Source organism: Burkholderia sp. Ac-20344, assembly GCF_017104975.1.
Lineage (GTDB): Bacteria > Pseudomonadota > Gammaproteobacteria > Burkholderiales > Burkholderiaceae > Burkholderia.
In genome coordinates this window covers 55351-100725 of sequence record NZ_JAAGPP010000011.1, presented here as the reverse complement: position 1 = coordinate 100725, position 45375 = coordinate 55351, and the positions used below count along the sequence as shown (strand labels likewise).

40 protein-coding genes, 3 pseudogenes and 2 riboswitches (1 of these 45 only partly in view) are annotated in these 45375 nt (G+C 65.9%); of the genes and pseudogenes, 24 read left to right on the top strand and 19 right to left on the bottom strand.

The features are described from left to right. Window positions 1-202 precede the first annotated feature (202 nt). A pseudogene (locus tag G3N64_RS06120) lies at window positions 203-334 on the top strand (ISNCY family transposase); the annotation flags it as partial. Window positions 335-360: 26 nt separating this feature from the next. Here the strand turns inward: G3N64_RS06120 and G3N64_RS06115 are convergent. Then, the gene (locus G3N64_RS06115) at window positions 361-1230 is read right to left on the bottom strand and encodes an LD-carboxypeptidase (RefSeq protein WP_205782820.1); all 870 of its coding nucleotides are present in this window, start codon (window positions 1228-1230) and stop codon (window positions 361-363) included. A gap of 92 nt (window positions 1231-1322) precedes the next feature. Then, window positions 1323-1469 carry a hypothetical protein gene (locus tag G3N64_RS06110; protein WP_205782828.1) on the bottom strand — a complete coding sequence of 49 codons (147 nt, stop codon included), beginning with the start codon at window positions 1467-1469 and terminating at the stop codon, window positions 1323-1325. Here G3N64_RS06110 and G3N64_RS06105 point away from each other — a divergent pair. Together G3N64_RS06105 and G3N64_RS06100 are read left to right on the top strand one after the other, a co-directional pair. Continuing rightward, the gene (locus tag G3N64_RS06105) at window positions 1398-1562 is read left to right on the top strand and encodes a zinc ribbon domain-containing protein (protein ID WP_205782819.1); all 165 of its coding nucleotides are present in this window, start codon (window positions 1398-1400) and stop codon (window positions 1560-1562) included. The genes G3N64_RS06110 and G3N64_RS06105 overlap by 72 nt on opposite strands. Before the next feature lie 154 nt (window positions 1563-1716). Continuing rightward, window positions 1717-1914 (top strand): cold shock domain-containing protein, encoded by a 198-nt coding sequence (locus G3N64_RS06100; protein WP_205782818.1) that lies wholly within the window; start codon window positions 1717-1719, stop codon window positions 1912-1914. Window positions 1915-2018: 104 nt separating this feature from the next. On the opposite strand, the gene rpoD is transcribed toward G3N64_RS06100, so the two are convergent. After that, window positions 2019-4046 carry an RNA polymerase sigma factor RpoD gene (rpoD, locus tag G3N64_RS06095; RefSeq protein WP_241020797.1) on the bottom strand — a complete coding sequence of 676 codons (2028 nt, stop codon included), beginning with the start codon at window positions 4044-4046 and terminating at the stop codon, window positions 2019-2021. Window positions 4047-4244: 198 nt separating this feature from the next. On the opposite strand from rpoD, the gene G3N64_RS06090 reads away from it, so the two are divergent. The 3 genes from G3N64_RS06090 (at window position 4245) to G3N64_RS06080 (ending at window position 5754) form a co-directional block, all read left to right on the top strand. After that, a complete protein-coding gene (locus G3N64_RS06090) occupies window positions 4245-4496 on the top strand; it encodes a helix-turn-helix transcriptional regulator (RefSeq protein ID WP_205782817.1) in 252 nt (83 codons plus the stop codon). Between the two features lie 181 nt (window positions 4497-4677). Further along, on the top strand, window positions 4678-5133 hold the full coding sequence (locus G3N64_RS06085; RefSeq protein ID WP_205782816.1) for a VOC family protein: 456 nt from the start codon (window positions 4678-4680) through the stop codon (window positions 5131-5133). Between the two features lie 42 nt (window positions 5134-5175). After that, window positions 5176-5754, top strand: coding sequence for a hypothetical protein (locus tag G3N64_RS06080; protein WP_205782815.1), 579 nt, complete (start codon window positions 5176-5178; stop codon window positions 5752-5754). Window positions 5755-5789: 35 nt separating this feature from the next. On the opposite strand, the gene G3N64_RS06075 is transcribed toward G3N64_RS06080, so the two are convergent. The 6 genes from G3N64_RS06075 to G3N64_RS06050 all read right to left on the bottom strand — a co-directional run bounded on the left by G3N64_RS06075 (window position 5790) and on the right by G3N64_RS06050 (window position 14780). Next, the gene (locus G3N64_RS06075; protein WP_205782814.1) at window positions 5790-6698 is read right to left on the bottom strand and encodes an ABC transporter ATP-binding protein; all 909 of its coding nucleotides are present in this window, start codon (window positions 6696-6698) and stop codon (window positions 5790-5792) included. Between the two features lie 45 nt (window positions 6699-6743). Continuing rightward, the gene (locus tag G3N64_RS06070) at window positions 6744-7718 is read right to left on the bottom strand and encodes an ABC transporter permease (protein WP_205782813.1); all 975 of its coding nucleotides are present in this window, start codon (window positions 7716-7718) and stop codon (window positions 6744-6746) included. Between the two features lie 64 nt (window positions 7719-7782). After that, window positions 7783-9690, bottom strand: a complete 1908-nt coding sequence (gene atzF, locus G3N64_RS06065; protein WP_205782812.1) for an allophanate hydrolase — start codon at window positions 9688-9690, stop codon at window positions 7783-7785. After that, window positions 9687-13277: an urea carboxylase gene (uca, locus tag G3N64_RS06060; RefSeq protein WP_205782811.1), complete on the bottom strand. Its 3591-nt coding sequence runs from the start codon at window positions 13275-13277 to the stop codon at window positions 9687-9689. The genes atzF and uca overlap by 4 nt, the downstream gene beginning before the upstream one ends. Before the next feature lie 79 nt (window positions 13278-13356). Continuing rightward, window positions 13357-14013, bottom strand: coding sequence for an urea amidolyase associated protein UAAP2 (locus tag G3N64_RS06055; RefSeq protein ID WP_205782810.1), 657 nt, complete (start codon window positions 14011-14013; stop codon window positions 13357-13359). 11 nt (window positions 14014-14024) lie between these two features. Beyond that, window positions 14025-14780 (bottom strand): urea amidolyase associated protein UAAP1, encoded by a 756-nt coding sequence (locus tag G3N64_RS06050; RefSeq protein WP_205782809.1) that lies wholly within the window; start codon window positions 14778-14780, stop codon window positions 14025-14027. A 57-nt stretch (window positions 14781-14837) separates the two neighbouring features. After that, window positions 14838-14971, bottom strand: a riboswitch (guanidine-I (ykkC/yxkD leader). Between the two features lie 432 nt (window positions 14972-15403). After that, window positions 15404-15525: riboswitch (guanidine-I (ykkC/yxkD leader) on the top strand. A gap of 137 nt (window positions 15526-15662) precedes the next feature. Here G3N64_RS06050 and G3N64_RS06045 point away from each other — a divergent pair. From G3N64_RS06045 to pal, 3 genes are all read left to right on the top strand, one after another. Continuing rightward, window positions 15663-16685, top strand: coding sequence for an ABC transporter substrate-binding protein (locus tag G3N64_RS06045; RefSeq protein ID WP_205782808.1), 1023 nt, complete (start codon window positions 15663-15665; stop codon window positions 16683-16685). Between the two features lie 538 nt (window positions 16686-17223). Next, window positions 17224-18435, top strand: a complete 1212-nt coding sequence (locus G3N64_RS06040; RefSeq protein WP_205782807.1) for a porin — start codon at window positions 17224-17226, stop codon at window positions 18433-18435. A 394-nt stretch (window positions 18436-18829) separates the two neighbouring features. Continuing rightward, complete coding sequence (pal, locus tag G3N64_RS06035) at window positions 18830-19321, top strand: peptidoglycan-associated lipoprotein Pal (protein WP_205782806.1); 492 nt, start codon at window positions 18830-18832, stop codon at window positions 19319-19321. A gap of 150 nt (window positions 19322-19471) precedes the next feature. On the opposite strand, the gene G3N64_RS06030 is transcribed toward pal, so the two are convergent. The 4 genes from G3N64_RS06030 to G3N64_RS06015 form a co-directional block, all read right to left on the bottom strand. Further along, window positions 19472-19936, bottom strand: coding sequence for a hypothetical protein (locus G3N64_RS06030; protein ID WP_205782805.1), 465 nt, complete (start codon window positions 19934-19936; stop codon window positions 19472-19474). Window positions 19937-20382: 446 nt separating this feature from the next. Further along, complete coding sequence (locus tag G3N64_RS06025; protein ID WP_205782804.1) at window positions 20383-21642, bottom strand: cytochrome c; 1260 nt, start codon at window positions 21640-21642, stop codon at window positions 20383-20385. Continuing rightward, window positions 21639-22340, bottom strand: coding sequence for a (2Fe-2S)-binding protein (locus G3N64_RS06020; protein WP_205782803.1), 702 nt, complete (start codon window positions 22338-22340; stop codon window positions 21639-21641). The genes G3N64_RS06025 and G3N64_RS06020 overlap by 4 nt, the downstream gene beginning before the upstream one ends. Next, window positions 22337-25213 (bottom strand): molybdopterin cofactor-binding domain-containing protein, encoded by a 2877-nt coding sequence (locus G3N64_RS06015; RefSeq protein ID WP_205782802.1) that lies wholly within the window; start codon window positions 25211-25213, stop codon window positions 22337-22339. The genes G3N64_RS06020 and G3N64_RS06015 overlap by 4 nt, the downstream gene beginning before the upstream one ends. 410 nt (window positions 25214-25623) lie before the next feature. Here G3N64_RS06015 and G3N64_RS06010 point away from each other — a divergent pair, with 410 nt between their 5' ends. Both G3N64_RS06010 and G3N64_RS06005 read left to right on the top strand, forming a co-directional pair. Next, a complete protein-coding gene (locus G3N64_RS06010) occupies window positions 25624-27174 on the top strand; it encodes a sensor domain-containing diguanylate cyclase (protein WP_205782801.1) in 1551 nt (516 codons plus the stop codon). Window positions 27175-27418: 244 nt separating this feature from the next. Continuing rightward, window positions 27419-27694: a hypothetical protein gene (locus tag G3N64_RS06005; protein ID WP_205782800.1), complete on the top strand. Its 276-nt coding sequence runs from the start codon at window positions 27419-27421 to the stop codon at window positions 27692-27694. 192 nt (window positions 27695-27886) lie between these two features. Here G3N64_RS06005 and G3N64_RS06000 read toward each other — a convergent pair whose 3' ends face one another. Beyond that, complete coding sequence (locus G3N64_RS06000) at window positions 27887-28942, bottom strand: aldo/keto reductase (protein WP_205782799.1); 1056 nt, start codon at window positions 28940-28942, stop codon at window positions 27887-27889. Window positions 28943-29031: 89 nt separating this feature from the next. Beyond that, entirely contained in the window at window positions 29032-29613 is a 582-nt protein-coding gene (locus G3N64_RS05995; RefSeq protein WP_205782798.1) for a flavodoxin family protein, read from the bottom strand. Window positions 29614-29731: 118 nt separating this feature from the next. On the opposite strand from G3N64_RS05995, the gene G3N64_RS05990 reads away from it, so the two are divergent. Both G3N64_RS05990 and G3N64_RS05985 read left to right on the top strand, forming a co-directional pair. After that, window positions 29732-30637: a LysR family transcriptional regulator gene (locus tag G3N64_RS05990; RefSeq protein WP_205782797.1), complete on the top strand. Its 906-nt coding sequence runs from the start codon at window positions 29732-29734 to the stop codon at window positions 30635-30637. A 96-nt stretch (window positions 30638-30733) separates the two neighbouring features. Continuing rightward, window positions 30734-31768: a succinylglutamate desuccinylase/aspartoacylase family protein gene (locus G3N64_RS05985; protein ID WP_205782796.1), complete on the top strand. Its 1035-nt coding sequence runs from the start codon at window positions 30734-30736 to the stop codon at window positions 31766-31768. Between the two features lie 86 nt (window positions 31769-31854). Here the strand turns inward: G3N64_RS05985 and G3N64_RS05980 are convergent, their stop codons facing one another. Beyond that, window positions 31855-32925: a hypothetical protein gene (locus G3N64_RS05980; protein ID WP_205782825.1), complete on the bottom strand. Its 1071-nt coding sequence runs from the start codon at window positions 32923-32925 to the stop codon at window positions 31855-31857. Between the two features lie 553 nt (window positions 32926-33478). Here G3N64_RS05980 and G3N64_RS39635 point away from each other — a divergent pair. The 3 genes from G3N64_RS39635 to G3N64_RS05965 all read left to right on the top strand — a co-directional run bounded on the left by G3N64_RS39635 (window position 33479) and on the right by G3N64_RS05965 (window position 35676). After that, complete coding sequence (locus G3N64_RS39635; protein ID WP_241020796.1) at window positions 33479-34156, top strand: hypothetical protein; 678 nt, start codon at window positions 33479-33481, stop codon at window positions 34154-34156. A gap of 141 nt (window positions 34157-34297) precedes the next feature. Continuing rightward, entirely contained in the window at window positions 34298-34870 is a 573-nt protein-coding gene (locus G3N64_RS05970; protein ID WP_205782795.1) for a hypothetical protein, read from the top strand. A 161-nt stretch (window positions 34871-35031) separates the two neighbouring features. Further along, window positions 35032-35676: an NUDIX hydrolase gene (locus tag G3N64_RS05965; protein ID WP_205782794.1), complete on the top strand. Its 645-nt coding sequence runs from the start codon at window positions 35032-35034 to the stop codon at window positions 35674-35676. 334 nt (window positions 35677-36010) lie between these two features. On the opposite strand, the pseudogene G3N64_RS05960 reads toward G3N64_RS05965, so the two are convergent. From G3N64_RS05960 to G3N64_RS05950, 3 genes and pseudogenes are all read right to left on the bottom strand, one after another. Next, window positions 36011-36142: pseudogene (locus G3N64_RS05960) on the bottom strand (IS110 family transposase); the annotation flags it as partial. A gap of 117 nt (window positions 36143-36259) precedes the next feature. After that, window positions 36260-36375: pseudogene (locus tag G3N64_RS05955) on the bottom strand (IS5/IS1182 family transposase); the annotation flags it as partial. Beyond that, complete coding sequence (locus G3N64_RS05950; RefSeq protein WP_205782793.1) at window positions 36369-37001, bottom strand: TetR/AcrR family transcriptional regulator; 633 nt, start codon at window positions 36999-37001, stop codon at window positions 36369-36371. The gene G3N64_RS05950 and the pseudogene G3N64_RS05955, both read right to left, overlap by 7 nt. Before the next feature lie 281 nt (window positions 37002-37282). On the opposite strand from G3N64_RS05950, the gene G3N64_RS05945 reads away from it, so the two are divergent. The 8 genes from G3N64_RS05945 to G3N64_RS05910 form a co-directional block, all read left to right on the top strand. Next, window positions 37283-38176, top strand: coding sequence for an NAD(P)/FAD-dependent oxidoreductase (locus G3N64_RS05945; protein WP_205782792.1), 894 nt, complete (start codon window positions 37283-37285; stop codon window positions 38174-38176). A gap of 96 nt (window positions 38177-38272) precedes the next feature. After that, entirely contained in the window at window positions 38273-39136 is an 864-nt protein-coding gene (locus tag G3N64_RS05940) for a class I SAM-dependent methyltransferase (protein ID WP_205782791.1), read from the top strand. Between the two features lie 229 nt (window positions 39137-39365). Then, entirely contained in the window at window positions 39366-40286 is a 921-nt protein-coding gene (locus G3N64_RS05935; protein WP_205782790.1) for a recombination-associated protein RdgC, read from the top strand. A gap of 496 nt (window positions 40287-40782) precedes the next feature. Further along, the gene (locus tag G3N64_RS05930; RefSeq protein WP_205782789.1) at window positions 40783-41343 is read left to right on the top strand and encodes a GNAT family N-acetyltransferase; all 561 of its coding nucleotides are present in this window, start codon (window positions 40783-40785) and stop codon (window positions 41341-41343) included. Window positions 41344-41399: 56 nt separating this feature from the next. Beyond that, window positions 41400-42347 (top strand): ABC transporter substrate-binding protein, encoded by a 948-nt coding sequence (locus G3N64_RS05925; protein ID WP_205782788.1) that lies wholly within the window; start codon window positions 41400-41402, stop codon window positions 42345-42347. A gap of 63 nt (window positions 42348-42410) precedes the next feature. Further along, a complete protein-coding gene (locus G3N64_RS05920) occupies window positions 42411-43460 on the top strand; it encodes an LLM class flavin-dependent oxidoreductase (protein WP_205782787.1) in 1050 nt (349 codons plus the stop codon). A gap of 7 nt (window positions 43461-43467) precedes the next feature. Beyond that, window positions 43468-44820, top strand: a complete 1353-nt coding sequence (locus G3N64_RS05915; RefSeq protein ID WP_205782786.1) for an LLM class flavin-dependent oxidoreductase — start codon at window positions 43468-43470, stop codon at window positions 44818-44820. Window positions 44821-44884: 64 nt separating this feature from the next. Beyond that, a protein-coding gene (locus tag G3N64_RS05910) for an amino acid ABC transporter permease/ATP-binding protein (RefSeq protein WP_205782785.1) crosses the window boundary here: on the top strand, window positions 44885-45375 show its 5' end (the start). It continues 1300 nt past the right edge of the window; the window shows 491 of its 1791 coding nt (coding positions 1-491); its start codon is at window positions 44885-44887; the stop codon falls past the right edge of the window.

Sequence of the window (45375 nt, the reverse complement as noted above, 5' to 3'; positions counted from 1 at the left end):
CCGTTCAGGACCAGCTCTTCGACACTGCGTGATCTGAAGCCCATGAGAAACAAATCCTGAACCCCTGAAAACACGACATTTCTATTTAGCTGGCGCCACGACATCTTGAAATGGCTACGACATGGGTTGTGGTAGCTTTTTAGAAATGTCGTGTTCTAGCCATTTAGAAATGTCGCGTTTGGACCTCGGTAAGCTTGCCGGCATCGATACGTTCTGTGCAAACAGCAGCTCGGCCAAGGGACGCGTCGAGCGAGCCCATCTGACGCTGCAGGACCGATGGGTCAAGGAGATGCGATTGCGCGAGATCAACACAGTGGCCGATGCCAACGCTTACGCGTTCCTGTCCTTCTAGATTCGACGCTACGCGACGAACCGGATCGCGCTGTTCTCGATGGCAGCCTGGTTGCCGTATTGCCAAGTGATGTTGCGGTGTTCATGTCCGATCGGCAAACCCGAGTAGATCGGCAGGCCGAAGCCGCCCAGCACGTCGACAAGCATCTGCTCGAGCGTGAAATCCGCGCCGTCCGGGATCGGGCAGCGCGTGAATTGCCCGAGCACGAACGCGCGGGCCCCGTCGAACGCGCCGCTCAGACGCAGTTGCGTCAGGCTGCGGTCGAGCCGGTAGCCGAATTCCGTCACGTCCTCCAGCAGTACGATCGCGTCGCGTGAGCGAAGCGACCAGCGTGTACCCGCGACGCTCGCGAGCACCGTCACGTTGCCGCCGCACAGACGTCCCCGCACCGCACCAGGGGCGCCGGACAAATGCCGCAGGCTCAGCGGGGCGCGTTTGCCACCGGTCAGCACGGCGCGCATGTCGGCACGCGTCGCGTCGTCGACCTGGGTCGCCAGGCTGTGGAATGTCGGACCATGCAACAAGCGCACGCCGGGCCGGTCTGCAAGCGCGCAGAATAGCGACGTCGCGTCGGAAAAACCGACGATCGTCTTCGGCGTCGCGATCTCGTCGGGCAGGTGCTCGAGCAGATGCGCGCAACCGAATCCCCCTCGCGCGAGCCAGACGATATCGATTGACGGATCCGTCAAGGCGCGCCGCAGATCGTCCGCGCGCTCCTCGGCGGTACCGGCGAAATAGCGGTACCGGCTGCCGAGATGTGCGCTCGTCGTGACCTTGAAGCCCCAGCTTTCGACGAGCGCGATGCCGCGCTCGATTCCTTGCGGATCGGGCACACCTGCGGGCGCGACGACGCCCACTGTCTTGCGTCTTGATTCCATTGAACGGATACCGTGAGGATCAGAACCCGCTGAATATACCTGATACCCGTCGCGAGCCGCTCCCACCTGCGAGGCATCGCATCAATGCGGGTTCACTGCAATATCAAGTTCGCGCCGCCACGAGCCATACTCCTATCCTCGGGCAGCATCGATACCGAAGGAATGCCATGCCGACCTACCAATACCGTTGCGAGAAGTGCGGCAAAACGTTCGAGAGCGTCGAGCATCTCGCCGAACATGCATCGGCTCATCCGCCTTGCCCTCATTGCGGAAGCAAACAGGCTCAACACGTACCGACGCCATTTGTCGCGAAAACGTCAAGAAAGAGCTGATCCAGCCTGTCGACTCCATTTTCCCGTTCGCCAGGTGCTAACGCCGAAATCGCCTACGAGGCAGCGCGTCGGGTTCAACGAAGATATTGAGGGGTTTGCATCGGCGATGCCAGGTGGCTGACCAAAAATCCGGATTGTCCGTGCCAGCCCCGTCGTGATACAAGGCGGCCGCTGTCTGCCACAGGCCAGTCGCATCATTTACAACCCGGATGACGGCGGCGAAGACCTGTTTGCGCACTTCTCCGAGGTTCAGGGAAGTGGCTTCAAATCGCTTCAGGAGGGCCAGAAGGTCAGCTTCGAGGTCAAGCAAGGCCCCAAGGGGAAGCAGGCCGCCAGCATCAAGCCGCTGTAAGTTTTCCCCGCAGCGAACACGCCCGGCCAGGCAACGATCAGGCCGACGCGTGGTCGCTGCAAGTCTGGAGCCGGGCGTCGAAGGGATACCACGCCCGGCTTGCCTCAGCGCTCGAGAAAGGGCCTGAGCTTGTCCGCACGGCTGGGATGCATCAGCTTGCGCATCGCCTTGCTCTCGATCTGACGGATCCGCTCGCGGGTCACGTCGAACTGCCTGCCGACCTCTTCTAGCGTGTGATCGGAGTTGGTGTCGAGCCCGAATCGCATCCGCAGAACCTTGGCCTCGCGCGGCGACAACCCGTTGAGCGCCTCGTCGATCGCCGCGCGCATGTTCGCGTGAATCGCCGCCTCGGCCGGTGAACTCGCCGACGCATCCTCGATCATGTCGCCGAGCGTCGCATCGCCATCGTCACCCACCGGGCTTTCGAGCGAGACAGGTTGCTTGGCGATCTTGAGGATACTGAGCACTTTCTCCTCGGACATCTCCATGCGCTTTGCCAGCACGGCGGGATGCGCCTCCTGCCCTGTCTGTTGCAAGATTTCGCGCGATATCCGGTTCAGCTTGTTGATCGTCTCGATCATGTGGACCGGCACGCGAATGGTCCGCGCCTGATCGGCGAGCGCACGCGTGACAGCCTGCCGGACCCACCAGGTCGCGTAGGTCGAGAACTTCCAGCCGCGCCGGTATTCGAACTTGTCCACGGCCTTCATCAGGCCGATGTTGCCCTCCTGGATCAAATCCAGGAACTGCATGCCGCGGTTCACGTATTTCTTGGCGATTGAGATGACAAGACGAAGGTTCGCCTCGATCATCTCGCGCTTGGCCTGCCGCATTTTCAGTTCCGCGGCACTCATCTGGCGGTTGATCTGCTTGAGCTGCTGGAGCGGCAACGAAACCTGGGACTCGATGTCGACGAGTTTCTGCTGCGCCGCCTGAATCGCCGGCTGATGTCGCTCGAGCGCCGCGCCAAACTGCTGCGAGGTCGCCGCCGCGCGGGTCGTCCATTCAAGATCGGTCTCGTGGCCCGGGAACGACTCGACAAACGCGTCGCGCGGCATGCCGCAACGGTCGACAGCAATCGACAGGATACTGCGCTCGATCGCGCGAACCTCAGTCACTTGCCCATGCACGATGGCGCACAGGCGGTCGATGGTCTTGGCGGTAAAGCGGATCGGCGCGAGTTCACGCTGGATCGCCGTGCGCACTTGCGCAGCGGCTGCGGAACGGGCATCGCCAGCGACAGGCACATCCGGCAACTGCTCGAACAGCGCACGCACGCGCGCGAAAATCACGAGACTGTCGTTCGTGAGTTCTTCGAGGCGTGCCGCGTTCACCTTCTCCGAATCCCCGTCGTCCGTTTCGACGTCGTCTTCGTCCGCATCATCGTCGGCGGCGAGTGCTTCCGCCTCCTCTTCCTGGGACTCCGGCGTCATTTCGCTTTCATCGGCGTCGACACTGATGCCATCGACCAGTTCGTCGATGCGGAGTTCGCCGGCAACGATGCGGTCGACATCGGCAAGAATCGTGGACACGATCGACGGACACGCGGCAATCGCTTGAATCATGTCCTGCAGACCATCTTCGATCCGTTTCGCGACCTCGATTTCACCGGCGCGGGTCAGCAGTTCGCTGGCCCCCATCTCACGCATGTACATCCGAACCGGATCCGTGGTGCGGCCGAATTCGGAATCGACGGTCGATAAGGCAGCTTCCGCCTCCTCGTCCGCCTGATCGTCGGATGCCACGGCCGGCGCAGCGTCGGTCAACAGGAGCGCTTCGGCGTCCGGCGCTTGTTCGTACACGGCCACGCCCATGTCGCTGAACGTGCTGACGATGGTGTCCATCGCCGCCGTTTGGGCAAAGTTGTCGGGCAGGTGATCGTTGATGTCCGCGTGGGTGAGATAGCCGCGCTCGCGACCGAGCGCGATCAACGCGCGCATCTGGTGCTGGCGCTCCTCATTCTGGCGTGCCAGTGACGCGGTGTCCGTCGGTGTCAGGACCTGGGCCTTTCCCTTCGACACACGGCGGCCGGCTTTTGCCGTGGCTGTGATTTCAGGGGATGTGGAATCGTTCCGATCAGGAATTGCCAATACATGCTCCTCAACAGATGAGCCGACGATCGTCGCGAGCATGACGCCGGAATGGGTTGCCTGCCGGGATGCGAACGGAATCGTGTACGCACGGATTGTCGAGGGCGGGACGCCTCGCGCGAAATCCGCATGCGCAGCTTGTGGGGGGCGTGAATGATACCGGAAAGTATTGTGCGACGCAACACCGGCCCCTTGGATTTCCATCCCGTTACGCAATGCTGGCGCATGACCTCGGCGTGAGTGAGTGAGCGCACGATCATCCGCCGGTTCCAGGCGGCGCTGAATCAGCCGCCATTGCGGTATTTGCAGAGCCTGCGCATCGAAGCCGCGCGCGGTTTGCTGGAGGCCGGCGATCTCGGCCTCGAGCGGATTACGGCCCAGGTGGGATACAGCGATACGAGCTCATTCTGCCGACTGCTCAAGGACAAGGTCGGGATTCGTCCGGGCGCATATCGCGATCGCTTTCGCCCTACGGGGGAGTCTCAACAATGACCGATTGATTGCGGCAGCCGGCCCGTCGGCCAGGCACCCGCCTCCCCATCTCCGCCCTCGTTCCGGCCTCGCAATTCGTCTGTAGAATCAGCGTGTTCGCCGCCCACGGCGGTAAATGATGACCGGGCCCGCGAGGCCCGATAGGATCGAGCGACACCCACACCAACAACCGGAGGGCATCATGACGATTCACGAAGTCTTTCCCTATTTGCGTGCCAGGCGCGCGAGCGACGCCATCGCGTTCTATGCGAAGGCGTTCGGCGCGCAGGAGAAATTCCGCCTCGTCGAACCGTCGGGGCGCATCGGCCACGCGGAGCTGCAGCTCGGGCCGTGCACGCTGATGATCTCCGACGAGTTCCCCGAATACGATCTCCTTGCCCTCGACCCGGATGGCAAGGCGCCGATGCTGCTTCACCTGCACGTCGACGACGCCGACGCGACGATCGCCGCCGCGCTCGCGGCCGGCGCGCAACTGACGCGCGCGATCCAGGACGAGTTCTACGGCGAGCGTTCCGGCCGGATTCGCGACCCGTTCGGTTACGACTGGCTGATCGGGCATACGATCGAAGCGGTCGCCCCCGATGAAATGCAACGTCGCTATACGGCACTGCTGTCCGGCGACCAGCAGCCAACCTGAACGGCGCGCCGTGCGCGCCGGTCGATCATCCCGACATTCGCGATGCACTATCACCCCGACGACCTTCACCGGCTTTACCTGGGCGTGCCCACGCTGCTGCTGAACCGCCCGGCGCCGGCCGAACGGTTTCTCGCCGCCGCCGTCGAAACCGGCGCCGAACTCGGGCATGTGCTGCGCGACTACCCGCGGGTCCGCTACCAGCCGCTCGACTTCCACTACCTGTGCCAGCAAAGCCTGTCCGTGCTGGACGACGCGCTGCTGGCCGACCTCACGCGCGACATGCGCCATGGATGGCGCGGCGCGCAGTGGGCCGCGCTGTTGATCGCGCTATCGGGCGACGCGCGCCATCTGCCGCACCTCGACGAAGTCAGGCGCCACCGCGGTGTCGCGTGGACGGCCGCGCTTGCCGACGCCGCCGTCCGCCCGGAAGCGTCGTCCGCCGGTTTTCGCTGCTGCCGGCTGATCGTCGACCTCCGGAATCAGCTCGCATCGCTGCCGCGCGTCGCCGTGCGCTTGCGGAAGCCAGCGCCGCCCGAAATCGTCGCGGCCACCGCAGCGGCCGTCCGGGCCGCGTATCGCCGCGGCGATGTCGCGACGGCGCGGGCGATCGCCCGCAACTAGCCGCGTGGCGACCGTCCGATCGTTTTCTTCACGGCTTACTCGACGTTGTCCGACACATCCGTCATGCGGATCATGTGCGGCCTCACGCCGTCGTCCACCGCCACCGCCTCCTTCGGATGGATCAGCGCCTCGAGCCGCGCCTTCGTCGCGATGAACTCGGGCGTATTGACCTGCGCATAGTCCCGCGGTCGTGGCACGGGCACCTCGATCAGTTCCTGCACCCCGCCCGGATTCGCCTTCAGCACGAGAATCCGATCCGCCAGGAAGATCGCCTCGTCGAGATCGTGCGTGATGAACAGGATCGTCACGTCGATGTTGCGCCAGATGTCGAGCAGATGCGTCTGCATCCGCGCCCGCGTCTGCGCGTCGAGCGCGCCGAACGGCTCGTCCATCAGCAGGATGCGCGGACGGTTCGCGAGCGCGCGGGCGATCGCCACGCGCTGCTTCATCCCGCCCGACAACTGGTGCGGATACACGTCCGCGAAACGCGTCAGCCCGACGAGATCGAGCCACTGCAGCGCTTCGCGCTCGGCTTCGCCGCTGCTGCTGCCGTTCATCCGGAGGCCGAACATCACGTTCTTCTTCACGGTGAGCCACGGAAACAGCGTATAGCCCTGGAACACCATCCCGCGATCGGCGCCCGGCCCGTGCACGGGCTTGCCGTCGAGCAGCACCTCGCCGCTCGTCTGCGCGTCGAGCCCCGCCAGGATGCGGATCAGCGTCGACTTGCCGCAGCCGGACGGGCCGATCACGCACACGAATTCGCGCCGGTAGGTGCGGAAACTGATGTCGTCGAGTGCAACGCACTCGCCCTGCGGCGACGGGAAGCGCTTGCCGACATGACGCACGTCGAGTATCACGTCGCGGGTTTTGAGTCGCGCGAAGCGCTCGCGCACGGCGTCGGACTGCATCAGGTAATCGGGAACGGCTTGCGGGTTCTGCATGATGGCCTCTGCGGAAATCGGTCGATGAGTGGGCGTCAACGGGCGTCACGCTTTCAGCGTGCGGTCCCACGGAAACAGCCTGCGGCCGAGCAGCCCGAGCACGATGTCGGTGCCGAGGCCGATGATCCCGATCATCAGGATCGCCGCATACACGTTGTCGAAATGCTGGTAGCGCGCCTGCTGGCTGATGTACCACGTGATGCCCGAGCTCGTGCCGACGAGTTCGGCGACGATCAGGTAGGTCCACGCCCAGCCGAGCAGGATCCGCTGGTCGCGATACAGGTCCGGCAGCACGCCGGGGATCACGACGTGCGTGAGCAGCTTCAGCTTCTTCGTGCCGAGTGTCATCGCGGCCTCGAACAGCCCGTATTCGAGCTTGCGCGTCGTGTTCGCGATGATCAGTACCTGCTGGAAGAGCGTCCCGATCACGATGATCGCGACCTTCGGCGCGTCGTAGATGCCGAGGATCGCGACCATCAGCGCGCCGAACGCCGGTGCGGGCAGGTAGCGGAAGAACTCGAGGAACGGCTCCTGCAGCCGCGCGAGCACACTGAAGGTGCCGCAGACGATGCCGAGCGGCACGCCGATCGCGGACGAGATCACGAAGCCCCAGAAAATGATCCGGATGCTGTGCCACAGGCTCTCGTGCAGCCAGACACCGTCGCGGGATGCCGGCGGTGTCGTGAACGCCGTGTAGAACGCGCGCAGCACCTCGTGCGGCGCGGGCAGGTAGACCGGGTTCGCACGCACGCCTTCGGGCACGGCCGCGTGCGTCGCACGCGCATGCGCGAGTTCGTCGTCGAAGACGTCGCGGTCGATCTGCATGCCGGTCTGGAAGTAGTCGACGCTTCCCGGATTCGTGATGCGCATTTGCGGATGCCAGATGAACGGCACATAGCTGATCAGGCACCAGACGGCGAACGGCAGCAGGAAGGACGCCACGCCGAGCGTCCATTTGCCGCGTGTCGTCAGCTCGCGGCGCACGGCAAGCCATCCGGTCGTGTTGCGGGTCGTTGGCATGAAAATCTCCGTATCGTTTCAGATGCCGGTCGCGCGAATGCCGGGGCGCCGCGCGACCGGACGTTCATTGCAATGCGCGGCTCGCCGCGCTCGCACGGTAGGCACGCCAGCCGCCGAAGTGCGTGATGTCCTGCGCGCCGTCGAGCGCCGCGCTTTCACACAGGAAACCCTGCACCCGAGCGCCGTCCGCGAGCGTCAGCGTGCCGATGCCGAGCGGGCCGGCAATGCCGGCGACGAAACTGCCGTATGCGTCGACCGGCATCTCCCAGATCTCGACCGCAATCGACGCGCCGCCGTCCGGCACGCGCACGAGGCCCGGCTTGGCGACGCCGCCGGATGCCGCCGCGGACAGCGCGTAGAGACGATAGGCAGGCGCCGTCGTCGTCGCGGCGACGAAACGTCCGCCTCGCTGCGTGAGCTGCCCGTTCAGCGGTTCACCGCGCAGATGCGCGCCGACGACCGCCACCCGCACGACGCCGGATGACGCGCCCGGCGCCGGTATCGTGGTTGCGCATGCGTGGCCGACGACGTCCGTCTGCAAACCGCCCGCCTCGCCTGCGCCGCTGTCGCGTTCGCACGCATCACCCCACGCCTGTGCAAGATCGAGCAGCCGCGCGTCGTCGTGCGCACGCCCGACGAACGTGATGCCGAACGGCAATCCTGCATGCGGCCCGGTTTCGCAAAGGCCGGCGGGCACCGCGATCGCCGACAGGTCGAGCAGGTTGACGAAGTTCGTGTAGTAACCGAAACGCGAATTGATGCCGATCGGGTCGGCTTCGAGTGCGTCGACGGTCGCCGTCGTGGCCGAAGTCGGCATGACGATCGCGTCCAGTCCGTCCCATGCGCGGCCGACCTCGACGCGCAACGTCGCGAGCGTGTCGAACGCGGCGAACGCATCGGCCGCGCTGAAGCGCGCCGCGCCGCCGACGATCTCGCGGATCACCGGATGCAGCGCCTCGGGTTCCCGCGCGGCGAACGCACCGATCGCGGCGAGCCGTTCGGCAACCCACGGGCCTTCGTACAACAGCCGCGCGGCACCCAGGAACGCGCTGAAATCGATCTCGACGATCCGCGCCCCGGTCGCGCGCAGGCGCTCGAGGGCGGCGCGCCATGCGATGCCATACGATTCGTCGCCGAAGAACTGAAGCTGATCGGCGCGCGGCGTGCCGAAGCGCAACTCCCCGAACGGCCGCGCCGGTTGCGCGCGGAGCCCGTCCGCGCCCAACAGCGGCTGCCACGCGCGTCCGTACGGATCGCCGTCGGTCACGCCGTGTGCGGCGGCGAACACCGTCCGCGCATCGGCCGGCGCATGCGCGAACACCGATACGCAATCGAGCGACCGGCAGGCCGGCACGACGCCAAGCGTGCTCAGCACGCCCTTGGTCGGCTTGAGCCCGACGAGCCCGTGGAACGCGGCCGGCACGCGGCCCGAACCGGCCGTGTCGGTACCCAGCGAGAACGTCGCGACGCCGAGCGCCACGGCCACCGCCGACCCGGAGCTCGAGCCGCCCGACGCATAGCGCGGATCGAGCGCATTGCGGCACGCGCCATGGGGCGAGCGCTGCCCCGACAACCCGGTCGCGAACTGGTCCAGGTTGGTCTTGCCGATCGGAATCGCGCCGGCCGCGATCAGCCGCTCGACGACGGGCGCGCTGCGCGCCGGCGTGTACGCGTATGCCGGGCAGGCTGCCGTGGTCGGTATGCCGGCGAGGTCGATGTTGTCCTTGATCGCGAACGGCACGCCGTACAGCGGCAACGACGCAATGTCGCGCCCGGCCAGCGCGTCGGCATAAGTTGTCATCTCGGCGTGCGTCAACGGCCGGATCCACGCGCGATGCGGATCGCCCGCGGCGAAATGCGCGGCGATCGCGTCGACGAGCGCGTGCGGCGTCAGGTCGCCCGCCGCATAGCGCGCACGCAGCGCGGCGATCGAGCGGACGCCGGGCAGGATCGAACGTTCCGTCGTACTCATGCAACCTCCTCGGCGGCGCCCGCCTTCATCACCATCAACCGCTGGCCGGCCACCACCGCCGCGCCCGGCGCGCAATCGATCGTCTCGATCGTGCCGTCTTCCGTCGCCGTCACCGCGACCTCCATCTTCATCGACTCGACGATCGCGACGACCTGCCCCTCGGTCACGCGCTCGCCGGCTTCCACCAGTACCTTCCACACGCTGCCCGATACGTCCGCGGCAATCGCGCGCTGCGTATCGGCGAGCACGCCGGCTTCCCGCGCGGCGTCCGCATCGCCCTGCGCCGCGTCGCCGACGTATTCGGCATGCCCGGCCACCCGCCATCGTTCGCGCTCCGCTTCGAACGCCGCTTGCTGCGATGTCTTGAACGCGGCGATCGAATCGGCCTCGTCGCGCAGGAAGCGGTTGTACGCGCCGAGATCGAACACCGACTCCTCGATCTTCAGCCCGGCGCGCCCCGCGACGAAATCCGCGCGCAGCGCCGCCAGCTCGGCCTCGCTGACTTCGTAGAAGCGAATCTCGTCGAAGAAGCGCAGCAGCCACGGCTTGCCGGCTTCGAACTCGCGCGTGGTGCGATGGCGGTTCCACATCTGGACGGTGCGGCCGACGAACTGATAGCCGCCGGGCCCTTCCATCCCGTACACGCACAAATACGCGCCGCCGATACCGACCGCGTTCTCCGGCGTCCAGGTGCGCGCGGGGTTGTACTTCGTGGTGACGAGCCGGTGGCGCGGATCGATCGGCGTCGCGACCGGCGCGCCGAGGTACACGTCGCCGAGCCCCATCACGAGATAGCGCGCGTCGAACACGATGCGCTTCACGTCGTCGATGCTGTCGAGGCCGTTGATCCGCCGGATGAATTCGATATTGCTCGGGCACCACGGCGCATCGGGCCGCACCGACTGCATGTAGCGCTCGATCGCGATGCGCGTCGACGGATCGTCCCACGACAACGGCAGATGCACGATGCGGTTCGGCACGCGCATGTCGGCAACTTCCGGCAATTCGCGCTCGGCCGCCTGCAGATGCGCGAGCAGCGTATCGAGCGGCAGTGTCCGCGCGTCGAACTGCACCTGCAGCGAACGGATCCCCGGCGTCAGGTCGAGCATGCCGGGCAGCCGGTGCGCGTCGAGCCAGCACATCAGCGCATGCACGCGAAAGCGCAGGTTCAGGTCGAGCACGAGCGGCCCGTATTCCACCAGGACGTTCCGGTCGCCCGAGCGCCGGTAGACGACGCCGATGCCGCCGCCGGCCGACGGGTCGCGATGCAGCACGCAGTCGTCCGGCGCGCTGGACTGTGCCGACGGCACCGCCGCCGTGGCGGCACGCCCGCTTGCCGCGCCGGTACGCACGAACTGCACGGTGTCGCCCGGCCGCAGTTGCCCGAGCTTCCACAACTCGTCGCGCACGACCGTCACGGGGCATACGAAGCCGCCGAGGCTCGGGCCGTCCGGGCCCAGGATCACCGGCATGTCGCCCGTGAAATCGACTGCGCCGATCGCATACGCGTTGTCGTGGATGTTCGACGGATGCAGGCCGGCCTCGCCGCCGTCCGCGCGTGCCCATTGCGGCTTCGGGCCGATCAGCCGGATGCCGGTCCGGCTCGAGTTGTAATGGACCGTCCACTGCGTGCCGTACAGCATCGCGATGTCGTCCGGCGTGAAGAAATCCGGCGCACCGTGCGGGCCGTCGAGCACGCCGAGCGTCCACGCGTGCGTCAGCGCGGGGATGTCCGCCGCGGCCAGCGTGGCGCCCGCGTCGCCGCGCCCGGCTTCCGCGTGCAGATGCAGCACGTCGCCCTTGCGCAGCGCGCGCCCTGCGTGGCCGCCGAACTGGCCGAGCGTGAAGGTCGCCTTGCTGCCAAGATAGTCGGGCACCTGTAGCCCGCCTTTCACGGCCAGGCACGCGCGCACGCCGGCGCCCGTCACGCCGCCCAGCTTCAGCACCGCGCCTGGCCGCGCACGCAGCACCCGCCAGAACGGTGCGGGCTCACCATCGAGCGACGCCGCGAGCGGCGCGCCGCCGAGCACGAAAAGCGTCTCGGCGTTGAAGCGCAGCGTCGCGCCGACCATCGTGAATTCCAGCCCGGCCGCGTCGCGCGCATTGCCGAGCAGCGTGTTCGCGAGCGCGAACGCGCGATCGTCCATCGGCCCGGACGGCGGCACGCCGACGTTCCAGTAGCCAACGCGCCCCGGCGCCTGCTGCACGGTGGTCTGCACGCCGCCGTCGAGCACGTCGATCGTATGAGGCGCGAACGCGAAACGAGACAGGAAGGCGGTCGTCGCCGCGCCACGCGCGAACGTGTCCGAACCGGCAATCGCGCGCAGATAGTCGAGGTTGGTCTCGATACCGTACAGTTCCGTGCGCGCCAGTGCGCGCTGCAACGCGGCCAGCGCGTCGCGGCGCGTATCGCCCTGCACGATCAGCTTCGCGAGCAACGGATCGTAGAACGCGCTGATCTCGGTGCCCGCGTCGATCCATCCGTCGACGCGCACGTCGTCCGGAAACGCGACGTGCGTCAGCAGCCCCGCGCTCGGCAGGAACTGCTTGTGCGGATCCTCCGCATAGAGCCGCACCTGGATGCTCGCGCCGCGCGGCGCAACGGCGAGCGTGGCGAGCGGCGGCAGATCGCCCTCCGCCTGCAGGATCATCCATTCCACGAGATCGATGCCCGTCACCGCCTCGGTCACGCAATGTTCGACCTGCAGCCGCGTGTTCACCTCGAGGAAATAGAACCGGCGCGCGTTCGCGTCGAACACGAATTCGACCGTGCCGGCCGATGCATAGCCGACCGCGCGGGCAAGCCGCACCGCACTTGCGTGCAATGCGGCGCGCTCCTCATCGGTCAGGCCCGGCGCGGGCGTTTCCTCGATCACCTTCTGGTTGCGCCGTTGCACCGAGCAATCGCGTTCGCCGAGCGCGATGGCATCGCCGCGGCCGTCGCCGAAGATCTGCACTTCGATGTGCCGCGCATGCTCGACGAATTTCTCGAGATACACGCCCGCATGCGCGAAGTTCGCGGTGCCGAGCCGCACGACCGATTCGAACGCGGCTTCGAGCTGCGCGGCGTCGCGGCACAAGGACATGCCGATCCCGCCGCCGCCCGCGGTGCTTTTCAACATCACCGGATAGCCGATCGCATTGGCTTCGGCTAGTGCCTTCTTCACATCGTCGAGCAGGCCCGTGCCCGGCAGCAGTGCGACGCCCTGCGCAGCGGCGAGTTCGCGCGCGGTGTGCTTGAGCCCGAACGCGCGCATCTGGTCGCCACGCGGCCCGATGAAGCGCAGGCCCGCGGCTTCGCATGCGTCTGCGAAACCGGCATGCTCGGACAGGAAGCCGTAGCCTGGATGCACGGCCTGCACGCCCGTTTCACGTGCAGCGGCGAGGATCGCGTCGATGTTCAGATAGCTGTCCGCCGCCGGCGCGGGGCCGATCCGCACGGCTTCGTCGGCGAGCGTCACATGACGCGCATCGCGGTCGGCATCCGAGTAGATCGCGACCGACGCGATCCCGAGCCGCTTCAGCGTGCGGATCACGCGGCACGCGATTTCGCCGCGGTTCGCGACGAGGACTTTGTCGAATCTCATGTTGCCTCCCGCCGGGCCGCCCCGAGGAAGGCAACCGGCCCTTGGGGGACCAGCGAGCCATAGTGAGCGTGGGGGTAGCTCATTCCGCCTCCCAGATCGTGAGGCGCACAGGCGTCGGGTTGTACCCGTTGCACGGATTGTTGAGCTGCGGGCAATTCGAGATCAGCACCGTGACGTCCATCTCCGCGCGCATCTCGACGTACTTGCCCGGCGCGGAGATGCCGTCCTCGAAAGTCAGCCCGCCGAGCGGCGTGACGGGCACGTTCATGAAGAAGTTGACGTTGCCGACGAGGTCGCGCTTGGAGAGCCGCGCGCCCGCACCGCACGTGCAGTGCGCGATCGCGTTGAGGAAGCTGTCGCGGCAGTTGTGCATGTAGCGCTTGTCGAGCGCATAGCGCACGGTGTTGCTCTCCGCCGCGCAGGCGCCGCCGAGCGTGTCGTGGCGGCCGCAGGTATCGGCGACGATCGTCACCATCGGGTTGCCCCGGCTCGACAGCAGCACGCTGCCCGCGCTCAGGTACAGGTTGCGTTGCGCGCGGATGGTGTCCTGTGCGCTGTAACGCTCTTCGGGCTCGTCGGAGCGGTAGAACAGCGTGTCGACGGCCTGGTTGCCCTCCAGGTCGAGGATGCGGAAGACCTGCCCGCGCTTCAGGTCGTGCAACCATGGCTCGCCCGCGTTCAGCGTGGTGTCGTGGATCGCGTCGCGCGTGTCGAGACGGCTTTCGATGATCGGCATGGCTCGGCTCCTTACGCAAACAGGCGATCGGTGTTGGTGAAGCCGCGCGTGTTCTCGGCACAGGCGCGGCGGCATGGGTCGTCTTCCGGCGCGGCGCCATCCGCCGGATACGCGCGGTACGCGATCAGCTTCACGGCCTGCGGCGCATAGTCCGGGCGGGGATCGAGCGGATGCGGCGCAGTCGAGAACGCCGCGAGCGTGTTCATCTCGAAGCGCAGGTCGACGGCGCTGCCGGCCGGCGAATGTCCGGCGACGAAATCGAGCGCGCCGTCGTCGCGCGTGTCGAGCTTGCTGAAGAAATTGACGTTCGCGACGAGGTCGCGCGCCGACAGCCCGTATTTCGCGAGTTCGAGCACGAGGCTGTCCCGGCCGTTGCGGATCATCGCGTTGCGATCGGCCTGGTACGACGTCGTGCCGTACTTGTGCGCGAACAGCCGCGCGTCGCCGACGCCGCCGAGCGGGTCGTGCCAGCCGAGCGTATCGGCCGTGATCGACGCGATCACGCGCCCCATGTCGGTGTACAGCGCATGGCCGCGCGTGAGATACGCGGTGTGCTGCGCCTTCAGCGTGTCCGCCATGTTGTAGCGTTCGAGCGGATCTTCCTGGCGATGAAACACGGCAGACAGGTTCGCGCCGCCGTCGACATCGACGATGCGCAGCGCGAGACCGCGGCGCAGGATGCCGGACCAGTGGGTTCCGGCGGGAATGAGCGTTTCCCACACGACGTGTGGCGGCGGGGCAAGGACGGCTTGGGGGCTCGGCGACATGGCGGCTCCGTGGTCGATTGGATAAAAGGCGTGAGAGGGCGACCGAACGACATCGCGACCTCCCGGGCTTTTATCCCTCCGTGGAGCCTCGCCGTTTCCTCGAATCGAGGAGAAGACAAGACCGGATTGCTCTCGGACCAGCCATCGCGCGGCGCGAACGCCACACGACCGGAACCCTAGCGATCCTGAAGATGATGCAAATTGCTTCGCACCTCTCGGGGGTCGACTAAGCGAGTTGCGTGCCAGCGTGTGCGGAATCGCCGTGCCACGGGGCTTCCCGGCATGCGAGCGTTGACGAGCACCGCACCGGATGCGGATGGCCGCCCTCGCGGCGGGCGTGCCGCGCACCATGCAAACGCGCTTGCGCACCGGCGCAGTGCGCGCGGCGCCTGCCTGCACGGCACGATCGGCGATGGCATGGGCATTGCTCGATGCAGGCACCTTCACTCGATACGCGACACCCGATGAACAAGCTCGACCTGCTCCGGCGCGCGCTGAGCGCGCTCTTCTCCGCCCGCTTCATCGAACTGCAGCGCACGGCGCGCCGCCGCTGAGCCCGCCCGCCGCGCGCCGTTGGCACGCTTCTCGCTCGGCATGACGCCGAGAGGTGCGGCGGCGTCGCATCTTAGGGGTGCTAGGGTTCCGGTTCATCGAACGTCTGGTCCGAGAGCAGCCCGGCGCGGGTTCGTCCGATCGAGAGACCGGACACGCATGCGCTACACGGCGGGACAAAAGCCCGGGAGATTGGCGATGGCAACGGCCGTCGCGCCTCTCCGTGGCCGCTTCATTCGTTCCGCATCCGCAGGAACCGGCCACGCGGCCGGACCGTGCACGAGCACGGTCCGTGTCGACGATCCCGATCCCGGTCTCCTGGAGAAAACGATGACCCGTCCCGCCCTGGCGTTCCGCCGCCTGTTGTCCTTCCATTCCGTCCGCCACGCATTGGGCGCCGCTGCCACGGCAGCCACGCTGCTGGCGGCGCCCGCCGCGCACGCGGCAGCGCCGCTCAAGATCGGCTACAGCGACTGGCCCGGCTGGGTCGCGTTCCAGGTCGCGCTCGACAAGGGCTGGTTCAAGGAAGCCGGCGTCGATGTCGATTTCGAATGGTTCGATTACTCGGCATCGCTCGACGCGTTTTCCGCGGGCAAGCTCGACGCCGTCGCGGCGACGAACGGCGATGCGCTCGTGACCGGCGCGGCGGGCGCGAAGAACGTGATGATCCTGCTCACCGACTATTCCGCCGGCAACGACATGATCGTCGCGAAGCCGCCGCTGCGCAGTGTCGAGGCGCTGAAGGGCAAGAAGGTCGGCGTCGAACTCGGCCTCGTGGATCACCTGCTGCTCGAAACCGCGCTGCTGAAGCACGGGTTGAAGGACGGCGACGTGACGCTCGTGAATGCGAAAACCAACGAACTGCCGCAGGTGCTCGGTTCGTCGACCGACATCGCCGCAGTGGCCGCCTGGCAGCCGAACGCAGGCGAAGCGTTGAAGCGCGCACCGGGCGCACGCGCGATCTTCACGTCGGCGGACGCGCCGGGGCTGATCTACGACGCGATCACGGTCGCACCGGCGAACCTCGCCGCGCGCCGTGCCGACTGGGCCAAGGTGATCAAGGTGTGGTATCGCTGCGTCGCGTACATCAACGATCCGAAGACGCAGGCCGACGCGGTCAGGATCATGTCCGCGCGCGTCGGGCTCGCGCCGGAACAATACCTCCCGCTGCTGAAAGGCACGCACCTGCTCGACGAAGCTGCGGCGAAGCGTGCGTTCCGCAAGGGTGACGGGCTCGACTCGATCTATGGCTCGACGCGCAACGCGAATGCGTTCAACGTGCGCAACGGCGTGTACAAGCAGTCGCAGGACGTCGACGCGTATATCGATCCGCGCCTCGTGGCGCCGCATTGACGAGCGCGGACGCGCATCCCCCTGTTGCCGCCGCGCCGCGTTCGCATCAATGCGCGGCCGCGTCCGGCGGCGGCAGTCCCCGCCCCCCGCTCCGACGAACGGCCTGAAACACGGCAACCCGATCGGTATCGCGCGCGCTACTGCGAACACACCGTGCCATCGCGACCGAATGGCGACTCTGCGATGAAGTCACCCTGCCCGCCCCCGCCTGGAACGCGTCGAACCGGATCTGCATGACATCGGGCGCAATGTATTGATCGTTCCCGACGTCATGCCACAGCGCCGGCACGCACGTCGTCGCGACGACATCCCGGATCGTGTCGGCCGTAGCCCCGGGATCGCACGGCGCGCCGGGGACCATCGACAGCCGGCCGCCTCTCCCGCCGGCTGAACCACGACCGGTTTCCGCCCCGCCGCGATTCCGTGCGATTTCGCAGAGGACCTTTCCTGTGCAACGCCTTAATCGACCGCCGCACGATCTCCAATAATGGCCGCTCGATCCGCCGGCCACCGGGCCGGGAAAACGATAAAAACTCCTATGCATTCCTACAAAATGAACAAGCACGCCAGGACTCGACTCGCGGGGACCGCCATTGCCACCTGCCTGGCCGCCCTCGAATCGGGTGGCGTACACGCACAGAGCAGCGTGACGTTGTACGGCCTGATCGACACGTCGATCACCTACGCGACCAACCAGCGCACGCACGGCGCCGGCTCGCCGGGGAGCGGCACCGTCGCGATGACGAGCGGTGCGCTGAACGCATCGCGCTGGGGGCTACGCGGCCGCGAGGATCTCGGCGGCGGCACAGCCGCGGTCTTCGCGCTCGAAAACGGCTTCTCGGGCACCACCGGCGCGCTGTCGCAGAAAGGCGTCGACATGTTCGGCCGCCAGGCATGGGTCGGCCTGAGCTCGAAGACGGCCGGCGCGCTCACGTTCGGCCGCCAGTACGACCTGATCCTCGATTTCGTGACGCCGCTCGGCGCGTCCGGTCCCGGCTGGGGCGGCAACCTCGCTGTGCATCCGTACGACAACGACGATTCGAACCGCAACCTCCGCATCAACCACGCGGTGAAGTACACGAGCCCGACGTACCGCGGGCTGACGTTCGGCGCGATGGTCGGGTTCTCGAACACGGCCGGCCAGTTCGCCAACAACGCGGCGTGGAGCGCAGGCGTGTCGTATGCGAACGGGCCGCTGAAGCTCGGCGCCGGCTACCTGAAGATCAGCCGCGACCGCAATGCGCCGAACCCGAACGGCGCGCTCAGCACGGTCGACGGCTCGGCAACGATCACGGGCGGCAACCAGCAGATCTGGGCGGCGGCCGGCCGTTATGCGTTCGGGCCGCATTCGGTCGGGGCGGCGTGGTCGCACTCGACCACCGACGGCGTGACGGGCGTGCTCCAGGGCGGCAGCATCGCGCGGCTGAAGGGTGAATCGCTGGTGTTCGACAACTTCTCGGTCGACGGCCTCTTCCTGGTCACGCCTGCGTTGCGTCTCTCGGCCGCGTATACGTACACGATGGGCCGCTTCGACACGCGCACCGGCCAGACGCGCCCGAAATGGAACCAGGTCGTCGCGCAAGCCGACTATGTGCTGTCGAAGCGCACCGATGCGTATCTCGAAGGCGTCTACCAGAGCGTGAGCGGCGGCAACGGCAATCCCGCGTTCAACGCGACCGTGTGGACGCTGACGCCGTCGGCGAACAGCAACCAGGTCGTCGTCGCACTGGGGTTGCGGCACAAGTTCTGAGTGCGCGCGCGGTGCAACGCTGCCGCGCCGGCCGTGCAAGGCATGCATTTCCAGCACCACGCGCGTCGTCATGCCCCGAGCCGGAAAGGCCGCGCCCGTGCGCGGCCTTTTCGCTGCGGCATCGCCTGTCGCGACGGCAAGAATGCCGCCCGGACTGTCGCATCGGCGCAAAAAATGCGGAGAAACTGGTCACGCTGTGACATTTTTCCTAATCTGTTTGCAGCGACGCCGAGATTTGGCGTTCCGGTCGCAACACGCTTTCATATGGCGCACCACCGGCTTACGAACACGATTCACATCGTGGATGCCGGACTTTCGCGCCATTGCGGCCGGATACGGACGTGCCGATCGCACGCCCCGCGCGTTCAACGCAGTCAACCGCTGGAGACGAACGATGAGCAAAACGAATCGATTTGCGGTCCTGGCAACCGTCGCACTGCTGGCCGGCTGCCATCACGCGGCCAAGACGCCCGAGAATGCCGGCATGGCGCCGACGCCCTCGAGCGAAGCCGTCGCAACGGTGACGGCCGACGAACTCAATAATCCGAACAGCCCGCTCGCGAAGCGCAGCATCTACTTCGATTTCGACCAGTACTCCGTCAAGCCCGAATTCCAGTCGCTGCTGCAGGCGCATGCCGACTACCTGCGCAGCCATCCGGCGCGGCACGTGCTGATCCAGGGCAATACCGACGAACGCGGCACGTCCGAATACAACCTCGCGCTCGGCCAGCGCCGGTCGCAGGCCGTGATGAGCGGGCTCGAAACGCTCGGCGTGCCGGCCACGCAACTCGAGGCGGTCAGCCTCGGCAAGGAAAAGCCGGTCGCGCTCGGCCACGACGAGGATTCGTGGGCCCAGAACCGCCGCGCCGATCTCGTCTATCGTTGATCGCGGGCCGCCGCGACGGCGGCAGCCGCTTCAGTCGGGAACAGCATGGCAGCCCGCAGGCCGCAGAAGCGGCCGCGCGGTGCCCCTGGCTCGTGCAGCACGTGCACGCGATCGACACGAAGGCGATCGATAACGCGCCGCCTCTCGCATTCAACGCCGGCGTTCAAGCCGCCGATGCAGCCAGTGCGACATCACAGCCGACGTCACGATCGCATCGAGCGTGGCGATCTCGTTGATGCCACCGAACTTGCCGGATTTCATCAGGTAAATCTCGAGTTCGACGAAGCCGATCATCGCGCCGGCGCCGACGACCATCCCCAGCAGTACGAACCAGCGCCGCCGGATCCGCGTGCCGATGGCACCCATGATGCCGCCCGCAACCGTCGCGGGCAGGAAATAGCCGAATACGAACGACGCGATAAAAATCATCGGCACCATGCCGGCGCTGATTTTCAGGGCGTCCCACGACGGGCCGTCGATCAACGACCATGCGATCAGCATCACGCCCGGCCAGACGAGCGCCGCGACCAGCGGGCCGCCGACGGCAAACGACAGGCAGCCGAGCACGACGGGATGGGATGGACGCGACGGTTGACGTTCGGGGGTAGCACTCATGTTTTTGTAGTCGGAATCGGAATGGCGACCGGAGTGTACCAAGGCGCCGTGCGAAGGCGCCGATCCGGCCCCGTCGCGTTCGACGATCCGCGATCAACACGCATGGAATAAACGGCCCGCCCGAAACGTTTCGTCAGCGCGCAGACGCACGGTTCACGCGAACCGGCCTTTCCCGCGGCCTGCGCGTGGCAAGGAGGCGGAAATGAAATCGGCAACGTTGGCCGCGGCGCTGATCGCGGCGCTGGTGCTCGTGCTGTCGGCAGGCTGTACGTCGGGTGGCGGCGTTTCGCAAGGACCGGGCATGAGCCGGTACGGCGGCGGAGGCGGTGGGGGGGGGGAGGTGGCGGCGGCTACTGAAGAGCCGCCGCCATAAATCGGGCGAGGCGTCGCGCGCGAGCACCGGAAACCGGCTGGATCGCGCGCGCCGCCCCGCCCTGCGGCACGACTTAACGCATGGCCTTCACGTCGGCCGGCGCGACGCTCGCGGGCTGGCCGCCCCACGTCGCACGCAGGTAGTTCGCGAGCTGCGCGAGTTCGTCGTCGCTCAGCGTGTGCGCGAAACCCGGCATCGGCTGCAGGTTCTCGAACCCGGCAAACTTCTGCTCGCCGATGCCGTCGAGCATCGCAACCAGCAGGTTGCGCGGGTCGCCCTGGCGCACCGTCGAATTGCCGTTCATCGGAACCGCCACGTGCGGCTTGCCTTCGCCGTTGAAGCCGTGACAGCCCGCGCAGACCGCCAGATACACCGAGCGGCCGGCCGCGAGTTGCGCGGCGTCGGCCGGCACCGGCTTCACCGGTTGCGGCGCGGGCGGCGTGTCGCCCAGCAGGTACACCGACAGTGCGCGCAGGTCGTCCTTCGTCATGGTCTGCGTGCTCAGGTGCACGACCGGGTACATCTCGCCGAAGGCCGAGCCTTGCGGCGCGATGCCGACGCCGAAGAACGTCTGCAGGTCGGCGCCCGTCCAGCCGCGCGCGGCCAGGCCGGCCGGCGTGATGTCGGGCGCGGCCACGCGGCCGAGGGCCGCGCCGGCGAACGGCTTCGCGCTGTCGAGCTGGCCCGTGAACGCGCGCGGCGTATGGCATTCCGCGCAGTGGCCGAGCGCCCCCGCCAGATAGCGGCCGCGCTGCCAGTCGGCGGACTGGCCCGTCGAGGCATCGGGCAGGCTGTCCTTCAGGAACATCATGTCCCAGAAGACCATCCCGAAACGCAGGTTGTACGGGAACTTCAGCGCGTGCTCGCGGTTTTCCTGCGCGACCGGCCTGACGGTCTTCAGGTACGCGTACATCGCGTCGGAATCGGCGCGCGTGAGCTGCCGGTACGACGTGTACGGCATCGACGGATACAGGCGCTTGCCCGGCGCCTTGCCGTCATGCAGCGCGGCATAGAAATCGTCCGCGCTCCAGCTGCCGATCCCGTGATCCTTGTCGGGCGTGATGTTCGAGCCGTAGAACGTGCCGAACGGCGATTCGAGCGGCGCGCCGCCGGCGAACGGCGCGCCGTCCTTCGCGGTGTGGCATGCGGCGCAGTCGGCAGCCTTGACGAGATTGCGGCCGCGCGCGACCGGGTCGGCACCGGGCGCGCCGGACGCCGCGTTCGAGGCCGGTGCGTCATGGCCGCCGCACGCGGCGAGCAGCAGCGCGCAGGCCGCGGCGAGCATCGGGAGGCCCGCAGCCCGCGCGACACGATGAGCGAATGTGCGTTTCATGCGGTGTCCTTCACGAGTCCCGGCGTCGTCAGCACCGTGTCCTTGACGGCTTCGTAGTAGCGGACATAGCCCGTGCAGCGGCAGAGGTGCGCATCGAGCGCCTCGGTGATCGTGCGCTCGACGTCGGCCTTCGCGATCGGCTCGCGCTTCAGGCGCTCGATCAGCACGGTCGCCGCGTTGACGAAGCCCGGCGTGCAATAGCCGCACTGGAAGCTGAAGTGCTCGAGGAACTTCTGCTGGATCGGCGACAGCTCGACCACGTCGCCTGCTTCGTTGCGCTTCGCGTGGCCTTCGATCGTGCGGATCGAGCGGCCGTGGAAGAAGTGGGCGCCGGTGATGCAGGTGCGCACCTCCTCGCTCGTGCCGTCCGGCTTGTCGACGATCACGACGCACGCGTGGCAGATGCCCTGCCCGCAGCCGAGCCGCGAACCGGTGAGGCCCGCGTACTCGTGCAGGAACTCGATCATCATCAGCCCTTCCGGCACCTGCATCGGGCCGACGGACTTGCCGTTGATATTGATCGACAGCGGCTTCGACTGGAACCGGACGAGCGGACGCTCGACGGCGGCCGGTGCCGAAGCCGGTGCCGGCACAGCCGGGGCCGATGCCGGTGCGGCCGAAGCCGCGCTCGGCGCGGAAGCGCCGGTCGCAGCGGCGCCGGCGCTCGCGGCCGAAGCCGCGGTTTGGGCGGTCGTCATGCGAGCACCTCCTGAATCTTTTGCGGGGTCACCGGCAGGTCGGTGAAACGATGGCCGATCGCATGTGCGATGCCGTTCACGATCGCGCCGACGACCGGGATCATCACCACTTCGGCAACGCCCTTCGGCGGATCGGTCTCGGACAGCGGCGGCAGCACGTCGCCCGTCTGCGTCCAGACGGCGACGTCGGACGCGCGCGGCAACTGGTAACGATTGAAGTTCCACGTGCCGTTGCCGGGGCCGTCTTCATACAGCGGCAGGTACTCGTGCAGCGCGTGGCCGATACCCATCGCGAGACCGCCCTGCAACTGGCCCGACACGAGCTGCGGCGAAATCTGGTTGCCGCATTCCATGATCGAGTGATGCGTGAGCAGCTCGACCTTGCCGGTCGCTTCGTGCACGGCCAGCTCGACCAGCGTGCCGACCGCCGTGTAGTACGTGACGGCCGCGTTGTTGCGGCTCGTCGGCGGGATGAACACGCGCTTGCGATCCAGCACGCGATAGCCGTTCGCGGTCGGCGCCAGCGTGCCGCGCATCGTGGTCGCGCCGGCCGGCGCGGCGGTGCCGGGCACCGGGCCGTTGTCGCCCGTCCTCGGCGCGCCGACGCGCAGCGACAGCCCGTCGATCGGCAGACGCTCGACTGCGCCGCCCACTTCGAACTCGGCGTCGGTCCACTGCCAGCGGTTGAACACGTGCACGACGGCACCGGTCGGCAGGCCGAGCGCATGCGCCTGCTTCGCGAGCTGTTCGAACGACAGCGGCTCGAGGCCGTCGGCGGTCAGCCTGCCGTCGACCCAGCGCGCGTCCTCGATGCGGATCGTGTACGGCGCGGCCTGGCCGCCGCCGAGGCCGCGCGTCCAGATCGACATCGCCGCCGGCCACAGGCCGTAGCGGAACACCGCGCGCGCGGCTTCGCGCGTGCTGTGCGTGAAGTAGTACGCGGAGTTCGTCGCGCTCGACGGCGACGCATAGCTTGGCGACCAGCGCGGGTTCGCGCTCAGGCGATCCTGGTCGGCCTGCGACATGATGTACGGATCGCCGCTGGTCTCGACCGGCAGGTCCGGCCATTCGGTCACGGCCACGCGCACGTCCGTCGCCGGGCGGCCGAGCCATTTCGCGACCGCGACGGCCTGCGACGTCGACATCCCGGTGCCGATCTCGGCCGCCGTGTGCTGCAGCGACACCTTGCCGTTCTCGTCGAATTCGACCTTCGCGAACGAAGCCTCGGCGCCCGTGCCGAAATCCTTCTGCACGCACGCGAAGCCGACGCCGTAGCGCTTGCCCGGGTTCGCGGCCTCGAATTCGGCCTTGCGCGCGGCGCGGCGCGTCCACAGCGGATGCTGCTTCGAACGCTCGAGCACCTCGTCGACGCGCAGCGCGCCGGCGGGAATCGCACCCTGCGTGTTCTTCATCCCCGAACGCAACGCGTTGCGCAGGCGGAATTCGATCGGATCGATGTTCAGCTGCGCGGCGATCTCGTCGACCGCCATCTCGGTCGCCGCCATGCTCTGCAGCGTGCCGTAGCCGCGCGCGGAGCCGGCGTCGATCGCGCGCGATGCGATCGCGACCGCGGCCAGGTCGCTCTTCGGGAAGTAGTAGATCGATTGCGCGGCCGTTGCGCCGACCATCGCGACCGACGGCGAGAAGTTCGAGCGCCCGCCGCCGTTCGCCTCGAAGTCGCCCTTGAACGACTGCAGCAGGCCCGTATTGCGATCGACCGCGATCCGGTAGTGCATCTTGAACGCATGACGCTTCAGCGACGTCTGGAACTGCTCGTAGCGGTCGTTCGCGAAACGCACCGGGCGGCCGTCCGCGTACAGCGCGCAGACGAGGCCGTAGAACGGCACGTTGAAGTGATCCTTGGAGCCGTAGCCGACCGTGTAGCACGGATGCACGAACAGCTTCTTCACCGGGAAGCGGCACTTCGCGACCATCGCGGCTGCGTTCTCCGCCACTTCGAGCGGCGACTGGGTCGGCACGACGAGGTGCAGCGACTGCGTCGCGGTGTCGTACCAGCAGTTCGCGTTGTCCGGTTCGAGCGCGGACGTGTCGACCGACTGCGTGTTGTACTCGCGGTCGAACACGAGCCAGTCGGCCGACGGATGGTCGAGCTCGCTGGCGATCTGCCCGGCCAGGAACATGCCCTGCTCGTCGAGCTTGCCGTGCTCCTTGCCGTCCGGCCACGCCGGCAGGTGCTTGCGCATCATGCTCGGAAAGATCGGCGCATCCTTCAGGCTCGAATAGACGTCGTCGTCATAGGCCGTCTTGCCGCCCACGCGCACATAGCGGAAGGTGCCCCACGGGTCGCGCTCGAGCGGGCCCGTGATCGCGCCGTAGCGGATCACGTCGTCGCGGAACTTGAGTGCGTTCTTCGCGAAGCGGAAGCGCGCGAAGTCGTGGTAGATGAGGATCGCGACCGCATGGCCGAGATACGCGGGCGTCTTGCCGGCCGGCAGCAACATGTCGTCGCCGTAGAACGTCGGGAACGCGACGCCGTCGCGCGCGAGATCGTCGGCCGTGACCACGCGGTCCGGCTTCAGGTCGTCGCCGAGCAGCGACAGGTCGAAGCCTTCGTACGTGCGGTCGGCCTGCGTGACGCGCAGGATCAGCGCATGCGACTGCTGCTGCGGCCAGTGCGGCATGTCGGCAGCGCGCACGTCACGGGCGAACACTTTCGAGCCCGTGACCTTCGCGATGCCGTCGATGCGGAATTGGGGGATGCCGGTGACGCTATCCCATTTGACGGGGGTGAGGAGTTTTTCTTCGAAGAGCGCCGCGAATGCGCGGCTGCCCAGGGGCGCGACATACACCGCGACACCCGCCAGCACGCTGGCTTTCAGAAAACCCCGCCGTGACAGGCCGTGGTTTTTCATTGGGGGGAACCTCCTGATGCGGCTCGGACGGCGATCGGGTGTCGCGACGTTCGGAGCGGCGCGCATTCTGGCATTGTTTTTGATATATCGCCTATAGTATTTCTCGCATGAAATACTTATTGGATTTCTTATAACGGTATTCAGCCGGGCTGCGACAGCCGGTCGCGGGGCGCGATTCGTTCGCGACGATGCTGCCCCGGCGTGGGCGAATGCGCAAGACTTTCGCGGCCGTGGTTGACGACGCGTGGCTGGCGCCGCCGGCCAGCCCCGACATGGCCCCGGGCCCTCCGCGCTGCCCGTGTTTCGTGGTAATGTCGTGCGCATCCGGCCTGGCCGGGCTTCCGCCATGTGCCGTGCGGGCGCCGCCAGCCATCGCGCCGTTACGCAACATCGTGTCGAGGTTAAAAACCATGGCAGTCAGGGCCTCTCTCCTGCACTCCGTTCTCGCCACTCCCCCCTCCGGCAATCACCGTGTGACGGACGCGCTGCGCCCGTCGATGCTCGTTACCCTGTTCGAGGACGTCCGCCCGATGGCGCTCTCCGGGCTCGCGAGCGGCTTCGTCGCGGCCGTCGCGCTGATCCGGTTGCAGCAGCTCTGGTGCCTCGTGTGGCTGATCGTCGACATCGCCCTGCTCGCCGCGCGGCTCTTGATCGCGCGTGCGTACACGGTTCAGCGCGACGCCGGCGACGACCGCGCCGAATACTGGGCGATGCGCTATGCGCCCGTATCGCTCGTTGCGTGCTTCGTGCTCGGCCTCGGCGTGATGGGCTGCGTGCAGGCGGTCGACGTCGAGCTTGGCACGCTGTCGGTGATGGTCGCGGGCGGCGTGTTCGGCGGGATCGCGTCGCGCAATTCGGCGCTGCCGCGGCTCGCGATGATGCAGGTCACGCTCGGCGTGCTGCCGATCGGCATGGGCGCGCTGCTGGCCCACCGGTCGGGCGCGTGGCTGCTGCTGCCGCCGCTCGCGATCTATCTCGCCGCGATGCGCACGGTCGTCCAGCGTCACTATCGCGTGCTCGTCGCGCTGATCGCCGCGCGCCAGCGCAACGCCGAACTCGTCGCGCGCTTCGACGCCGCGCTCACCTATATGCCGCACGGCCTGTGCATGATCGACGGCGAGCGCCGCGTGATCGTCGCGAACCGGCGCACCGCGCAACTGTTCGGCTCGCCGCGCGAGATCATGCTCCATACGCCGCTGCCCGCCGTCGTCGCCGCGCTCGGCGCGAACGACGCGACCGATCCCGGCGGCGCCAGTCTCGCCGCGCAGTGCGAGATCTGGCTGACCTGCGACGAACCCATGCCGCTCGATGTCGTACTCGCCGACGGCCGCCAGCTCGAACTGACGCGCCACCGCGTGCCGGACGGCAACGCGGTGATCATCGTCGAGGACGTCACCGCGCGCCGACAGACCGAGCAGCATATCCGGCATCTCGCGCGGCACGATGCGCTGACGGGCTTGCCGAACCGCCACGAACTGCATGCCCAGCTCAAGCGGATGCTCGCGCGCCGGCCGCGCATGCCGGGCCCGTCGCTCGCCGTCATGTATCTCGACCTCGACGGCTTCAAGGCGATCAACGACCGGTTCGGCCACCAGGCCGGCGACGACGTGCTGACGCAGGTCGCCGAGCGGCTCGGCAAGACGTTGCCGCCCGGCGAACTGGCAGCGCGGATCGGCGGCGACGAGTTCGTCGTCGCGCTCGACGACACGACGATGCACGCGTGCTCGCTCCTCGCGGCACGCATCATCCGGCAGATCTCGGCGCCGTACACGCTGTCGATCGGCGAGACCGTGAACCTGGGGATCAGCATCGGCATCGCGCTCGACGACGGGCACGGGTCGCCCGACGAACTGATCCGGCAGGCCGACAGCGCGCTGTACGACGCGAAGTCGGCCGGCAAGGGAATCTACCGCTTCTATTCGAGCGGCAGCCGCCGCGTCGCGCCGGCCACCGTGAGCTGACCCGGCTGCGCAGCCCGCTTTCTCCCGCCTCCGCCGCCTCCCGACGATTCAAATCCGAAACGCTTTGCATGGCCGCGCGCGGCGCCGCGCGTTCGCGTGTCACGTGACGTGTTCCGTAACATCGCCGTTCGTCACCCGTCACGTTGACTGCAGAAGCCGGCACGATCGAAGCAGCGCAAGGCTTTTCAAGCCTGGCACTCATTTTGCTCCCTGTCAGGGAAACAGGTTGTCAGGGAGACTCAACATGAATACCGTCGAAGTCCTCAGCCGCAGCGAAACCATCGACGAACTGGACGTGATCGACGGCGCATCGCTGATCCGCCGGCTCGTTTCCGAGCGCCGCATGCCGGCCGCACGCGAAGCCCGATGCGTCGACAATCCGCCGCTGACGCTGTACGGCGCATTTCGCCAGGGCATCGCCGATCACGACGCGCGCCGCGGGAATCCGTATCGCGCCGGCAGCCGCTTCTGGGCACTGTGGGAAGAAGGACGTCTCGAAGCTGAAACATCGGGCCGGTAAGCCGGCTGCGCGCGCCAGCCCTGTCGCAGCAAGGGGGCGGCGCGAAATCCGACACACGAATGCGGCCGGCCTGCGTGCATCGCTGCAACATCCGCGTGGTCTCGCGCGTCGTCCTCGGCGATCACGATGAACCTGCGCAGTTCGACACCGGCCGGTTTTACAACCACCCGGCTCGAACGTGGCGTCACCATCCTATTTCGACGCGACGCCCGTAAAAGGCCGCGGCACCCTGCCCGCCGCCTGACGATCGATCATCCAGCCAGGATAGGCGGGTGGCAACGCACTTACGGTGTCCAGACACGCAAGCTCGTCACCGGTCAGGACGACATCGACCGCGCCGAGGTTGTCTTCGAGCTGCTCGACCCGTTTGGCGCCGATGATGACGCTCGTGACGTGCGGCTTCGCAAGCAGCCAGGCGAGCGCGATCCGGGCAACCGAGACCCCATGCGCGTCGGCGATGGCGCGCATCGCGGCAACGCACGGCCACGCTCGCTCGAGGTCGACCGGCGGAAAGTCGAAATGGCTGCGTCGTGAGCCTTCCTCGGTCGGCGCACCGGGGCCGAACTTCCCCGAAAGCAGCCCGCCGGCGAGCGGAGACCAGACGAGGAGCCCCATCTGCTCGTCGATCGCGAGCGGCACCAGTTCGCGCTCCACGTCCCGTCCGGCGATCGAATAGTAGGCCTGCAGCGTCTCGAAGCGCGTCGCATGGAGCCCCTGGCTGAGGCCGAGCGCCTTACCGATTTTTCCGGCGCGCCAGTTCGACACGCCGACATGGCGAACCAGCCCCTGGCGCGTCAGATCGTCGAGCGCCCGCAACGTCTCTTCGACCGGTGTGACGGAATCGCTGGCGTGTATCTGGTACAGGTCGATATGGTCGACCTGGAGGCGTTCCAGGCTTCGCTGCACGGAATCCATGATGTGGCCGCGCGACGCCCCCTGATCGTTGGGCTTCGGGCCCATCGCGCCGGCCGTCTTGGTCGCCAGCACGATCTCGTTGCGCGGGACGCCGAGGTCCCGGAGCGCCTGTCCGACGAGGCGTTCGGATTCGCCGAACGAGTAGATGTCGGCGGTATCGATGAAGTTGATTCCCGCGTCCAGTCCGCGGGAAATCAGTTGGGTCGCGTCGCGCTGATCCAGCGCGCCGATCGCCGCCCACATGCCGGCATCCGCATTGCCGCCCAGGGTCATCGTGCCGAGACACAGCTCCGAGACATACAGGCCGGTGCGGCCCAGTCGCTTGTATTTCATGGTCGTTTTCCTTCAGGCTCGGCGGGAAAAAATGCGGCGGCGTCCGGGCCGGCGCACCGCGCACGCAAGGACTTCAGTGGATGGTTGATTCAGCGCTGCCCGGCCCGAAACCGTCCGGCGATCGTCGCGACGCGTGCGCCATAGCGGCGTGCGGTCTCGAGATCCCCCGGCGACATCTCGTCAGGCGACGCGTCGGCCGGCGTCTGCGCCATCGGCGCGATATAGGAGCCCATGCGGTTCAGGTCGTCACGCGCCGACGCCTTCAGGTTCGCCGGCTTGATGTCCATGCTCACCCAGATCCCCCCGTGCTGCCCGGCCAGCAGCACGAAGTATTCGAGCGTATTGAGCTTGTCGCCGTTGAGGCTCGCGCTGTTGGTAAAGCCGCCGAAGATCTTGTTGCGCCACGTGCCGTCGAACCAGGCTTTCGACGACGCATCGGCGAACTTCTTGAACTGCCAGCTGGGCCCGCCCATGTAGGTCGGCGAGCCGAACAGGATCGCATCGGCGCCGGCCAGCGTGTCCCACGCGTCCGCTGCAATGTTGCCGTCGGCGTCGATGGCGACGAGTACGGCGCCGGCCCCCTCGGCGACCGCCGCGGCCAGCCGTCGAGTATGTCCATAGCCGGAGTGGTAGACCACGGCCGTCGTAACCGGAGAAATGTGTTGCGTCATGGTTGTGCCCTGCCGTCGAGGTTGTCGTCGGGTGACGACGTCGGAAAGCACTCTACTGGGTCACAACTGAGTTATAAATGACGACCGATTGAACGTTCTGTTACTCCGTGAGTGAACAATGCAAAACCTCGATGCGCTTTTGATCTTTGCGCGTGTCGCCGAAATGACGAGCTTCACGCGTGCGGCCGAAAGCCTCGGTATCCAGAAGGGACGTGTCTCGATGGTGATCCGTCAACTCGAGCGCGACGTGGGGGTTGCGCTGCTGCATCGAACGACGCGGAGCGTGCAGCTGACCGACGACGGCCGCGCGTTCTATTCACGCGCACGGGACCTGCTGGCCGACGTCCAGGAACTGCAATCGATGTTCTCCCGCGACGGCACACGCCTGCGGGGAAGGTTGCGCGTCGACATGCCGACCGAGCTGGCACGCAGCGTCGTGGTTCCCGCGCTCCCGCAACTGATCGCGGCACATCCGGAGCTGGAACTGGAGCTGTCGAGCACCGACCGGCGTGTCGATCTCGTGCAGGAAGGATTCGATTGCGTGATCCGCCTGGGTCCCATCGTGGACGAGACGCTGATTGCCCGACCGTTGGGCCGGCTGCGCATGATCAATGCGGCAAGCCCCGGTTATCTGGCGCGGTATGGCGTACCGCACACGCTCGACGATCTGCTCCGCCACGGACACCGGATGGTCCACTACTCGCTGACGCTCGGTGCCAGACATGCCGGCTGGGAATATCCGACCGGTGACGGCTATGCGACGCTTGCGCTGCCGAGCGCGATGCAGGTCAACAACGTGCAGACCTATCACGCGGCGGGGCTTGCCGGCATCGGGTTGATCCAGGCCGGCTATTCAGGGGTCGCCAATCACGTCGCAAGCGGCGCGCTGGTGGAGGTGCTGCCCGACCTGCGCCCGGAACCGCTCGCCGCGTCGCTCGTCGTGGCCCATCGGCGCAATCTCTCGCCGCGCGTCCGGGCGTTCATGGACTGGATCGAACGGGTATTGGCGCCGTATTTCGATTGAGGGCGTGTGGACGTTCGGCGTTGCACGCGCCCGGCGCGCCGCGCCACAGCCGTTTCCCGATAAGATGGCAGATTCGGTTCATCGAACGACGCTGCCATGACCGCCTCCTCCTCACCCCGAAATCCCATTCACTGCGAAATCGATCTCGACGCGCAAGGCAAGCACGCGGGCTACCTGCGGCTGCCGCACTCGGTGCACCGCTCGGCCTATGGCTGGCTGCCGATCCCGATCGCGTCGATCCGCAACGGCGACGGCCCCGTCGCGCTCGTGATGGCCGGCAACCACGGCGACGAGTACGAAGGCCAGATCATCGTGTCGCAACTGATGCGCGAGATCGAACCCGAGATGGTCAGCGGACAGTTGATCCTGCTGCCGATGGCGAATTTCCCGGCGGCGGATGCGGGCCTGCGCGTGTCGCCGCTCGACGAAGGCAACCTGAACCGCAGCTTCCCCGGCGACCCGACCGGCACGCCGACGCAGATGATCGCCCACTACATCGAGCACGCGCTGCTGTCGCGCGCGCAGTATCTGGTCGACCTGCACTCGGGCGGCAGCTCGCTGCTGTACCAGGGCGGCAACATGCTCGCGATCGATCCGCTCGACGCCGACGAAGCCGCGAGGCTCAACGGGCTGCTGGTCGCGTTCGGGTTGCAGAATGCGCTGCTGCACGCGCCGAATCCCGTGCACTCGGCGTCGGCTGCGCGCCGGCAAGGAGCGATCTCGATCGTGACCGAACTCGGCGGTGCCGGCATGGCCGATCCGTCATTGATCCGACTCGGCCGTCACGGCCTGCTGCATTACCTCGGCTATATCGGGCTGCTGCACGGCGCGCTCGTGCCCGACGCGCCGCCGACCGTCACGCGCTTCATGCGCGTCGACGGCGATCGCCATTTCGTCTATGCGTACGAGCGCGGGCTGTATGAGCCGCTTGTCGAACTCGGCGACCAGGTGAAGGCCGGACAGCCGGCCGCGTGGGTGCATTTCCCCGATACGCCGTTGCGCGAACCGGTGTTGCACCGGTTCAAGGGGGATGGCGAGGTCGTGTGCAAGCGCGTGCCTGCGCAGGTGCGACGGGGGGATTGCCTGTTTCAGCTGGCGGAGCTGTCGACGCCGCCACGTGTCATCGAGTGATCGCGACTGGCGCAACCCGCCCCCGCGAAGGATATCGGCAACGCGCCGCAACCGTCGTACGCCGGCGCCCGTGCATATGCCGACCGTCAGCCGGACGACCCTGGCAACTCGTTGCCCTGCGCAGCACCGCATTGATGGCAATGCGGGAAGAAGAAGAAATTCCGGCCGCCGCATTCGCATACATTGAAAAGCCTCAATCCGCAATGTACGCAGAACGTGGAATCGTCGCCGCCGAGATTCCATTGTTTGTCGCAGGACGGGCAGCGCTTTTTTTCGAGTGACCGAACGGCTTTTTCGTATCCGATCGTACGCGCGCGTGCGCCCTGATCCTGCTGCAATTCGAGCCGTTTGCGCTCTGCATAGCGCTGAAATGCCTTCATCATGTAAAGGCCGGCGAATACCGTGAGCGCAATGCCGACCAGAACCCGGACATAGCCGCCGAAATTCGGCAAGTACGGTACCAGTTCAATGAAAAACGCACTCAGTGCAAACAGGCCAAACCCATACACGAAAGGCCAGTAGCGCACCTTGCGGTAGCGGATGAACAGCCAGATCGCAACCAGCAGTATCGGTAACGTCAGCGCCAGCCGCAGCCCGAACACTTGCATCTCGTAGTGCCGTGTTGCCTCGTCGAAGCGCCGTTCGGCTGCGGCGTCCGCTTCGGCGATTTGCGTGTCCACTCGAGTCTGCTGCGACGTCAGTGCCCGTTGCTGGTCGCCGATCGCATCGATCTGATGCTGCCAGTTGACCACCACGGCCTGGAGCGTATCGAGCTTGTGCGTTCTGGCCAGAATGTCCGGGTCCCTCGCACTGTCTCCTGTCACCGAGCGGGTTGCCAGCCAGTTGCGGAAACTCTCCTTCTCGGCCGCGTACTCCTTCGCGGCGCGGCCACGCGCCACTTCCATCGTGTCGGCCTTCTCGACAAGCGCGTCGTGCTGCGCCTGCAGACGGCGCCGCGCCGCGTCCAGCCGCGCCTTTGCCTGGGCATCGGCGAATTGCTCGATGACGGGCGGGCCGCCGCTCGGCGCGAACGCCATGTCGCGGATCACAAGGCTGCCGAGCATGTTCAGAAAGACCGCGAAGACGATCGCAATCACCCACGACGCGAGTCGCAGGAGCCGCGCTGGACTGGTCAGGCCGTCGCCGGAAGTCATCATTATTTTTTTGCCCTCTGTTGGAATGGCTTTCATTGTCGTCAATCTCGATACATCCGTCGATTGTCTCTTGCTCGTCGATTTCAGCCCGGCGCCGCTCCGATGGCGCATGCCGACGGTGGATTCAACCGGTCGATGCCCAGTACCGTGAGGACTGCTTTTTGGGCGCAACGGTCACTTGCCGCTCGGTTAGCAGGCAAATCCAGGGCAACTACAATCGTCGAGGCACGGCCTGGGGGCACCTCTTTGGTCCGCCCATCCTATTTGGCGTGCTCGCTTTTTTCTCTTTGCACGTCGCCGACCGGCGCATAGATACGTCGTCTACCTTGCCGGTGCCGTCGTCGCGCAATGGATTCTGTGGTTCGTCGGGATACGTATTCTCTATATCTGATTCGTTCCGGTTAAACGAAAAAGCCCGCATGTGCGGGAATACATGTCGATCGGCCGCGTCTGGATGTACCGGCGCAGGCAGCGACTCGCGTACGACGGGGCAATCACAGCGGAAAGCTCGACATACAACGGACGTTCTGCCGCGCTGACGTTCCGGACAATCCCGATGGCCGATCCGCAGGCTGTTGCCGACGCGTGGACGAGCGGAATTGCGAATCCGGTCAGCCAGTGGATCGAGATGGATTTTGGCGCGGAGCGCGAGTCGACGAGATGGCGCTGGTGCTGGTGCCGCTCATGTTTCGCAACGGGCTCCGTAATCCGCAGACGCTCGAAATTCAGTGCTCGGACGATGGGCAGGCTTGGACCGGGCTTGTGCGCGCCGCGGCGCTCGATTGGAGAGATGGGGAGCCGAAGCGCTTCGCAATTGGCACGCCACGACTTCGGGTCGCGCCGATGTCGCGTTGGCCCGGCAAGCAACGGAAGCCCGTTGCAGCGACCGGGCCTGACGAGCTGTAACAGCAACACCGTCATCTTCTTTCTGGCCGCCGTGTGCGGCCTTTTTCGTTTGGATCGCCACATGCAACTCACACCGCACTTCACACTCAAGGAATTTACGCGCAGCGATACCGCGCGTGCTCGGCAGGTCGACAACACGCCGTCGCCTGCGGCCGCTGCGATCTTGCGGCGGCTCGCGCAGACCCTTGAGCAGGGCGACCGCTGGGTGCGCGGCAACACGCCTTCCGGTTGTTTTTGGTGCGTGCTATGTGGGGTACTCGTTATTGCTGAATGGCGAGTTATTTTGTTTCTTAATTTATACTTATTTCGTGTAATTGAGTGTAATTGATCTTCCGCACGCGAGCCACTAGATTTGTTGTGCGCAAGATTTCTTATGTTGCGCCGTGAATTCAAGTGTAATTTGAATTTTTTGCCAAAATCATGATGACCAGGTCGCACTTGTCGTCAAATTGAAAACCGGAGAATGAAAATGTCAAATTATGTGCAATATGGATCAAATATCCGCATTGGCAATCTTTACGGAGGCGCAAATAATCCCAGCTATCTCGGCATCAATACCAAACAGACCACGAGCACAACTGGCGCCCTGGACCCCATTGGAACGTATAAGTCATTTAGCGACTATGTAAATGAAACGCAATGGACAATAGGGTTGGTGGAATCCTCTGGTGATGGCAGCTCCGTTTACAGTGGCGATACGATTACCCTGGTAAATGCCAGTGACGGTGGTAATTTGGCACTATTCAACAGCTATCCCCCGAATAATTCTGGCTACCCCGTAGCAACAACCACTGACACCAGCAATTCTCTGATTACCATCAACTGGACCATCATTATTACCACCAAAAAAAGCGGCCAAGATGTTGGCCTAAATTACGAAGACAACATCATTTTGGTAGCTAATTTTAATAATTTGGCAGGCGTTCTGGACACCAACGGCGCAGGTAATAATAAGCCCTTCCAGTTTTTGGTCACGGGTTCGCGTCTTGCCAATCGTGACGGCGGCAGCGGCACATGGAAGGTACTCACAGTGCAGGGCTGAGCTTAAATTTCGTGAGCCTCAACTGTTGGGGACACTGGTGGCGGGCGTAGCCCGCCATCGGCAGAGCGGAAATAGATCGGTCAAATCTCGCAACTCAATTGTTCGGCAGTCTAAATCAATGCTGAACGGCATCGCGCGTAAAATCAAATTGTGGAGGCATCATGGCTTCTGTTTATGCCGTCTTATACGATAAGAGCGGTACGTTTCTAATGGCTAAAAAGCAGATGAAGTCATACTATACCCAGGCCGACGGGGGGAAGGTTAATGCGCTTGGGTGGACGATAAATAGCGGCCCTGGGGAATATGCATTGCCTGGAGGCAAGCTGGAGGAAGCCAACATCGAGCGCGGTGCTAGGCGCGAGTTCTTGGAGGAAACCGGATTCAATTTGCCGCCTAGCCCCGACAATAATCCACCGAAAACAGTGAAATTCAATGTGAAGGGTGAGGCATTGCCACCCAATGCAACGAGCTTTGCTTTTGCGGCAGTATATTTTTGCGCAAGCGAAGAAGATGTGAAAAATACGTGGAGCAATATATCAGAAATCGCCCTACTCAATTCCAGGGATATTGTCGGGGCGATTATGCGCAGGGGCATTGAGACTTATTCAGAAATAACTTTATATGCAAGAAAGCACGGTATAAAAGAGTGGCCGGCTGATAACGAGCTGAAATGGGTTTGGCGCTGGAGCTTTTCTAATAAAAATGACTGGGCCAAGATAGAATCAATGAAGAACGATGATGATATAGGTTGGTATTACTGCATTTTGGAGTATTTGTGTTTTCACATTCTCAATCGCAAGGTGTAAGATTTTCTGGTGAATGCTATTTTCAGGATTTAAATGCAGGCGCAAGGCGTAGACCATGCATGGACGCCCCCGGTTTGCCAAGCTTTCATCTGCGACGGTTTGAAGGTTAGGATTGCCGCCATGCATCCGGACTTTAATTCCGGCACAAGCCGGCTGTCCCTGATGGGATATGCTGGTCAAGATCTCAGCAAAATAGCGTGCTCAACGGCACGTTGGTCTACACAGATTCCCTTGACCACGGTCTCACCTGTCTCGCCATCACTTTCTGATCGCCTGAGCAATCGGTGGTTTGATGCTCCTCAAACGTTGTTGCGTTGCTTGCGTGCTGTCCCGACTACGCAGCCGTATCAGCAACCGTGTAGTCGGGACGGAACTCACGATCATGCGTTAGGAGTGCCCAGATAATGCGCGTGTTCTTGTTTGCCAGCGCGACGGCGGCGACATTGGCGTTGCGTCGCCTCATCAGATTGCCGTAGGCCAAATTAAAGTTGTCACCGAGCGGTGCGGCACCTGGCTCGAATGCAGCGCGACGTTCGGCATAAGGAAGGCGGCGGTTGCCTGCCCGCACCGGCGGCTTTTGCGCTCATGCAGCGGCCTCGCGCATCAATCGTTCGCGCGTCATCCACAGATTGCTCAGAGCGAACAGCGTGTGCAACTCTGCGGGTTCTTCATCAAGCCGCGATAGCGCACCTTTAGATGCCACCGTGCGCGGCGATGAACATGGCGACGGCCGACCGGCAATAGGATTCGATTTCGTTGTCGTCAGTTGCCCTCGCCTCATCGAAGCGTGCGACAAGCAGCAGATCGGATCCTTTGAAGAGCGCGCCAAACAAGCGGGCGGACCGGTGAGCATCGGGTACGTTCAGCATCGCTTTCGCGTGCAACTGACGCAACACGGCCTCGATTTGGGCGATGACATGGGCGGGCCCGGCTTCGTAATGGAGCTTGCTTAACGACCTTTGATTCGTCTTGTCGGCCAAAACCATGGCTTCGACACTGCGGACGTCCGGACTCAACAGCGTGCGAAGCAGCGATGATCCCACCGCCATGAGCTGATCTTCAGCCGAACCGGCGATGCCTTCGGTAAGGGTCTGCGGTGCAAACTGCTGGCAGTGGGCCGCCATGGCCGCGCTGAACAGCGCCTCCTTGTTCTCGAAGTGCCGATAGATGCTGAGCTTGGATATCTTCGCGCGCTGCGCAACCTTGTCCATGGTCGTCGCTTGAAATCCCAATTCCACAAAGAGTTCGCAGGCAGCGTCGACGATCGTTTGGCGAAGCGCCTCGTTGGCGGGCCGGCCGCGCCGGCCCTGGCTATTTTCGGTCACGTCAATTCCAGTACTTGACAGTATTCAAATTCTCACATTACGATACCAAACAGTATCGCAATGTGCAAGCCAAGGGTAGGTTTCAACCGGTTGTCCAAATGAGGTTCCCCGGGCCCCGGCGATATCGAGTGCAGCATTGTCAGGCCGATCACTACAGCCATGAGCAACTTTCTTGCCAATGTCAAAGCCCTGCTCGCTGGCCGTTTCAAGCGCGTACCGCCGGGCGATATTGCACACCGCGCCCAGCCCACCCCTCCATCCACAACACGGAGCGCATCACCATGAATGACGTCGTCATCATCGGCGGCAGCTTTGCCGGCCTCGCTGCCGCCCTGCAGCTTGGCCGTGCCCGCCGCAAGGTCATCGTTCTCGATACCGGCCGGCCGCGCAACCGCTTTGCCGGCCACTCGCATGGCTTGCTCGGCCACGATCACAAGCCGCCGCTCGACATCCTGGTCGAGGCGCGGCAGCAGCTGTCGCGCTATCCAGCAATCAGCCTGGTCAATGCCCGGGCGGAGGGCGTGTCTGGCACCATCGACGATTTCTGCGTCGTCACTGACGATCACGAAAGCCTGAGGGCGCGCCGCGTGATCCTGAGCTATGGCGTCGCCGACCAGATGCCTGATGTTCCAGGCTTTGCCGAAAGCTGGGGCACGTCCATCGTGCCCTGCCCCTATTGCGACGGCTTTGAAGTCGCCGGCCAGCATTGGGGCCTCGTTTGGTCCAGCCCGCAGTCGTACCAGTCTGCCAGGCTGTTCCGCGATTGGACTGACAAGTTGACTGTCTTCACCGATGGTCATGACATTGCGCCCGATATCCAGGCCGATCTGGCGCGCCGCAACATACCTCTCGTCGATGGCCGGATCGTCGAAATCGCCCACCAGAACGGCCATATCGCCACCGTCAATCTCGATACCCGCCGCAACGTCGCAGTCGACGTCCTGTTCGCCCATCCGCGCAACAAGCCGTCCGCAAGCCTGCATGAATCACTGGGCCTCGCCACGGTCGATACGCCCACCGGCATCGTCCTCAAGGTCGACGAGCGCCGCGAAACCAGCATGCCCGGAATCTACGCCGCTGGTGACCTCGCCACACCCTTCTTGCCCTCGGTCACGCAAGCATCATCGCAGGGCGCGATGGCGGGCATCTTCGCCCAGCAGTCAATGGTGGTTTGAGAGCGCAGATTCCCCTTCTCCCGTCGCGTCGTCGCCTTCAAAAGGTTGGCGTAGATCGGCGCGGTGAAGGACGGATTGTCGAGTCAAGGGGACGACATGGCAGAGCAAAGTGCAGATCAGGTCGGTGACTGGAATGGTCAAAGCGGGGAACGCTGGGTCGCCAACCAAGCCCGGCTCGACGCTATGGTGGCAGTGTTCGGTCAGGCCGCGATAGAAGCCGCCGCACCCGCGACGGGTGAGCGCGTGCTGGACATCGGCTGCGGCGCGGGCGCGTCGAGTCTGGCTCTGGCTGCCCGCATCGGCGCGGGGGGCCAAGTGCTAGGCGTGGACATATCCGAACCGCTGATCGGCCGAGCGCGCGCGCTTGCGCCACAGGACACGCCGGCCCTGTTCATAGTGGCCGACGCCAGCGGCGCCGAGTTTCCCGAGGGCGCGTTCGACATCCTGTTCTCGCGTTTCGGGGTGATGTTCTTCGACGATCCGACAGGGGCGTTCGCCCATATGCGACGCGCACTCCGGCCGGGCGGGCGGGTCGCTTTCGTCTGCTGGCGCGGCGCGGCCGAGAACGATTGGATGCGCCTGCCGGTGGGCGCGCTCAAGGGCATCGTCCCGCCGACCGCGCTGCCCGATCCCGAAGCGCCCGGCCCGTTTTCGTTCGGCGACCGGGGGCGCGTGGCGCGCATCCTGACAGCGGCCGGCTTCACCGATATCGCTATCGCGCCCTTCGACGCTTCCGTCCCGTTCGGCGAGGGCGAAACGCGGGACGCTGCGATCGACGACGCGGTGAAGATGACGCTCGAGGTCGGCCCGCTGTCGCGTGTGCTCGCTGATCAGCCCGACGACATCCGCGCCCGCGCCTCGGCCGCGGTTCGTGCCGCCTTCGCAGACCTCCCCGGCGAGCGGTCGGTGATGATCGACGGCGCGGCGTGGATCGTCACGGCACGCAATCCGGCAAGCTGACAGGAATGAACAGGGTCGACGCCCCCGCTCGGTAGAGCTGGGCGTCGTTGGCCGCTCAGATTGATGTCCCGTCTGGCCGATGAACGAGCGCTCGCCTTGTGACAATCAGACGGCCGGTTGCGAAGCAGAGCCGACGCCTGAGCGGCCTGCCGGCGGCGCATGTGACCGGCAGTTTGTGGTCGGCAACCGTCACCGTCATATAGAATGACGCGCTTTGCCCGCCCCCCCTATGTGGTTCAAGAACCTTCAGCTTCATCGTCTTCCCGCCCCTTGGGCCGTCACCCCCGACCAGATGGAAAAATGGCTGGCGCCTCACGCGTTCCAGCCCGGCAGCAGCGTCGAAATGCAGCGCGCCGGATGGGCGTCGCCGCGTGACGACGGCGCGCTCGTGTATTCGAACAACCGGCAGATGCTGCTGCTGTTTCGCGCCGAAAAGAAGCTGCTCCCGGCATCGGTCGTCAATCAGGTCACCAAAGCGCGTGCGCTTGAAGTCGAGGAGCAGCAAGGCTTCAAGGTCGGCCGAAAACAACTGCGCGAACTCAAGGAGCAGGTGACCGACGAACTGCTGCCGCGCGCGTTCAGCATTCGCCGCGATACCCGCGTGTGGATCGATACGGCGAACGGCTGGCTCGTCATCGATGCGGCGGCACAGGCACTTGCCGACGACGTTCGCGGCCTGCTCGTCAAATCCATCGACACGTTGCCGCTCGCCGGCGTTCAGGTGGCCCGTTCGCCGGTGGCCGCGATGACGGACTGGCTGCTGTCGGGCGACGCGCCGGGGGGCTTCACCGTGGACCAGGACGCCGAGTTGCGCTCGAGCGGCGAAGGCGGCGCCACGGTGCGATACGTCGGCCACGCGCTGGAAGCGAACGACATGCGCCGGCACATCGAAGCCGGCAAACAATGCATGCGCCTCGCGATGACCTGGGATGACCGAATCTCGTTCGTGCTGACACCGTCGCTGACGATCAAGCGCGTCACGCCGCTCGACGTGATCAAGGAAGCGGCGGATCCCACCGCGCAAAATGACGACGAACGCTTCGATTCGGATTTCACGTTGATGACAGGGGAATTGGCGCGAATGCTGACCGATCTCGTCGATATCCTGGGTGGCGATCAGCAGGGCGCGATTCATCAGGCGGCAGCCTGACGCCGTCGTCGTCGAGGATCATCGCCCCGCGACGGCGGGGCGTCGTGCCGACGCGATGATTCGAGGAAGACCGTCGCCACCGTGGCGGCGGGTCGCGGCCGGGCGCTCGCGCCTCTGGCCCCTGAATAGACAACCCCGAATCGGCATGGCCGGCAGGTCATCGAAACAACGACACCCCGCCAGTCCACGGCAGTCATCCATATCATGCACGTATCGAACGGGCGCGGCTCCCACCCCGCCCGTTCGCCCCACCCCACTCCCCCTGCAAGCCTTCTTACACCACCCGCGAAATCCTTATCGAAATTGCTTCGTTCGCCTTTGCCGGCCGCGCCGCTAACGTGTTCAAAACGGCGGCGGCCCGCCATTTGCATCGCAGCAGGATGCGCACCAGCCGCCGCCATCACGACAACCGCGCCGCGATAACGGAACAGACCGGACGGGCCGCGTGCCCGCACCCCGCCAGGAACGTCCGCATCGCGCGCCCTTCGCGATGCCCATGGCCACGACCGACCGCATCATCGACACGACACCGCTCGACGTCCGCGCGCAACCGCTGATCGACGCGCTGATCGACGAGTATTCGACCCGTTACAACGCGTATCGCCCCGACAGCCACGCGTCCGCACGCGATGAGCTCGCGCGCTACCCGGCCGAACTGTTCGCGCCGCCCGAAGGTGCCTTCGTGCTGCTGTTGCGCGACGGCGAGACGATCGGCGGCGGCGCGTTCAAGCGCTACGACGCGCAGACCGCCGAGCTCAAGCGCATCTGGACCCGCACGGACCTGCGCCGCCAGGGCCTGGCACGCCTCATCGTCGAGGCGCTCGAACTGCGCGCCGCGCAGCAAGGCTATCGCCGCCTCTACCTGACCACCGGTTTTCGCCAGCCCGAAGCATGGGCGCTGTACGACCGCACCGGCTATACGCGACTGTTCGATTCGTCGATCGACCCCGAAGCGTATTTCCACCTGCGGTTCGGCAAGGATCTCGCCGATCCGTCGCGCACGTCGACGCTGACCGACCTGTGGGCGCCCGTGCCCGAACCGGTGCTGCCGCGCTGACCGCGACCGCGCCCCTGCCGCCCTCCGCTCACCGCTTGTCACCACAGGACGCTTTCATGCAACGAGCCGTACCGCTTTCTTCCCGTGCCGCGCGCACGCTGGCCGCCGCGCTGATCGGCCTGACCGCGTTCACCGCGGCCGCAGCCGCCGCGACGTTCGACCTGAGCCCCGAACAGCGCGGCCGCCCGCGCGGCGTGGCCGATGCGGCGGTCGAGCGCGCGGTGCCCGCGTCGTTCAAGTTCGCCGAACCCGGCACGCTGACGATCGGCGTCGCGCCGAGCCTGCCGCCGATCAGCTCGTATGCGACCGACGCGCGCACCGTGATCGGCTTCGACGCCGACGTCGGCCAGCTCGTGTCCGACAGCCTCGGCCGCAAGCTGAAGATCGTCGCGCTCGCGTGGGCCGACTGGCCGCTCGCGCTCGAATCGGGGAAAGTCGACGCGGTGATCTCGAACGTCACCGTCACCGAGGAACGCAAGCAGAAGTTCGATTTCTCGACCTATCGCAAGGACCAGGTCGGCTTCTACGTGCGCAACGACAGCAAGATCCAGGCGATCCGCGAGCCGAAGGACGTCGCGGGGCTGCGTGTCGTGACCGACGCCGGCACCAACCAGGAAAAGATCCTGCTCGCGTGGGATCGCGAGAACGTCGCGCACGGGCTGAAACCCGTGCAGATCCAGTACTACGACGACCAGGCGATGCGCATCGTCGCCGTGCAGTCGGGCCGCGCCGATGTCGTGTTCAGCGTGAACTCGGTGCTCGCGTACCAGAGCGCGCAGCAAGGCAAGACACGGCTCGTCGGGGCGATCAGCGGCGGCTGGCCGCGCACGGCCGACATCGCGATCGCGACGCGACGCGGCAGCGGGCTCGCCGATCCGCTCACCGTCGCGTTGAACGGGCTGATCAAGAGCGGCCGCTACCAGCAGGTACTCGACCGCTGGAACCTCGCATCGGAAGCGATCGACCAGTCGCGCACGAATCCGCCGGGGCTGCCGAAGAGCTGAGCGCCGCGCCCGCTCACCGTCCATTCACGCTCACTTCACGCTCACGCAGGAACGCCGCCCATCATGTCTTACTCGCTTTCGTTGCTGGACAAGAGTCCGATCGCCGACGGCGCGAACGCCGCCGACGCGCTGCGCTTCACCACGACGCTCGCGCAGCGCGCCGAACAGCTCGGCTACGAGCGCTTCTGGGTCGCCGAGCATCACGGCACGCCGGCTTTCGCGAGCTCGGCGCCGGAGATCGTCGTCGCGCACCTGCTCGCGCACACGTCGCGCATCCGCGTCGGCTCGGGCGGCGTGATGCTGCAGCACTACAGCCCGTTCAAGGTCGCCGAGACGTTCAAGGTACTGGCCGCGCTCGCACCGGGCCGCGTCGATCTCGGCATCGGCAAGGCGCCCGGCGGACTGCCGCTGACCACGCGCGCGCTGCAGTGGTTCCACGACAAGGCGCGCAAGCCGGACTTCGCCGGCCAGCTGGCGGAACTCGACGCGTTTCTCGGCTGGGGCGTCGCCGAGGATCACCCGCTCGCCGGCGCGGTCGCGCTGCCCGTGCCGCCTCAGCCACCCGAACGCATCCTGCTCGGCGGCTCGCCGGACAGCGGCGCGCTCGCCGCGCGCAACGGCTGGCGCTTCTGCTACGCGGGACATTTCAACGGCGACGACGCGAATATCGAACGCTCGCTGGACGCGTACCGCAGCGCGGGCGGCACCCGGCCGCTGGTCGCGCTGTACGCGGTGGCCGCGCCGACACGCGACGCGGCCGAGCAACTGATCGGGCCGCTGAAGATCTTCAAGCTGCAGTTCGTGGGCGGCCAGAGCTTCAATCTCGCCAGCGCGCAGGCGGCCGCCGAATTCGCGCGGCAGAGCGGCGCGTCCGACTACCGGATCGACGAGCTGCGCCCGACGGTGCTGGCCGATACGCCCGAACGCGTGCACCGCGCGCTCGATGCGCTGAGCCGGCGGCTCGACGTCGATGCGTTCGTGATCGATTCGCCGGTAACCGACTACGCGGCGCGGCTCGCGTCGGCCGAATGGCTCGGCGGCGCGCTGTCGGCCACGCCGTTGCAGTCGGCCCTCGCGGCCGACCACTCCCTTACCCCTGACCAGAACACGTGACGCGCCCATGACCACCCGACGATCGATCCCCTTCGGCCTGATGCTGCAAGGCGCAGGCAGCCACATGAACGCATGGCGGCACCCGAGCAACCCGCCGGATGCAAGCATCAACCTCGACTTCGCGATCCGCATCGCGCGCCAGGCGGAAGCCGCCGGCATCGCGTTCGCGTTCGTCGCGGACGGCCTCTACATCAACGAGAAGTCGATCCCACACTTCCTGAACCGCTTCGAGCCGCTGACCGTGCTGTCGGCGCTCGCGGTCGCGACGAAGAAGATCGGCCTCGCGGGCACGATCTCGACGTCGTACAGCGAGCCGTTCACGGTCGCCCGGCAGCTCGCGTCGCTCGATGCGATCAGCGGCGGGCGCGCGGGCTGGAACGTCGTGACGACGCCGCTCGAAGGCACCGCGAAGAATTTCGGCAAGGCGCATCCCGATCACGAACTGCGCTACGAGATCGCCGACGAATACCTCGACGTCGTGCAGGGCCTGTGGGACAGCTGGGACGACGACGCATTCGTGCGCGACCGCGCGACCGGCCGCTTCTTCGACCGCGACAAGCTCCACACGCTCGATCACCATGGCCGCTTCTTCCAGGTCGCGGGCCCGCTCAACATCCAGCGCTCGCCGCAGGGGCAGCCGGTGATCTTCCAGGCCGGTTCGTCCGACACCGGCATCGGGCTCGCGGGCAAGTATGCGGATGCCGTGTTCACGCATTCGCCGTCGCTCGACGAAACGGCCGCGTTCACGCGGCGCGTGAAGCAGAGCGCGATCGAGCATGGCCGGCAAGGCAACGACGTGAAGATCTTCCCCGGCGTCGGGCCGATCGTCGGCCGCACGGCTGCCGAGGCCGAAGACAAATACCAGGCGATCCGCGACCTGCTGACGATCGACGAGGCGCTCGCGTACCTGGGCCGCTATTTCGATCACCACGATTTCACGCAGTACGCGCTCGATGCGCCGTTCCCGGAACTCGGCGAGCTCGGCCGCAACAGCTTCCGCTCGACCACCGACCGGATCAAGGCCGACGCGAAACAGAAAGGCCTGTCGCTGCGCGAGACGGCGCTCGCGGTCGCCACGCCGCGCCCGAACTTCATCGGTACGGCCGAGCAGGTTGCCGACGAGCTGATCCGCTGGCACGACGCGGGCGCCGGCGACGGCTTCATCCTCGGCTTCGCGGTGCAGGCGCAGGGCGTCGAGGATTTCGTCGAACTCGTGATCCCGGTGCTCGAGGCACGCGGCCGCTACAGCCGCGACCTGCCCGGTGCGACGCTGCGCGACCACCTGGGCCTGCCGCGCAAGGCCAGCCGCCATGCGGCGCCTGGCGCGTCGCACGAAACGGCGGCCGAAGCGCACGCCTGACACCCGCCGCCGCGCCGCCCGGGCGCGGCGCGCCCGCCCGACCGATTCGAGGATTTCCACCGACATGAGCGACACGACCCACCTCGGCGGCGCACTGCCGCCGCTCTCTTCCCCCGGTGCGCGCGACGCCGGCACGCGTTTCCGGATCGTGCCCGCACGCCACCGGTCGCGCACGGCCGGCACCGTGCTCGCCGTCGCGCTGATCGCGATCGTGCTGCACTCGATCCTCGGCAACCCGCAATGGGGCTGGCCGGTGTTCGTCGAATGGTTCCTGTCGCCGCCGGTGCTGTCGGGGCTCGCGCGCACGCTGGTGCTGACGCTGCTCGGCGCGGTGTTCGGCCTCGTGCTCGGCGCGTTCGTCGCGCTGGCCCGGCTGTCGCGTTCGCGGCTGCTGTCGGCGAGCGCATGGACCTTCGTGTGGCTGTTCCGTTCGATTCCACTGATCGTGCTGCTGCTGATCCTGAACAACCTCGGCTACCTGTACGAGCATGTGCGGCTCGGCGTGCCGTTCACCGACATCGTATGGTTCGACACGCCGACGACCGACCTGATCAG

Coding starts and splice junctions, on each gene's coding strand:
- G3N64_RS06115 (WP_205782820.1), bottom strand. CDS start 1,230: ATGGAATCAAGACGCAAGACAGTGGGCGTCGTCGCGCCCGCAGGTGTG.
- G3N64_RS06105 (WP_205782819.1), top strand. CDS start 1,398: ATGCCGACCTACCAATACCGTTGCGAGAAGTGCGGCAAAACGTTCGAG.
- G3N64_RS06110 (WP_205782828.1), bottom strand. CDS start 1,469: ATGTTCGGCGAGATGCTCGACGCTCTCGAACGTTTTGCCGCACTTCTC.
- rpoD (WP_241020797.1), bottom strand. CDS start 4,046: ATGCTCGCGACGATCGTCGGCTCATCTGTTGAGGAGCATGTATTGGCA.
- G3N64_RS06085 (WP_205782816.1), top strand. CDS start 4,678: ATGACGATTCACGAAGTCTTTCCCTATTTGCGTGCCAGGCGCGCGAGC.
- G3N64_RS06080 (WP_205782815.1), top strand. CDS start 5,176: ATGCACTATCACCCCGACGACCTTCACCGGCTTTACCTGGGCGTGCCC.
- G3N64_RS06075 (WP_205782814.1), bottom strand. CDS start 6,698: ATGCAGAACCCGCAAGCCGTTCCCGATTACCTGATGCAGTCCGACGCC.
- G3N64_RS06070 (WP_205782813.1), bottom strand. CDS start 7,718: ATGCCAACGACCCGCAACACGACCGGATGGCTTGCCGTGCGCCGCGAG.
- atzF (WP_205782812.1), bottom strand. CDS start 9,690: ATGAGTACGACGGAACGTTCGATCCTGCCCGGCGTCCGCTCGATCGCC.
- uca (WP_205782811.1), bottom strand. CDS start 13,277: ATGAGATTCGACAAAGTCCTCGTCGCGAACCGCGGCGAAATCGCGTGC.
- G3N64_RS06055 (WP_205782810.1), bottom strand. CDS start 14,013: ATGCCGATCATCGAAAGCCGTCTCGACACGCGCGACGCGATCCACGAC.
- G3N64_RS06050 (WP_205782809.1), bottom strand. CDS start 14,780: ATGTCGCCGAGCCCCCAAGCCGTCCTTGCCCCGCCGCCACACGTCGTG.
- G3N64_RS06045 (WP_205782808.1), top strand. CDS start 15,663: ATGACCCGTCCCGCCCTGGCGTTCCGCCGCCTGTTGTCCTTCCATTCC.
- G3N64_RS06040 (WP_205782807.1), top strand. CDS start 17,224: ATGCATTCCTACAAAATGAACAAGCACGCCAGGACTCGACTCGCGGGG.
- pal (WP_205782806.1), top strand. CDS start 18,830: ATGAGCAAAACGAATCGATTTGCGGTCCTGGCAACCGTCGCACTGCTG.
- G3N64_RS06030 (WP_205782805.1), bottom strand. CDS start 19,936: ATGAGTGCTACCCCCGAACGTCAACCGTCGCGTCCATCCCATCCCGTC.
- G3N64_RS06025 (WP_205782804.1), bottom strand. CDS start 21,642: ATGAAACGCACATTCGCTCATCGTGTCGCGCGGGCTGCGGGCCTCCCG.
- G3N64_RS06020 (WP_205782803.1), bottom strand. CDS start 22,340: ATGACGACCGCCCAAACCGCGGCTTCGGCCGCGAGCGCCGGCGCCGCT.
- G3N64_RS06015 (WP_205782802.1), bottom strand. CDS start 25,213: ATGAAAAACCACGGCCTGTCACGGCGGGGTTTTCTGAAAGCCAGCGTG.
- G3N64_RS06010 (WP_205782801.1), top strand. CDS start 25,624: ATGGCAGTCAGGGCCTCTCTCCTGCACTCCGTTCTCGCCACTCCCCCC.
- G3N64_RS06005 (WP_205782800.1), top strand. CDS start 27,419: ATGAATACCGTCGAAGTCCTCAGCCGCAGCGAAACCATCGACGAACTG.
- G3N64_RS06000 (WP_205782799.1), bottom strand. CDS start 28,942: ATGAAATACAAGCGACTGGGCCGCACCGGCCTGTATGTCTCGGAGCTG.
- G3N64_RS05995 (WP_205782798.1), bottom strand. CDS start 29,613: ATGACGCAACACATTTCTCCGGTTACGACGGCCGTGGTCTACCACTCC.
- G3N64_RS05990 (WP_205782797.1), top strand. CDS start 29,732: ATGCAAAACCTCGATGCGCTTTTGATCTTTGCGCGTGTCGCCGAAATG.
- G3N64_RS05985 (WP_205782796.1), top strand. CDS start 30,734: ATGACCGCCTCCTCCTCACCCCGAAATCCCATTCACTGCGAAATCGAT.
- G3N64_RS05980 (WP_205782825.1), bottom strand. CDS start 32,925: ATGATGACTTCCGGCGACGGCCTGACCAGTCCAGCGCGGCTCCTGCGA.
- G3N64_RS39635 (WP_241020796.1), top strand. CDS start 33,479: ATGGCCGATCCGCAGGCTGTTGCCGACGCGTGGACGAGCGGAATTGCG.
- G3N64_RS05970 (WP_205782795.1), top strand. CDS start 34,298: ATGTCAAATTATGTGCAATATGGATCAAATATCCGCATTGGCAATCTT.
- G3N64_RS05965 (WP_205782794.1), top strand. CDS start 35,032: ATGGCTTCTGTTTATGCCGTCTTATACGATAAGAGCGGTACGTTTCTA.
- G3N64_RS05945 (WP_205782792.1), top strand. CDS start 37,283: ATGAATGACGTCGTCATCATCGGCGGCAGCTTTGCCGGCCTCGCTGCC.
- G3N64_RS05940 (WP_205782791.1), top strand. CDS start 38,273: ATGGCAGAGCAAAGTGCAGATCAGGTCGGTGACTGGAATGGTCAAAGC.
- G3N64_RS05935 (WP_205782790.1), top strand. CDS start 39,366: ATGTGGTTCAAGAACCTTCAGCTTCATCGTCTTCCCGCCCCTTGGGCC.
- G3N64_RS05930 (WP_205782789.1), top strand. CDS start 40,783: ATGGCCACGACCGACCGCATCATCGACACGACACCGCTCGACGTCCGC.
- G3N64_RS05925 (WP_205782788.1), top strand. CDS start 41,400: ATGCAACGAGCCGTACCGCTTTCTTCCCGTGCCGCGCGCACGCTGGCC.
- G3N64_RS05920 (WP_205782787.1), top strand. CDS start 42,411: ATGTCTTACTCGCTTTCGTTGCTGGACAAGAGTCCGATCGCCGACGGC.
- G3N64_RS05915 (WP_205782786.1), top strand. CDS start 43,468: ATGACCACCCGACGATCGATCCCCTTCGGCCTGATGCTGCAAGGCGCA.